Genomic DNA, 56,049 nt, shown 5'->3' with positions numbered 1-56,049 from the left:
ATCGATATGGAGCAGGCCCGGAGATAGCAATGGCAGCTGATTTCTCGCGGCGCGATTTTGCAAAGCTCGCGGGCCTTGCGGCGGTTGGCGCAACGGCAGGTGTCAAGGCTGACGAGAAGGCTGCGGACAAGGCTGCGGTAGATGAAACGCTGATCGTGCCCGACCGCCACGCGCCCGCGCCCTTCCCGAAGGATTTTCTCTGGGGCACGGCGACTTCGTCCTATCAGATCGAAGGCGCCGTCGACGAGGACGGTCGCGGCAAGTCGATCTGGGACACCTTCAGCCACACGCCCGGCAAGATCGAGGACGGCACGACCGGCGACCGCGCTAACGAACACTATCATCGCTACAAGGACGACGTGACGCTGATCAAGGCGCTCGACGTCAAGGCTTACCGTTTCTCGGTCGCCTGGCCGCGGGTGTTTCCGGAAGGATCGGGACAACCCAATCCCAAAGGGCTCGACTTCTACAACCGTCTCGTCGACGAGCTGCTCGCGAACGGCATCGAGCCCTACGCCACGCTCTATCACTGGGACCTGCCGCAGGCGCTCCAGGACCGCGTCGGCGGCTGGCAGTCCAGCGACACCTCGAAGGCTTTCGCCGACTACGCAGCCTACGTCGTCCAGCGCCTGACCGATCGCGTGAAGAATATTTTCACCGTCAACGAGGTCGGGCGCTTCGTGAATTTCGGATATGGCTGGGGCATCGACGCGCCCGGACTCAAGCTGCCGGCGGCGTTGCTCAACCAGGCCCGCCATCACGTCGCGCTGGCGCACGGGCTGGCGGTGCAGGCGATCCGCGCCTCAGGGCGCGCCGGCACCCGCGTCGGCGCGGCCGAGAACATTGCCGCCTGCGTGCCGGCGATCGCGACACCCGAAAACATCCGCGCGGCCGAGATCGCGACGCGCGAGCTCAACGCCGGCTTCCTCGGTGTGGTGCTGGAGGGCAAATACACCGACGGTTTCCTCGCCTATGCCGGCGCGGACGCTCCGAAATTCACGCCTGATGAATTGAAGATCATCGGCACGCCGAACGACTTCGTCGGCCTCAACATATACGCGCCACAATATTACATCACGGCCTCCGATCGTGCGCCCGGCTTCCACGTGCTGCCGTTCCCGACCTCGTTCCCGCACATGAACTCGGAATGGTTACGGATTGGCCCCGAGGTCATCTACTGGGCCCCGCGCATCGCCGCAAAGATCTGGAACATCGACGATATCTATATCAGCGAGAACGGTACCTCGTCGGAGGACAAGCTCGCCGCCGACGGCCAGGTCTACGACCTCGACCGCATCATGTTCCTGCGCAACTACCTGACCCAGATGCAGCGCGCGATTACCGAAGGCGTCCCAATTCGCGGCTATTTCCTGTGGAGCCTGATGGACAATTTCGAATGGATTTTTGGTTACGGAAAGCGGTTTGGCCTGTACCGCGTCGATTTCGAGACGCAGGCGAGGGTGCCGAAGCTGAGCGCGGCGTTCTATCGCGACGTGGTCGCGCGGAATGCGATCGGGATGTGAGACCAGACGCAGACCTTACGGATCCAGCTCCGTATCCCAGTAGAGATAATCCAGCCAGCTGTCGTGCAGATAGTTCGGTGGGAACAGGCGGCCGTTGCGGTGAAGCTGGTGCACGGTCGGCGCGAACGCATGTTGGCGCGGAAACATCTTGGCCTGCACCGGCGTCAGATTGCCCTTGCGCAGATTGCAGGGCGAGCACGCCGCGACCACGTTCTCCCAGGTGGTCTGGCCGCCTTTGCTGCGCGGGATGATGTGGTCGAAGGTGAGGTCTTCGGGCGAGCCGCAATACTGGCAGGCGAAACGATCGCGCAGGAAGACGTTGAATCGGGTGAAGGCAGGATGGGTGGTCGGCTTGACGAAGGATTTGAGCGAGACGACGCTCGGCAACTGCATTTGCAGTGTGGGACTATGGACCGCCTGATCGTAATGCGCGACGATGTTGACGCGGTCGAGGAATACCGCCTTGATCGCGTCCTGCCACGACCACAAAGACAGTGGGTAGTAACTCAGCGGCCGGAAGTCCGCATTCAGCACCAACACCGGCCAATGGCCTTGCGAGACATGTGCGTTCAAGTAACGCTCCTGGCCTCCAATGTACGCTGCGAAGCAGCACGTAACTGACATACTACATGCAGCGTGACGGGATTGTGAAGCCCGTCGAGCGACTTATTCCGGCACAAGCAATGCGGCACGGGGGTGGCAACCCGCGCAAAACGCCGTGATTTCCAGGTCCGGGGCCGTGGAGGCAGCGTTCTCCTGACAGCGCAACGTGGATGTGCCGAGGCAGCTACTCCCGTACCCGCTCCAGCTTCTGCAAACATCGCGTCGCGCGCACCGCGGCCGGCATCTCCTCATCCGGAAAGCTGGTCTTCCAGTCGGTGACGCCGACCTCGCCGACATAAATGTCGCCCCGGGAATCCAGCGCAATGCCATGCGGTGCCAGGAACTTGCCGCTCGCAACGCCCGGGCCTTCCTCGCCGCCGAGCCGCGCGATGCGGTTGCCCTTGGCGTCCACGATCGAGAGCCGCGGGCCGAGATTGGGCACCTTGCGGTTGACCGCGAGGCCGGGCCCGAGTTCTCCGATGACGAAGGTCGGGCTCTTGCTGCCGCCGCAGCAGTATAGCGCACACGGGCGGTGCAGATTGTTCCACTGCGTCTCGTACTTGCCATTGCCGTCGAACACCTGCACGCGATGATTCTCGCGGTCGGCGACATAGACAAAGCCGTCGGCATCGGTGGCGATGTTGTGCACGATGTTGAACTGGCCGGGATCGGTGCCGGGCTCGCCCCAGCTCGTCATCAGCTTGCCATCGGGCGTGAACTTGTGCACGCGCGCATTGCCATAGCCGTCGGAGACGTAGATTTCGCCCTTCGGCGACAGCGCGGTGTGGGTACAGCGATGGAAGGGATCGCCGCTCATGAATGGCGACGGTTTTTCGGGGATGCCGATCGTCAGCAGCACATTGCCCTCGGTGGTGCACTTGCGCACGGTGTGGTCGCCGTCATCTGTGCAATAGAGATTGTCGTCGGCATCGATGTGCAGGCCGTGTGCGCGCGAGAACAGGCCTTCGCCCCAACTGCGCAAGAAATTGCCCTCGCGGTCCAGCACGACCATCGGATGGGCCCCGCGGTTGAAGACGTAGACGCGGTCCTTGCCGTCGACCGCGACCGAAGCGACGTCGGTGAGCTGCCATCCGTCCGGCAGCTTTGCGAAGTTCTCAACGACGCGGTAGCGGTGCTCGCCGGTGCCGAGAATGGCTGGCATTGGTGTTCTCCTCTTATTCGTGTCGGCGATGCGCGATCGTCTCCACACTGTCATTGCGAGCGCAGCGAAGCAATCCAGACTGCGTCCGCGGAAAGACACTGGATGCTGCGCTCGCAATGACGAGGAGGCTCAAATTGCGCCCGCCTCACGCCCCAGAATCCCTTCCTCGATCGCCTTGATCTGCAGTGCGAGATATTTCGAGTTGATCCGGCATTGCGCGAGGCTGCCGGCGATGAACCAGAGGCCGGGTTGCCCAGTGCGCGCATACATGTTGCGCAGCTCGAGGCCGTCGCCAAAGCCCCAGATCGGGCCGACGCGGTCGGCGACGCCGTCGCCGAACAGTTTCCGCACCAGATACTCCTGTGTCTTGTAACCGGTCGAGAGCACGATCAGGTCGGCCGGAAGGGTCGTGCCGTCCTTCATCCGCGCCCCCTCGGCGACGAAGCTCTCGATGTCGGAAAACTGCCTGAGCTTGATCGCACCCTCGACGATGAGGTTGGAGCAGCCGACATTGAAATAATAGCCGCCGCCACGGGTGAGATATTTGAACTGCCAGCCGGTGCCGGCCTCGCCGAAATCGAGCTTGAAGCCGACCTTGCGCAGGCCGTCGAGCAGCTCGTTATCGAGCTCCTTCGACTGCTCCGTCAGCATCACATGGGTCTTCTTCGCCAGCGGCGTCGGCATCGAGGCCGCGATCAAATCGTTGTCCTCGAGCGTGCCCTCATTGTAGGTCGCGTAGGCAAGTTGGGCCGACGGCTCGATATTGGTGACCAGCGTGGGTGAACGCTGCACCAGCGTCACTTCCGCGCCACTCGAGTGAAGGTCCTGCGCGATGTCGTGACCGCTATTGCCGGTGCCGATGACGATGGCGCGTTTTCCTGTCCAGTTTTCGCCGTCCTCGTAGCGGCTCGAATGCAGCAGCGTGCCCTTGAAGTTATCGAGGGTTGGAATAACAGGCACATTGGCGATGCCGCTGACGCCGGTTGCCATCACAACATGGCGCGGGTGCATGGTCCGTTTGCCACCGTCGGCGCCTCGCAACGTGACGGTCCAGTTGCCCTTGGCATCGTCGTAGGCGCCGCATTCGAATTCGGTTCCGGTCCAGAAATTCAGCTCCATCGCGTCGACGTAAGCTTCGAACCAGTTGGCGAGCTTGTCCTTGGGGATATAGGTCGGCCAGTTCGGCGGAAACGGCATGTAGGGCAAATGATTGACTTGCACCTGGTTATGCAGGGTCAGCGCGTGGTAACGTTTGCGCCAATTGTCCCCGATCCGCGCCTCGCGATCGACGATCAGTGTGTCGATCTTCAACTGCTTCAGCCGAGCCGCAATCGCGAGCCCGGCCTGGCCGCCGCCGACCACCAGCACGGCTGGATCGCGATCGGTGTAGTCGCGCGAGGCGTTGCGCAGGTCGAGCCAGTTCGGTCCACGGAAGTCGCGCGAATAAGCCTGGCCGCGCGGCCGCGAGGTGCCGAGCTGCTCCTCGAAGCCCTTGAGCTCGTCGAGCGCGGTGAGGAGCGTCCACGCTTTCAGGCGGTCGCCGTCGGTAGCGTCGGGCACAAGCCTCGCGATGCCGCTGCCGCGCCCCAGTGCGGTTTCGAAATCGAAGATCGCTTCGATCGTGTTGGTCCCGGCACGCGTCACCCAGCGCGGTGGCGCTCGGTTCGGCGCGATCTTGAAGCTGCCCGGCGCGACCTTTGCCGCGAGCGTTGTCAGCTCCCGCTTGATCGAGTCGCCGCCGGCGATGGTTTGCAGGTTCCAGCTGAGTGCCAGCACATCGCGCCAATAGCTGTCGGCGACGAAAAGAGGGTCCAGCCCAGCGCCGCCGGGTACGCCAAACGTGCGCTCGAATTCATCGAGCCAGGCTTGCGCGGATGCGGCAATATCCTTCGTCCTGTCCAGCATGCGCGACCTCGTGCCGTCTTCGCGGCGTTTCCTCTAGGGTCGAAAGCTATACTGTTTCGCAGACGGCCAATAGCCGATTACCCGAGCAGTGAGAGCATGTGCCCCTGCTTCAGCGGAATGCGCCCGTCAGCCCGTGAGAGAGACCTGCGGCACTCTCGCGGTGTTTGAGAACGGACACGCGAAAAAGGCTCCACCTCGGTGGAGCCTCCCTCGCGCTCTTGGGATTCACAGCCGCTCGCGTGGCGGCGAGCGGAACATCCCTACCTCACCCGCGTGCCGGCGCCGTACAACTCACGCTCACGGCCGACATCGTCAGGCGACAGCGGCGGGCTTGCGGCGTCGAAGCCGTTCCAGCCGGACTTTTGCCAGGCGGCGCTCCGTTCCTGCAGGTTCACGGCCTTCTCGTGCAATAGGGCATCGAGACGTGAGCGGTCCTGGTCGGGCACCCGCGCCGATACCAGCGTTCCGCCGCGACGGACGCCCTCCGCGTACCGCGACGCATCATCCTTGGAAACGCCGGCTTCGGTCAGCGCGCCAACGATGCCGCCCGTCGCGGCGCCCGCTGCGGCACCAACTGCCGTAGAAGCCAGCCATCCGGCAGCAACCACCGGCCCGAGCCCCGGAATAGCCAGCAAGCCGAGTCCTGCAAGCAGGCCCGCCGCGCTTCCGATTCCAGCGCCGATGCCGGCGCCCGTACCGGCGCCTTCGGCGCGGTCATCGACGCCGTCGCGGTCACGGTCGACCTTGCCGGTGGAGGAGGAGCCGTACCAATTATCGGAGTTGTTCGCGACGATGCTGATGTCGGAGTGCGGCACGCCCGCGGCCTCCAGACGCCTGACCGCACGTTCCGCATCCGAATAGGTGTCATAAAGTCGAGAAATGGTGGTGGTCATGTTTTATCCTCCTTACTTGACGGGGTTCACGTTGCCCTGGAAATCGACGCTCACGTCCGCCTTGGTCCCAGCCTTGTCGGCCTTGCCGCGCCAGACGCCGTTGTCGTCCTTTTGCAGGCCGGAAACATTGGAATAGCCCGCGCCCTCGATCTTCGACTTCGCCTGTCCCTCGGTGAAGCTGTTGCGGCCTGCGACTGGTGCGTTGGAGTTGTTGTGATCAGAGCTGTTGACGGCGTTGTTGCCCGGGCCGCTTTGTGCCTTTTGGGACTGTGCGCTTACGGGCATTGATCCGAGCAGCAGGACAGCCGCAGCGAGCGAAATTATACGTGACATAGTTTATCCTCCGGCAGTGATTGTGCCGGTCGACAACAGACGAGATTCGAATTGGTTGCTCTTCCGTTTGCGACGGAAGCGCGCGTCTTCAATCTGTCCAATAGTGGAGAGCCGCAGGAACGATTGCCACTCGTTCCCGTTTATATGAGCCTCGCGCTCTCGGACGCGTCGCCTGTTCTCACGCCGCCCAATAGGGCTCCCGCAGCTTGCGCTTGAAGATCTTTCCCGTTGCCTCGCGCGGCAGCGCGTCGCGGAATTCGACGTCCTTTGGCACCTTGAAATTGGCAAGCCGCTCGCGCAGGAACGATCGGACGGCGTCGGCCGAGAGCTCGGTACCCGATTCAGGCTCGACAAAGGCGCACAGCCGCTCGCCAAATTCCGCGTCGGGGATGCCGAACACGGCGCAGTCGCGCACTCCGGGCATTCCGATCAGCGCGTTCTCAATCTCCGCGGGATAGATGTTGACGCCGCCGGAGATCACCATGTCGCGCTTGCGGTCGCACAGGAACAGATAGCCGTCCGCGTCGAGATAACCGACATCGCCGACGCTGACGAGGCCGTCACGGCCGGCCTCGGCCCTTGCCTGCGACCTGCCGTGATAGTCGAAATCGGGCACTGCCGTCTGGCGCATGTAGATTTCGCCGACTTCGTTGGCACCGCACGGGCTGCCATCGTCCCGGAAGATCCTGACGATGCCGCCTTCGATGGCGCGGCCGACCGTGCCGGGCTTCTTCAGTGCTTCCTCGGCCGAGTGCCAGACCGGGATCCCGGTCTCGGTGGAGCCGAAATACTCGTTGATGACCGGTCCCCACCAGTCGATCATGGCGCGCTTGACGTCTGGCGGGCAGGGGGCGGCGCCGTGCACGACGAAACGCAGCGACGACAGGTCGTACCGCTGTCTGACCGCTTCGGGCAACCGCAGCAGTCGGACGAACATGGTCGGCACCATGTGAATATGCGTGACGCGGTGGCGCTCGATCAGCGCCAGCAGTTCCTCCGCATCGAACCGCGCCTGGAGAATGATGGTGCAGCTGCTCCGAAATGCCAACATGCCGTAGGAATGCGGCGCCGAGTGATACATCGGCCCGTTGATCAGCACGATTTGGTCTTCCCGCGGCTTGATGCCATAGGCGATCCCGCCCACGCGTTCGGAGGCGGCCGCCTGTTCGGGCTGCATCGGCATGCGCCGCACGCCCTTCGGCATGCCCGTGGTCCCCGATGTGTAGATCATCGCTGCGGCTCGCCGCGGCGGCTCCTGCGCTTGCGGATGGCTATCGCGCCAGCGATCCCAATCGGTCAGTCCCACCGGGATTTCGGTCAGCTCCGGAGGGATCGAGAAGGTCGCTGCGAGTTCGGGCGGCGTCGCGACGACCAGGAGAAGGACATCCGCCGGTACACCGTCGCGGATCTGCGGCAGCAAATCGGCATGGCACACCAGGAGCTTCGCCCCGCTGTCGGCCAGGATGTAACGGACCTCCTCGGCTTTCAGATGCCAGTTGATCGGCACCACCGGACTGCCCAGCGCGGCGGAGGCCGCAACCACCTCGAACAGGGCGAAATCGTTGCGCAGCATCATCGCGACCGGCGCGGCCTCGGCAAGCCCCAGGGCGCGGAAGCCGCTCATCGCCCGCTTGATCCGGGCCCGGATGTCTTCATAGCTGATCTGGCGTTCGCCGCTGATGATCATGGCGTCTCCTCATTCCGCTCGTCTAGCGATCATCGAGCACGTCGCCGAAGCCGACCCAGCTCTTGCCGTTGAAGCGCCGGAGCTGAAGCTGCTGGAACGGCAGATAGTCGTCAGGGCCGGTCGTAACAGCCATTCCCGGCAGCAGCAGCGGCAGCTTCACGTCCTTCAGCGAGGCCGCCTGGCGCAGGATGTTGTCGCGGCTGACATCATCCTTGCACGCCTTCAGCACCGTCATCAGCAGCGTGGCATAGTGGTAGCCCGCGGCGTAGTTGGAGTTGGAGAGGTCTGCGGTCGGCATATAACGCTTCATGAAGGCGAAATATTCCTTCACACCGGGATCGTCGGCCCATTGCGGGTCCATCGTGTCCTTCTGGTTGCTCGACGAGATCAGACCAACGGCATTGTCGAGGCCCGCCGGCTCCAGAAACGAGATCGAGGACGCCGAGGTCGGCACGAAAAACAGCTCCGGCTTCCAGCCGATCTCGGCCACGCCCTTGACCATCTGCGAGGTGAACTTGCCGAGCACGACGCCGAACAGCACGTTGGCGCCTGACGCCTTCAGCGTCGAGAGCTGCGAACTGATCGTCGGCGCGCTGGTCTCGTAGCTTGCTTCCGCGACGATCATGCCGGCCGCCTTGGTCCCGAGCGCACGCTTGAACCCCGCGACATAGTCGCGGCCGAAATCGTCGTTCTGCGACAGGATCGCGATCTTGGCGTCGGGCTTGGTCTGCGAAATATATTTGGCATAGACCACGCCCTCGGATTCGTAGGCCGCCATGCCCGGCATCGTCCACGGGTTCTTCTGTGGATCGGCCCATTTGGTGGCGCCGGAGAGCACAAATAGCTGCGGCACCTTCTTGGCGTTGAGATAGCGTTGCACGGCGCTGTTGGTGGCGGTGCCGAGCGAGCCGAACATCATCAGCACCTCCTCTTGCTCCACCAGCTTGCGGGTCTGCTCGACGGTCTTCGGCGGCGAATAGGCGTCGTCCAGCGTGATGAACTTGACCTTGCGGCCGTTGATGCCGCCATCGGCATTGACCTTCTCGAAGAACGCCTCCTGCGTCCGTCCGATCGCGCCGAAGCCGGACGCCGGACCGCTGTAGGGCAGGGTCTGCCCGATGCGAATCTCGTCGCTGCCTTCGGCATGGGCGCAGCCGCCCGTGAGCGTCAGCAACGACATGCCGATCAGTGCGGCTGCCAGTTTCATGGTGTCCTCCCGTTTTATTGTCGGTCCGAGCCCTTAGGCGCTGGCGCGCATCAGGAAATCCTGCCGAGCCTGGTCGAATTCTCGTTTCATCCGGTCGACGAGTTCGGCGACCGGCGGTGCATCGGCGATCTGGCCGATGCCCTGGCCCGAGCCCCAGATGTCGCGCCACGCCTTGGACTTCATGTTGCCGCCGGAGCCGAAATTCATCTTGGTCTTGTCGGCGGCCGGCAGATTGTCCGGGTCGAGCCCGGCCGCGGCGATCGAAGGGCCAAGATAGTTGCCGTGCACGCCGGTGAAGAGGTTGGTGTAGACGATGTCGTGCGCGGCATGCTGCGTCAGCGCCGACTTGTAGGCTTCGTCAGCGTTGGCTTCCTTCGTCGCGATGAAGCGCGTGCCCATATAGGCGAGGTCGGCGCCCAGCGTCAGGGCGGAGGCGATTGCGAAGCCGTCGCTGATTGCGCCCGACAGCAGGATCGAGCCGTCGAACCATTGCTTGACCTCACGTACCAGCGCGAAAGGCGAGAGCGTTCCTGCATGTCCTCCAGCGCCGGCGCAGACCAGGATCAGGCCGTCGACGCCTTGCTCGGCGGCCTTGCGCGCGTGCTTGACGTTGATGACGTCGTGGAACACGAGGCCGCCGTAGGAATGTGCGGCCTCGACGAGCTCGGCGGGCGGTCGCAGCGAGGTAATGATGATGGGCGCCCTGTGCTTCACACAGGTCTCCATGTCCTTCATCAGCCGGTCGTTGGAGGCGTGGCAGATCTGGTTGACGGCGTAGGGCGCGACCTTCTTGCCGGGATTGCGCGACTTGTATTCGCCGAGTTCATTCTCGATGCGGCTCAGCCACTCGTCGAGCTTTTCCACCGGACGGGCATTGAGCGCCGGAAACGAGCCGACGATACCGGCCTTGCACTGGGCGATCACCAGCTCCGGGCCTGAGACGAGGAAGAGCGGCGAGCCGACCACGGGCAGCTCGAGCGAATCCTTCAAGAGAGCGGGCAGCGCCATGATGTCCTCCCGGAAACGCAGCCCGCCGGCAGGCGGATGACGAGGCGTTTCCCTGTTGATTGTCGCGGGCGAGTTGCCGCCCATGTTTCATTTCACGCCATTATAGGGGTTGGAGTGCGGCCTCCCATCGTTCAATATTGAACAGACAACTATTCAGATTTGAACAGAGTGCCGCTGATGGACTGGGACCTATGCAAGACCTTCGTCGCCGTCGCCGATACCGGCAGCTTCACCGGCGCGGCACGTCGGCTGCACAGCAGCCATCCCACCGTCAGCCGCAAGATCGCGGCGCTGGAAGCCCAACTCGGCACCAGGCTGGTGGCGCGCGCCGCCGACGGCCTGGCGCTAACCGCGGATGGACGGACACTGCGCGAGCACGCCGAGGCGATGGCGGCGGCGGCGCTGCGGGCGGAGACAGCAGTCTCGGCGGGAGGGCACAAGGCGCGCGGTACCGTCAAGCTGTCGATCGGCGCGACGCTGGCCTCGCATTGGCTGATGCCGCGCCTGCCTGCGTTCCTGCGCGCGCATGATCACGTCCAGCTCGAGATCATCACCCATCCGTTTCCGGCCAGCGTGCGCCGGCGCGAGGCGGACGTGGTGCTGCGGCCTTTCGACAGCGGCGAGGAAAATCTGGTCGGCCGCAAGATCGGCCGTCTCGGCACGGGATTCTACGCCTCACGCGACTACGCCGGCGGGCGGTCCTTGCCTGAACGGCGCGGCGAGTGGAAGGGGCATAGTGTCATCGGTTTCGCCGACCAGACCTCCAACGTCCAGCTTGCGCGCTGGAGCGACGTCGTCACACGTCAGGCCAGGGTGGTGATGCGCTGCTCGTCCCAGGGCGACATGCTGGCGGCGGTCCGCGCCGGACTCGGAATCTCCGCCCTGTCGTGCTTTGTCGCCGAAAGCTATCCCGATCTCGTGCGCGTCGCGCCGCAGAAGCTCGCCAGCGTGGCGGACCTGTGGCTGCTCGCCCATCCCGACCTCGTCGAACTGCCGGCGGTGCGGGCCGTCATCGACTTCGTCGCCGATTGCGCCCGGACCGATCGCGTTCGGCTGCGGGGCTAAGCTGATCCCGCGATGACGCCTTCGCGTTTTTTTACCGCGCGATAATAGCTCCACCACAGATGCGCCGCCGCACCGCGCAGGGGGCGCCAGGGTTCGGCGAGTGGCGCCATCTGCTTCTCCGTCGGCCGCGCCTGCAAGCCGAGCCCGATGCGGATGCCTTCTTGCACGGCGAGGTCGCCGGCCGGCCAGGCGTCGCCATGGCCGAGGCAGAACAGCAGATAGACGTCCGCCGTCCAGGGTCCGATGCCGGGCAGTGCGATCAGCGTGTGATGCGCGGCATCGGCGTCTTCTTCGGCGAGCACGTCGAGGTTCAGCCGCTGTGCGGTGATCTCGCGCGCGAGATGTTTCAGCGTCTTGATCTTGGCGGCGGACAGGCCGAGCCGCCCCAGCCGGTCGGTGCGGGCGCGGCGCACCGCCTCGTGATCGAACGGATCGAACGCGGCGGACAGCCGTCCCCAGATCGCTGCAGCGCTCGCTGTGGAGAGCTGCTGTCCGCAAACGATGTGGGCAAGCCCCGCAAAGCCCGGCTCGCGCCGGCGCAATGCCGGCATGCCGGCAGTCGCGAGCACGGGCTTCAGGCGCGGATCGCGCTTCACCAGCGCGTGGACGGCCTCTTCGAGATCGGATTGGGTTTCGAGGTGGATGGTCATCGCTTGCTCAACTTGTCATGCGCGGGCTTGACCGCGTACCGAATATCTTACTCCGTCATTCCGGGGCGAGCCCGGAATCTCGAGATTCCGGGTTCGGTCCTGCGGACCGTCCCGGAATGACAACTGTGACGGTGAAGCCCGGCCATGACGAGTTCTGAAGCATGTCGACACCCGTTTTCCGATTTGCCCCCAGTCCGAATGGCTACCTGCACCTCGGCCACGCCTATTCAGCGCTGTTGAATTCCGACCGCGCGCGCGAGACCGGTGGGCGGCTCTTGTTACGGATCGAGGACATCGACGCGAAGCGTTGCCGTCCGGAGTATGAGACAGCGATCTACGAAGACCTCGCCTGGCTCGGCATTGCCTGGGAGACGCCGGTGCGGCGGCAGTCGGAGCATCTCGACGCGTATCGGGCGGCGCTGGACAGGCTCTCGGCGCTCGGCGTGGTCTATCCCGCCTTCGAAAGCCGCGCCGAGATCGCAAGGCTGGTTACGGCGCGTGAAGCGGATGGCCCGTGGCCGCGCGATCCCGACGGCGCGCCGTTCTATCCCGGCGACGCCAGATCGCTGTCCGCCGACGAGCGCGATCGCCTCGTCGACGCCGGCGCGCCTTATGCGCTTCGGCTCGACATGGCGGCGGCCTGCCGCCGCGCCGTCGGCCTGAGCTGGAACGAACTGGGCGAGGGGCCCGATGGTGAGCGTGGCGTCGTCCCGGCGCGGCCAGAAGCCTGGGGCGACGTCATTGTGGCCCGCAAGGAGACGCCAACGAGCTACCATCTGTCCGTCGTTGTCGACGATGCGCTCCAGGACATCAGCGAGATCGTGCGGGGCCAGGACCTGTTCCACGCCACTTCGGTCCACCGTCTGCTTCAGGCTCTGCTCCGCCTGCCCGAACCCGTCTACCGCCACCATGGGCTAGTTCGCGACGAGGGCGGCCGGAAGCTGTCGAAATCAACCAGCTCGACCGGCCTTCGTGAACTGCGCGCGGTCGGCGCCACGCCGGCCGGTATCCGCCAGCTGGTGGGATTAGGTTAAGTTTCTCTGGGGGTTAGCCAAACGGCGCCGTGACTCCAGGTGTTCCGCCGTGCCATGCTCGCCTGACAGCCCGGGGTTCGAAGGCGATACTTCGAAGGGGAGTTATGGCGGCGAAAACGCGCGCAGCGCGCACTACGGGGACGTCCAAGCGAGTGGCTGGGAAGCGCTCCGGGCCGACCGCCCGGTTGCGCAAGCGCAGCACCAAGCGTGTCGAGCCGGACGTCGTCCAGGCCGCGCTTGCCGCCTTTGCCCATGAGGTCCGCACCCCCCTGACCGGCATTCTCGCGATCAGCGACCTGCTCGCGACTTCGGATCTCGGTGAACGGGAAAGACGCTGGGCCGACACGATCAAGGCCGGTGCCGAGCATCTGGCGAACCTTGCCACCCTGTTCGTCGATGCGGCCAGAACCGGCAAGGGGACGGGCAAGGGCGTCGGAGGTGGAAGCACGCTGCGGCAGGATTTGTTCGACCTGCGGACCCTTGCCCGGAACGCCGGCGATTCGCTGGCCGGTCGCGCCGCGGCCAAGGGTCTCCAGGCCGAGGTCGATATCTCGGAGAAGCTGCCGGGGCTGGTAGTCGGTGATCCCGTCCGCCTGCGCGCCGCGCTCGAGAATCTGATCGACAATGCCGTGAAATTCACCGAGCACGGCGGCGTGGCGCTCACGGTCGCGCCTTGGCGTTCCGCCAAGAGCAAGGGAAAGACCAAGAGCAGAGGCAAAGCCAAGGGCAAAGGCAGCGTCGGTGTCGCCTTCGCGGTGTCCGACAGCGGCATCGGCCTCACCATGGCCGAGATCAAGCGGCTGTTCCGCCCGTTTACCCAGGCCAATGTCACCATTGCCTCGCGCTTCGGCGGCGCCGGCCTGGGCCTGTCGTCGGTGAAGCAACTGGCGCGCGCGATGGGCGGCGACATCACGGTCGCCCCTCGGCCCGGCGGCGGCGCCACCTTCACGTTGACGGTGTCGGTGGATGCCACGGGATCGGGCAAGTCCGGCAAGTCGAAGGGCGAAGCCGAGATGGATGCGGTCCCGGCGCTGCGCTTGCTCAGCGTGGAGGACAATCCGTTCGGGCGCGTCGTGCTCAACACCATCCTGACCGAGCTCGGCCATCATGCCGAGTTCATCGGGCGCGGCGAGGACGCGGTGAACCGGCTTGCGCAGGGCGCCTTCGACGCGGTGCTGATGGACATGGTGCTGCCGGGCATCAATGGCGTCGAGGCGATCAGGCGGATCCGCACCATGGCGACGCCGCTGGCTCAGATCCCCATCATCGGGGTGTCCGGTCGCGGCGAGGACGAAGTCGCCTCACGCGAGGCCGGCGCCGACGCCTTTCTGGTCAAGCCTGTGTCTCCGCGGGCGCTAGCGACTGCGCTGCTTGCAGCGACACGCCGTGAGGAAGTCGCGACTTAATGATCGCGGCGTTGAGTTCGCCGCCGTAGACGAAGATCGCGGCAATGAAATACAGGAACACCAGCGCGATGATCACCGAGGCGAGCCCGGCATACATCGTCACGTAATTGTTGGCGAAGCGCGCGAGGTACTGGCCGAATACGATGCCCGAGATCAGCGACGCCACGATGGTGAAGACGATGCCGGGCAGGATCTGAAGGAACCGGCGCCGTCCCGCCGGCAGCCAGGTATGCAGGATCATCAACGCCACCACCAACGCGCCGACGGTGATGCCGTAACGCAGCCAGGTGAGGATCCTCTCGTTGGATTCAACGAACAGCGGAATGTGCGCACGCGCGGCCTCGATGAGCAGCGGTCCGAGCACGATCAGAAATGCCATGGCGAGCGCGGTGAAGGCCGCAATCAGCGTGTAGGCGATCGATTCCAGCCGTAGCCAGTACCATGGCCGCATCTCCACGACCGCATAGGCGCGGTTCAGTGCGACCCGCAGCGCCTCGACGCCGTTGGAGGCGAAGTAGACCGACAGCACCGCGCCGATGGTGAATAGGCCGGTGCGGGTCGTGGTCAGCACGTCGTGGACTTCCCCCGAGATCGAATCCGCGACCTGCTTGGGCCAGACCTGGAGCATGAGGCTCGCAGCCTGGTCGGCGAGTTCCTTGGAGCCGAAGAAGCCGGCGAGCGATGTCAGCACGATCAGGAACGGGAATAGCGCCATCAGCGTCGACAGCGCGATATGGCTCGCGATCGCCCAGCCATCGTCGGCCAGGAACGTGTAGAACGCGTCCATCACGACGACGTAGATGGTGCGGATTGCCTTCACGCGCCACCTGCACTGCTGTTGCTGCTTCCTCTTTCCGCGCGCGGGAAACGCATTCCGACCTCTCCCCGCAGGCGGGGAGAGGCGAAGAGGATGGGCAATTCGCGCAAATCGGAAATCATCTAGCTAGCTTCTGATATTATTGGCTTAAAAGCCAGATCGGGAACGCCATGGCGGACCGGCGCGCAGGGTGTTATCTACCCTCGAATGGCATCTCTCCTGAGTACTTTCATCCTGCCGATCGCGGTCGGCGCCGTGGCGTTGGTGCTGCTGCTCGGTCTCATCAACATGATGCGCGGCGGCTCGCCCAGCACCTCGCAGAAGCTGATGCGCTGGCGCGTGCTGCTTCAGTTCGTGGCGATCGTCATCGCGATGGTCGCCGTATGGGCGATGGGGCGTTAACATGGTCGTGCTCAACCGCATCTATACGAAAACCGGTGACGACGGCACGACAGCGCTCGGCTCGGGCGAACGCCGGCCGAAATACGATCTGCGCATCGAGGCCTATGGCACGGTGGACGAGACCAATGCTGCGATCGGCGTGGTCCGGCTTCACACCAGGGATGCGCCCGAGCTCGACGCGATGCTTGGCCGCATCCAGAACGATCTGTTCGACCTCGGCGCGGATCTCGCGGTGCCCGAACGTGAGGGCAAGGCGGAGCGGCTGCGGGTGGTGGCGAGCCAGGTCGAGCGACTCGAGCGCGACATCGACGCGCTCAACGACGAGCTGGCACCCCTGACCTCCTTCGTGCTGCCGGGCGGCACGCCCGCCGCCGCCCACCTCCATGTCGCCCGCACGATTTGCCGCAGGGCGGAACGCGTGATGGTGGAACTGGCGGCCCGGCCGGAAGAGCCTGTTGGTGCCGCTGGCATCCAGTATATGAATCGCCTGTCAGACTTCCTGTTCGTCGCCAGCCGCGCCAGTAACGATGACGGCGCCGGCGACGTGCTCTGGTTTCCGGGCCAGAATCGCTGACCCATTAGGCCGCGCATTTCTGGGCGCCAAAATTAGACCCCTTCGCGCGTTGACCGGGCCGGATCAGGCCTTTAGGTTCCGCGCCAGTTGATAACCCCCCTCCCAGATTGAGTGAAAGAGGATCGATGAAGGTCTTGGTGCCGGTAAAGCGGGTGGTCGATTACAACGTCAAGGTCCGCGTCAAGAGCGATGGATCGGGCGTTGAACTCGCCAACGTCAAAATGTCGATGAACCCGTTCGACGAAATCGCGGTCGAAGAAGCGCTGCGCCTGAAGGAAGCCGGCAAGGCGACCGAAGTCGTGGTGGTCTCCATCGGACCGGCGCAGGCGTCGGAAACGATCCGCACCGGTCTCGCCATGGGCGCCGATCGCGGCATCCTGGTGAAGGCCGAGGGCGCGGTCGAGCCGCTCGCGGTCGCCAAGATACTGAAGAAGATTGCGGACGAAGAGCAGCCGGGCCTGATCATTCTCGGCAAGCAGGCGATCGACGACGACAGCAATCAGACCGGCCAGATGCTGGCCGCGCTGCTCGGCTGGTCGCAGGCGACCTTCGCCTCGAAGCTCGAGGTCGAAGGCAGCGACTTCAAGGTCACCCGCGAAGTCGACGGCGGCTTGCAGACCGTGAAGCTGAAGGGACCGGCGATCGTCACCACCGATCTCCGCCTCAACGAGCCGCGCTACGCCTCGCTGCCCAACATCATGAAGGCCAAAAAGAAGCCGATCGCGGACAAGACCGCCGCCGATTACGGGGTCGATCTCACTGCGCGCCTCGAGGTTCTCAACACGACCGAGCCGGCGGGCCGTAAGGCGGGCGTCAAGGTCAAGGACGTCGCCGAGCTGGTGTCGAAACTCAAGAACGAAGCCGGGGTGCTCTGATGACGACGCTTCTGATTGCCGAACACGACAATGCGTCGCTCAAGGATGCGACCAACAAGGCCCTGACCGCGGCGGCCGCGCTCGGCGCGGACGTCGAGGTTCTGGTGGCGGGCGAGAACGCCAAGGCCGCGGCGGACGCCGCCGCAAAGCTTGCCGGTGTGAAGAAGGTGCTGCTCGCCGACGGCGTGCTTTACGCGCACGATCTGGCCGAGCCACTGGCCGCGCTGATCGTCTCGCTGGCGCCGTCCTATGACGCCATCGTCGCGCCTGCGACCTCGCGTTTCAAGAACGTGATGCCGCGCGTCGCAGCCCTGCTCGACGTCATGCAGGTCTCGGAGATCACCAAGGTGGTCGCCCCCGACACCTATGAGCGTCCGATCTACGCCGGCAACGCCATCCAGACCGTGAAGTCGAAGGACGCCAAGAAGGTCATCACGGTGCGCACCTCCACCTTTGCCGCAGCAGGTGAAGGCGGCAGCGCGTCGGTCGAGAGCGTCGCGGCGGTGGCCGATCCAGGCCTGTCGTCCTTTGTCGGCGAGGAGGTCGCAAAGAGCGACCGTCCCGAGCTGACCTCGGCCAAGATCATCGTCTCCGGTGGCCGCGCCATGCAGAGCCGCGAGAACTTCGCAAAGTACATCGAGCCGCTCGCCGACAAGCTAGGCGCCGGCGTCGGCGCTTCGCGCGCGGCGGTGGATGCGGGCTACGCGCCGAACGACTGGCAGGTCGGCCAGACCGGCAAGGTCGTGGCCCCCGAGCTCTATGTCGCGGTCGGCATTTCCGGCGCGATCCAGCATCTGGCCGGCATGAAGGACTCCAAGGTGATCGTCGCGATCAACAAGGACGAGGATGCGCCGATCTTCCAGGTTGCCGATTACGGCCTGGTCGCCGACCTCTACCAGGCGGTTCCGGAGCTGACCGCCGAACTCGGCAAGCTCGGCAAGTAAAACGCGCTAAAACACCGGCCGGAGCTATAAACTCCGGCCGGTGTTGCGTTTTGAGGCGTTTTCTTTGGCGTGGGACACGCCTTCGAAGCGATCCAATCTAGGTTTCGAGGCCGGGTTCTGATTAAATCGGATCTCCCGGCTCGGGGGATAGGCAGGCGCGGTTGATAGCGCGCCGTTCCGGTGGATGACATTATGGCGGCAGTAATCAAGAAGGTCGGCGTGATCGGCGCGGGGCAGATGGGCAATGGCATCGCGCATGTCGCTGCGCTGGCCGGCTTCGACGTGGTGCTCAACGACATTTCGACCGACCGCCTCAAGTCAGGCATGGCCACGATCAACGGCAACCTGACGCGCCAGGTCTCCAAGAAGGCCGTTAGCGAGGACGACAAAGCCAAGGCGATGGCGCGTATCGTGGCTGGCGAGAAGCTGGACGACCTCGCGGACTGCGATCTCGTGATCGAGACCGCGGTCGAGAAGGAAGAGGTCAAGCGCAAGATTTTCCACGATCTTTGCGCCGTGTTGAAGCCGGAGGCGATCGTCGCCTCCGATACCTCCTCGATCTCGATCACGCGGCTCGCCGCCGCCACCGACCGGCCCGAACGCTTCATCGGCATTCACTTCATGAATCCGGTGCCGCTGATGGAGCTGGTGGAGCTGATTCGCGGCATCGCCACCGACGACCAGACCTTCGAGGCGTCAAAGGAATTTGTCGGCAAGCTCGGCAAGCAGGTCGCGGTCTCCGAAGATTTCCCGGCCTTCATCGTCAACCGCATCCTGCTGCCGATGATCAACGAGGCGATTTACACGCTGTATGAAGGCGTGGGCAACGTCGAGGCAATCGACGCGGCGATGAAGCTCGGGGCGCACCATCCGATGGGCCCGCTGGAGCTCGCCGATTTCATCGGCCTCGATACCTGCCTGTCGATCATGCAGGTGCTGCATGAGGGCCTCGCCGACTCCAAGTACCGCCCGTGCCCGCTGCTGGTGAAATACGTCGAGGCGGGCTGGCTCGGTCGCAAGACCCAGCGCGGTTTTTACGACTACCGGGGCGCCAAGCCGGTTCCGACGAGGTAGCGGTCTCGTGGTCCGGACGCAGTGTGTCACTTCGTGCCGCGCCGGGTCCGGGACACGGACAAAGCCTACCTTACGGCGCTTCGCGACAATTCATGTCCCGTTAACCGCTCGCCTCTAGGTTACGGCCGATACGAGGGTTTGCGTAATGGACATGATGGCGATGGTCAGCAGCATGCTGGCCTCTCAGCAAGGCGCGCTGCAGTCGAATATCTCGGCGACGCTGATGAAGCAGAACGCGGATGCGGAGAAATCCACCGTCCTGACGCTGCTCGGCGCCGGACAGCCCTCGCTTGCCAATGTCAGCGCCGGCGTCGGCGGCAACCTCAACGTCACCGCCTAAAACATCATCGCTTAGAATGACGCGGCGGCTTTGCCCGTCGCAGCCCGGATCAGCTTGAGCGCATCCTCGCTCGCCCATTCCGCCGGCCCCGCGATCGTTGCGATCTCGCAGCCTTGGGGATCGACCAGCACCGAGGTGGGCATGCCCAAAGCCCGGCCTATCGCCTTAAGATCCTGAAAAACCTTGGCTTTCTGATCATTGAAGTAGCCGAGCCTGATAAGATTGGCCTCTTTCAGAAACGTCTTGGGCTTTTCGGGGTCGCGGGTGTCGATATTGATCGCCACCACCTCGAAATTCGGGCCCGAAAGCTTCCCCTGGAGCTCGTCCAGCGCCGGCATTTCCTTCCGGCACGGCACGCACCAGGTGGCCCAGAGGTTCACCAGCAGCGTCTTGCCGCGGAAATCCGACAGCTTCTTCGGCTTGCCGTCGGCGTCCTCGAAGGCCAGGTCCGGCAGCTTTAGCGGTGCGCTCGCCATGGTCAGCGCCGCCACCTCGCCATGGGCGAGCGGGGCGATCTTCCGTGCGGTGTTCACCGCCGCCCGGCAGGCGGGATCGCCGGATGGGGCCCGGCCCAGGCCCAGCCCGTACAGCGCGGCAAAGCCGGCCAGGCCCCCGACCACCACGGTGAGGATGACGACGGGGATACGGCGCGTGGCCGACCGTGCTGTCCGTTGGTCGAGCCTATCGTTGGGGTCGAGCATATCGTTTGTCATCCGGTCGCAGATATGGCTATCAGAGGCCTCTTAATACGGCTGGCAGCCGTCAGCAAACGTGCGGCGGCGACAAGCAGGGCGTGAGCAGGGGATCATGAGCAACAAGATGTGGGGCGGCCGGTTCTCGGAACGTCCCGACGAGATCATGGAAGAGATCAACGTCTCCATCGACGTCGATCGTCACCTCTTTGCCCAGGACATTGCCGCGTCCAAGGCCCACGCCGCGATGCTGGCCACGCAGGGCATCATCACGGCCTCTGATGCGAAAAATATCGGCAAGGGTCTAGACACGATTTTGTCAGAAATCGGCAAGGGCGGCTTCGAATTCAAGCGCGCGCTCGAGGACATTCACATGAATGTGGAGAGCCGGCTGTCCGAACTGATCGGCCCCGCCGCCGGCCGCCTGCACACCGCGCGCTCGCGCAACGACCAGGTCGCGACCGATTTCCGTCTGTATGTCCGCGATGTCCTCGATGAGACCGACGCCGCGCTCGCCGCGTTCCAGCAGGCGCTGGTGGAGCGCGCGCTGGAGCATGCCGGAACGGTCATGCCCGGCTTCACGCACCTGCAGACCGCGCAGCCGGTGACCTTCGGCCACCATCTGCTCGCCTATGTCGAGATGGCCGCGCGCGATCGCGGCCGTTTCCAGGACGCGCGCAAGCGGCTGAACGAATCCCCGCTCGGAGCTGCCGCGCTCGCCGGTACCTCGTTCCCGATCGACCGTCACGCCACGGCGAAGGCGCTCGGTTTTGATCGTCCGATGGCCAACTCGCTCGATGCGGTCTCCGATCGCGACTTCGTGCTGGAGACGCTGTCGGCGGCCTCGATCTGCGCCGTGCACATGTCGCGCTTTGCCGAGGAGATCGTGATCTGGACCTCGCCGCTGGTCGGCATGATCCGCCTCAGCGACAAGTTCACCACGGGATCCTCGATCATGCCGCAGAAGCGGAATCCTGACGCCGCCGAGCTGGTGCGCGCCAAGACCGGCCGCGTGATCGGCGCGCTCAACGGGCTGCTGATCGTGATGAAGGGCCTGCCGCTCGCCTATCAAAAGGACATGCAGGAGGACAAGCAGGGCGCCATGGAAGGCTTCGCCGCGCTGTCGCTCGCGATCCGCGCCATGACCGGCATGGTCCGGGATCTCGTGCCTGATGAAGCGAAGATGAAGACGGCCGCAGGCGAGGGCTACGCCACCGCGACCGATCTTGCCGACTGGCTGGTGCGGACGCTAAAGATGCCCTTCCGCGACGCCCATCACGTCACCGGCCGCATCGTCGCGAAAGCCGCCGAGGGCGGCGTGGCGCTGCACGACCTCCCGCTCAAGGAGATGCAGGCGATCGAGCCGAAGGTCACGAAAGACGTGTTCGGCGTGCTCTCGGTCGAATCGTCGGTGAAGAGCCGGACCAGCTTCGGCGGCACCGCGCCGAAGAACGTGGCGTCGCAGGCCAAGGCCTGGTTGAAGCGGCTGGAAAAAGAGCGAAAATTGGGCTGAGGGGCAAAATTTCGCTTATGTTTCATGATCATCCGGGTCTCGCCAGAGCGCGCCAATCTCTGTATGGTGCGCCGCGCGTAGTGGGGATTTCGTCGTGACGTCAAAGTTTCGCCCGGCCGGCTCGGGGTGGGCCATCATTGTCTTGAGCCTGACGGCGCTCGCGCTTGCCGGCTGTGGCCGCAAAGGCCCGCTGGATCTGCCGCCGACCGCCTCCAGCGCGTCCACGGCCAATGTCGCGCCGCCGACCGACACCGAGACCGAAGCCCAGAGGACGCCGAGCGTGTTCAATCCCACCTATGGCGCGGACGCCGCACCGGCGGCGACCAAGGGCAGGAAGAAACCGTTTATCCTCGACCCGCTCCTGGACGAAAGACCCAGCCGATAGGCTGGGGCAACTGAGCCAACGCCATGAACCATTTTGACTATCGCAACGGCGTGCTGCACGCCGAGGCGGTGAACCTGTCCGAGCTGGCCGCAGCCGTCGGCACGCCGTTCTATTGCTATTCGACCGCAACGCTCGAGCGGCACTATCGCGTTTTCACCGACGCTTTCGCCGGCGAGAAGGTGCTGGTCTGCTACGCCATGAAGGCGAACTCCAATCAGTCGGTACTGCGCACGCTGGCCAAGCTTGGGGCCGGCGCGGACGTGGTCTCCGGCGGCGAACTGAAGCGCGCGCTGGCCGCCGGCATCCCGGCAAGCAAGATCCTGTTCTCCGGCGTCGGCAAGACGGAAGCCGAGCTGCGCGCCGCGCTGGCCGCCGACATCCTCTGCCTCAACGTCGAATCCGAGCCCGAGCTCGAGCTGCTGTCGCGCCTTGCGACAGAGACGGGCAAGACCGCGCGGATCTCGATCCGTGTCAATCCAGACGTCGATGCCGGCACGCACGCAAAGATCTCGACTGGCAAATCCGAGAACAAGTTCGGCATCCCCATCGCGCATGCCCGTGAGGTCTATGCCCGCGCCGCAAAGCTGCCGGGCATCGAGGTCACAGGTACCGACGTACATATCGGCAGCCAGATCACCGACCTCTCCAAGATGGAGATCGCGTTCCGCATCCTCTCCGAATTCGTGCAGACGCTGCGCGCCGACGGCCACAACATCTCGCATGTCGATTTCGGTGGCGGCCTCGGCATCCCCTATTACATGGACCGCGAGGCGCCGCCGGCGCCCGACGCCTATGCCGCCATGGTCAAGCGCGTCAGCCACAATCTCGGCTGCACGCTGATGTTCGAGCCGGGCCGCATGATCGTCGGCAATGCCGGCATCCTGGTCGCCAAGGTGATTTACGTGAAGCACGGCGACGGCAAGAATTTCGTCATCATCGACGCCGCCATGAACGATCTGATCCGTCCGACGCTGTACGAAGCCCATCACGACATTCTGCCGGTGACGCAGCCCGCGAAAGGGGCGGCCACAATCATGGCCGACGTCGTCGGCCCGGTCTGCGAGACCGGCGATTACCTCGCACTCGATCGCACGCTGCCGACGCCAAAGCCCGGCGACCTCATCGCTGTCATGACCGCCGGCGCCTACGGCGCAGTGCAGGCCGGCACCTACAATACGAGACCTCTGGTGCCCGAGGTGCTGGTGAAGGGCGACCAGTACGCGGTCGTGCGTCCGCGCATCGAGGTCGAGCAACTGATCGCGATGGATACGCCGGCGCCCTGGTTGTAATTGTGTGATCGTCCACGATGAGCGCAGCTACCGCTGCGCCCATCGCTGCATTGATTCCTATTTCTTGAACCGGTCCCTGATCGCGGCGAGGCCGGAATCATAGACGCCGCCGAGGGCATCGATCGCGTCCTTCTCCCGCCCCGGGTCGGGCGTGTAGATGCCGGTCCATGTCACCACCGACGCGCCTTCACCCTTTGCCGTGACCTTGATGGTCGACTTGTACTGGCTCACCGGCAGTGGGCTCGACAGGAACGCGTAGGAATAGCTGTAGTCTTTGTCGCTCCGTGCAGTCTGCGTCTCCACGAACGAGGCCTTGCCGTCCCTGGTGACGAGCGTCCGGGTTGGCGGCGACTTGCCGTCCGTAATGCACTGCCCCACCGGCGGCAGCCAATCCTTGATCGCGCAGAACGGCCCGATGACGGACCACACCTCGGCCGCGGCACTGCTGACCTCGATGCTCCTTGTCAGATTGGCTGCGGACGCCGGCATGACGCCGACGCCCAGGCCGAGGGTGCAAATCGCGGCGCTGCGAACCGAAACGAGCAATCTGGAAGCCGCTGAATCGTATTTCTTCATGGTAATCTCCTGTGTCCGGCGGGCCGCGATTGCGGCGGCCGGCTTGCCAATGCCGGTCGAATAGACGCTCACCTCGGTCCGCGGCCAGTTCAGAGAATGAATCGCTGCTGATACAGAAACTGAACTAGGAAGCCGCGCGCATCGGCCCTAAGGTTCCGCCTTCGCTTGTCACGGAGGCCCGCATGACCATCGGCAGCTACAGGCAGTTCTGTCCGGTCGCGATGGCGGCCGAGATATTATGCACGCGCTGGACCGTCGTGCTGCTACGTGAACTCATTGCCGGCTCGACGCGCTTCAACGAGTTGCGCCGTGGCGTTCCGCGGATGTCGCCTGCCTTGCTCTCGCAACGTCTCAAGGAGCTCGAAGCCGCCGGCATCGTTACGCGCCGGGCCTCGGCTTCCGAGCGTGGTATCACAGAATATCTGCTGACCACAGCCGGACGCGAACTCGGCCCCATCGTGGAGGCGTTTGGCATCTGGGGCCAGCGCCGCATCCAGTCGGATCTGTCGCTTCAGCATCTCGATGTCCAGCTGTTGATGTGGGACATGCGGCGGAATTTGAACACGACGCCGATGCCGACCCGCCGCAGCGTGCTGCAGTTCGCGTATCCGGAATTACCTTCGACGCAGCGATTGTGGTGGCTGATCGTCGATCCTGACGACTGTGTCGACCTCTGCTCGATTGATCCCGGTTTCGACGTTGACCTTTACGTGTCGGTTGATCTGCGCACCATGACGGCGATCTGGATGGGGCTCGATACCGTGCGCGCGGCCGTCGCAAGCGGGCGGATGCTGCTCACCGGCGACCGGCAGCTTGCCGCGGCCATGCAAAGCTGGCTGGGCCTCAGCCCGTTCGCCAAGGAACGCAAGCTGGCGAGCTGATCCAGGGCGGCGCAATTCAGTATTTGTATCGCCCGCTACAGTTCCCGTACTGGCGAGCCCGCGCCGTGTTCTGGCACCCAAGTGATGCCCGCCTTGTATCAACGCGGAGCTGAACTCGAGCCAGGAGACACGACATGACAGCGTATCTGATCGCGGACATCAAAGTGACTGACGGAAAGTGGGTGCCGGACTACGCGGCGTCCGTCCACGAGCTGGTGCACAAGCACGGCGGCAAGTACCTCTCGCGCAGCGGCAATGTGAAGACGCTGGAAGGTGCCCCTCTCGACACGTCGCTGATCGCGATCATGTCGTTTCCCACGGCGAAAGCGGCGGAGTCCTTCGTCACTGATCCCGCCTACGGCCGCTTCGCGGCAGCGCGCAGGGGCGGCAGCGAAAGCCGCTTCCAGTTGATCGACGATACGGACTTGGCCGGCACGATCCCCTATCTCGCCAAGGCTTGAACTGCGTCTTCGTCAAAACTCGGCCGCAGGCGCAGTCGTGCCCGGCCAACACAGGAGATTGGAATGAATGATTCACTCGCCGGCGCCGGCCTGCCTCGTATGTTTTTCGCAGCTTGCAGCGTGGCCTTCCTGATCGGATTGTCCGGCGCCGCGTCGGCCCGGGTCACGCGGTGCGACATTACGTGGGTCAGCTGCAACAACACCTCTGCGAAATGCTCGAGCGAGAGACGGTGCATGCGCAGGTGCGACGAGAAATATATCAAATGCAGTGGGGGCTCGGCCTCCCTGCAACTCGAGCAGCCGATCGACCTTCTGGAATTTGGCAGACGCCGCTCGTAACAGATCGATCCAAGGAGGACAGCGCAGCGCCCGTCGTCGGCGCTGCGTTCTCGTGTTGGTGCTAGCTGGGCGGCCTGCCGCCAACCACAACACCCGCCTTCTTCTCGATCGGCTTGATCGCCGCGGTGAAATCGGATTCGGCGCCTTCCGCGCTGATGACCGTCTCCCACAACCGGCCGACCGCATCCGCGACCTCCATCGACAGGCCGAGCTGCTTCATCTCCTCCAGCGCCAGCCGCACGTCCTTCACCATCAGTCCCGTGGCGAAGCCGAAGTCGAAGCTGCGCGGCAGCACCGAGCGCGGAAACTTGTCGCGGCTCGCGGTGTTCATGCCGGAGCCGGCATTGATGACGTCGATCATCACGACGGGATCGAGCCCCGCCTTGACGCCCATCACCACCGCTTCCGAGGTCGCAACGATGGCCGTGGCCGACAAGAAATTGTTGGCGAGCTTCATAGTCTGCGCCGCGCCGGGCTTCTCGCCGATGAAGAACACTTTTCCGATGATGTCGAGCGCGGGCTTGAGCAGCTCGAACTCGGTCTTCGGCCCCGAGACCATCACCGCCAGCGTGCCCTTCTCCGCGCCGCCGACGCCGCCGGAGACTGGGCAGTCGACCTGCACGATGTCATGCTTGGCGAGCAGGCCGTGAATCTTCACCGCCATCGCCGAACCGACGGTGGAGAGATCGATGAAGCGTTTTACGCGGCTCCCCTCGATCACACCGTTCGGCCCCGTCGCAACCGCGAGCGAAGCCTGCAGCGAGGGCAGGCTCGCCATGACCGTCTCGACCTGGTCGGCGACGTCCTTCGGCGAAGTCGCCGCACTGGCGCCGCGCGCCACCAGCTTGTCGACGACCTCCTGGCGCGTGTCGAACACGACGAGCCGGTTGCCGGCCTCGATCAGCCGCCGCGCCATCGGGAAACCCATGTTTCCGAGGCCGATGAATCCGATGTCCATGGTGCTTCCTTGTGTTGAATATTCGTTGTTGTTGATCGGCGCGCTTCCATCCTCGGTGTCGTCCTGGCGAAAGCCGGGACCCACTACCCCAGGGAGAGGTTGTGGCGCGAAGTGGCAACTCCGAGTGCCCGTAACCACACCTGCCGGTGGCTATGGGTCCTGGCTTTCGCCAGGACGACATGGGGACGTCGCGGCCCCGTCCCTCACACCGGCCCCCCTCACGCCTTGCCGTCGATCTCCGCGAACACCTCGCGCGCGATCCGAAAGCTGTCGACCGCAGCCGGCATGCCGCCATAGATTGCGACCTGCATCAGGATCTCACGGATCTCGTCGCGGCTGACGCCGTTGGTGAGTGCGCCCTTCAGATGCGCGCGGAATTCGTGCTGACGATTGAGGATCGCGATCATCGCGATGTTGAGCATGCTGCGGGTTTTGCGCGGCAGCTCCTCGCGGCCCCACACCGTGCCCCAGCAATATTCGTTGAGCATCTCCTGGAACGGACGGTTGAAGTCGTCGACGGTCTTCAGGGCATTGTTGACATAGGCCTCGCCCAGCACCGCTTTGCGGACTTCCAGGCCCTTGTCGTGCATCTTCTTGTCCATGGCGTTTCCATTCCTTCTCTTGCGTTTTCCTTGGCTGGCGGCGCGGAAATTACGGGGTTGCGGCGTGCCAGTCACGTCCTCGTGTTATGCGGGAAAAGGGGTGTCTCCCGTACAGGAACGGATGCCTCAGTGCTGCCGTTGTGGTAGGCTTCTCTACCGGGCAACCTGGAGAGTTGATTGAACGGCGTCACCCCCGACCCGTCAGACCCGATCCGCGATGGCGACGCTCTGTCGCGGCTGAAGCTGGCGCAAGCCCTGCAGCGGGCCACTTATGCCATCGCGTGGGAGCGTGCCTGGCCGAATTTGGCGCGGTTTCTCACTGTCGTCGGCCTGTTCCTGGCGGTGTCCTGGGCCGGCCTCTGGCTGGCGCTGCCGTTCATTGCCCGCGCCGTCGGGCTCGTCGTTTTCGCCGGCATCGCGATTGTCGTCCTGTTCCCGTTGACTCGCTTTCGCTGGCCGAGCCGCGAGGAGGCGCTGGCCCGGCTCGACCGCGGCTCCGGCATCCGTCATCGGCCGGCCACCACGCTGACGGACACGCTGAGCTCGCAGGACCCGGTTGCGCAGGCCTTGTGGCGGGCGCAGCGCGAGCGCACGCTGGCTTCGATCAAGCGCATTCGCGCCGGTCTGCCGAAGCCCCGGCTCGCTCTGCATGATCCCTGGGCGCTGCGCGCGCTGGTCATGGTGATGCTGGTTGCGACCTTCTTCGCCGCCGGCGACGAGCGTGCGATGCGGCTCGGGGCCGCCTTCCACTGGAACGGCATGCTGGCGCCGACCAATGTTCGCGTCGATGCCTGGGTTACGCCGCCGCTCTACACCGGCAAGCCGCCGGTCATCCTGTCGGCCGCGAACAAGGAGGCAGCGGCGCTGCCGGCCAGCGGCCCGCTTGCCGTTCCCGCAGGCTCGACCCTGATCGTTCGCTCCTCCGGCGGCAGCCTTGATGTTGTCGTCTCCGGGGGTCTCAAGGAAGTCGCGCCTACCGAAGCCGCGCCCAAGGGCACCAACGAGAAGCATTTTGCCATCAGTGGCGACGGCACCGCGCATGTCCGCGCGCCCTCCGGCCAGCCGCAATGGGCGTTTGCGGCAACGGCGGACCGTGCGCCGACGATCGCGCTGGCTAAGGATCCCGAGCGGCAGGCCCGTGGCGGACTCCAGCTCACTTACAAGATCGAGGACGATTACGGCGTCACCGGCGCCGACGCGCAAATCGGCCTGCGTCCCGCCGACGCCAAAGATGGTGTCAAGGATGGCAGCAAGGAGGCCGACACCAAGGCCGCCGCGCGGCCGCTATTCCAACCTCCGCAATTCCCGCTCGTGCTGCCGAATGCGCGCACCCGCAACGGCGTCGGCCAGACGGTGAAGGACCTCAGCGAGGATCCCTATGCCGGCGCCGACGTCACGCTGACCCTGACCGCCAAGGACGAGGCCGGCAACGAGGCCAGGAGCGAGCCCTTCAACATGCGCCTGCCCGAGCGGCTGTTTACCAACTCGCTCTCTCGCGCGCTGGTCGAGCAGCGCCGCATCCTCGCACTCGACGCCAACAAGAATTCGGATGTCTATGCCGCGCTCGACGCGCTGATGATCGCGCCCGAATTGTTCACTCCGGATGCGGGCTGCTATCTCGGCCTGCGCAGCCTGGCGCAGCAGCTGGAAGCCGCCCGCACCGACGACGCTCTGCGCGAGGTGGTGGGAAGCATGTGGGCGTTCGCGGTCACCATCGAGGACGACGGTGTCGCCGGCAGCGTCAACGCCGCGCTGCGCTCGGCCCAGGACGCGCTCAAGCGGGCGCTGGAACGCGGTGCCAGCGAGGACGAGATCAAGGCGCTGACGCAAAAGCTTCGCGAGGCGATGGCCGGCAAGGTGCGCGATCTCGCCCGGCGCGCCGAGCAAAATCCGCTTGGACCGCGGCAGCCATTCCCGGCAGAGGTTCAGCTCATCCTCGACAAGTCCGTCGAGCTGAAACAAAAGACCCAGAACGCCACGCCCGAGCAGCTCGAAGAGCTGGCTAAGCAGCAGGACGCATTGCGCGAGCAGCTTCAGGCCTATCGCAAGTCGGCGAACAACCGGGCGAAGGCGGGCAACGACGGGGCCAACCAGTCGACGCGAGACCGTAAATGCGGAAGCTAGCACGCGTGCCACTCTTGAAGGCGATCTCGATCGCCTGCCTCGCCTTCCTGTTGGGAGGCGTCTCGCCCGTGGCTGCCCAGCAGGATCAGGATGTCGATGCCCTGCTCGATGGCGCTGAAAAGGCGATGCAGGATTCCGGCGACAGCCTCAGGCAGAAGGAATCCGGCAAGAGCCTGAACAATCAAACCGATGCGATTCAGAAGCTCGAGGACTACAAGCGTGCGACGGAAAAGAGCCAATCCTCCAATCGCGATCGTTCCGTCATCACGCAGCGCGACCTGGACGAATTGCTGAAGCAAATCGAGAAGGCGGCGCGCGAAGGCAATAAAGAAGCGGCCCAGCGCATGCTCGAGCAGCTCGCGCAGATCATGGAAAATCTCCAGATGGCGCAGCCCGGGCAATCCGGCGACAGCGACATGGAGCAGGCGCTCAACGAGCTCAGTGACATGATCCGCAAGCAGCAGCAATTGCGCGACAAGACTTTCAAGCAGGGGCAGGATTCCCGGCGTGAGCGCTCGCGCGGCAAGCAGCAGGGCGACCAGTCGATGTCGGACCTGCAGCAGGATCAGCAGTCGCTACGGGATCGCCTGAAGAAGCTGCAGGACGAGCTCGCCAAGCGCGGCCTCGCGCAGAAGGGGCAAAAGGGCCAGAAGAGCCAGGGCCAGAAGGGGCAAAAGGGTCAGCAGGGCGAGCAGGGACAGCCGGGCCAGGATGGCGATCAGGACGGCGACCAGGGCGATGACGACGGCAGTCTGGACGCCGCCGACGGGGCCATGGGCGATGCCGGCTCGCAGCTCGGCGAGGGTAATTCGGAGGGTGCCGTGGACTCGCAAGGGAAAGCTCTCGAGGCCTTGCGCAAGGGCGCGCAGAAGATGGCCGAGGCGATGCAGCAGGGCGATGGCGACGGGCAGGGCGATGGTCCCGGCACCCGTGCGGGCCGCCAGCAGAGCGGCGGCAATCAGACCGATCCGCTCGGCCGCCCCCTTCACGGCCGCGATCTGAGCGACGACTACACGGTCAAGATCCCCGGCGAGATCGACGCCCAGCGCGTCCGCCGCATCCTCGAGGAGCTCCGGCGCCGCTTGGGTGATAGCTCGCGCCCGCAGATCGAACTCGACTACATCGAGCGGCTGCTGAAGGATTTTTGAGTTCTCTGTCATCGCCCGGCTTGACCGGGCGATCCAGTACTCCGAGACGGTTGTGATTCAATCGAGAGGCCGCGGCGTACTGGATGCAAGCCGGGGCATGACAGTGGAACACGTGGCCGCCCCGCCCGCTACCCCTTCTTCGCCGCCAGCGCATCTGCCACCGCCGTGCGGATGTCGGCGACCGAAAACGGCTTGGTCACGACGTCATGCACCAGTGCATTGAGGTTCGAGGCGCGCTCGCGCTGGTCGGCAAAGCCGGTCATCAGCAGAATGGTCAAATCGGGGAAATCGCGTGCGACGGAAAGCGCCAGCGCGATGCCATCCATCACCGGCATCTGGATGTCGGTGAGCAGCAGGTCGAATGCGCCGTCCGCGCGAGTGAGGATCTCCAGCGCCTCGGCGCCGTCTTGCGCGGTGACGATCTCGTGGCCGTCCATGGCGATGGCCCGCGCCACCAGCTGGCGCATCGAATCCTCGTCGTCGGCGATCAGGATTTTGGACATGAGACCAACCTTGGGATCAATCTCGCCACCAGCTTTGCCTGCGAGACCTGCGAGATCGACTATACGCTGCCGCCGGCGATGTCGCGCCGGTTGAAGAAGCGAACGTCGATATTGCGGCCTTCCGGCGGCGGCGAGGCCAGGCGCGAGCGGAAGAAGGCGCGCTCGCCGGGCTGTAGCACGGTCTGTTCCAGAACGGCGTTCCAGGCGTAGATTTCCGCGCCCTGCGCGTCGCGCACCGCGAAGCGCAACCGGGGAATGTCGAGCGGCTTCTTGCCCTGGCCCACGATCACGCCTTCGATCACCAGCACCTGCTTACCGTCCACGGTCTCGCTGGAGAGCTTGACGTCCTTGAAGGCCAGTGCGCGCAGGTTAACTTCGAGGCCGACCATCCTGTAGAAGGCGGCCGTCTGCGGCAGCAGCCGCACCATGTCGCCGCGCCAGATCACCAGCGCCAGCACCAGCGCGCCCATGGCGGCGCAGGCGGTTGGCAGGCCAAAATGGGATTTTCGCGGGGCAGCCGTGGCGACCGGACGGCGCACCCGCGCGCCGCGGCGGCGGCCGAACAGGCCGCGGAACCAGGACTGGTGCTGTTCGCCGACGACTTCCTCCTCGGCGGACCGGGCGGCCGCGGACCATTCGTCCTCGGTGTCCCCGGCTTCCTGGTCCGGCCAGTCGCTGGCGATCGAGGGGCTGTCAACGACAGGCGCCTCAGTGGCGCCGTCGCCTTGGGCATATGAGTTCCACTGCTCGGCGAGATCGGACTGGTCGTCGGCCCGGCTGGCCGCAGCCATAGCCGGGACAGATGCCTCCTCGATGGCATCCTCGGCATGGGCGACCCAGGTTTCCTTGCAGCGGGAACAGCGCACGGTCCGGCCGTTCGCCCCAAGGCTCGCGGGCTTGATGGCATAGGATGTCGTACAATGAGGGCAGACGATATGCATGGGCGAGCCTTGATGCATGGACAAGTCTTGACGGTGACACGGTCGCGGAGAACCGAGGGGGAAAGATGCTACCAATTATGCTACAGGACGACCGTTAACGAACCGGAAACCATAACGGCCGCAAAACCCGCTGATCGCGTGTGGCGGAGCACAGCCGTGCGGCCCGCGGCCTCTCTCGAACGGAGCTGAGCTTGGTTCGGTTCGAAAATGTCGGATTGCGTTACGGCCTGGGGCCCGAGGTCTTGCGCGACCTCAACTTCCAGATCCCGGCGCATTCCTTCCAGTTTCTCACCGGCCCGTCCGGCGCCGGCAAGACCTCGTTGCTGCGCCTGTTGTTCCTGTCGCATCGCCCGACGCGGGGCCTCGTCAATTTGTTCGGTCACGACATCTCGCAGCTCGGCAAGGACGAGATCGCAAACTTGCGCAAGCGCATCGGCATCGTGCTCCAGGATTTCCGTCTGCTCGACCACATGACCACCTATGAGAACGTCGCGCTGCCGTTCCGCGTCATGGGCCGCAGCGAATCGAGCTACCGCAAGGAGGTCATCGACCTCCTGAAATGGGTCGGGCTCGGCGAGCGCATGGACGCGCTGCCGCCGATCCTGTCCGGCGGCGAAAAGCAGCGCGCGGCGATCGCCCGCGCCGTGATCTCGCGGCCGCAGCTGCTGCTGGCCGACGAGCCGACCGGCAGCGTCGATCCGACGCTCGGTCGCCGCCTGCTGCGGCTGTTCATCGAGCTCAACAAGTCAGGCACGGCCGTCATCATCGCCACCCACGATATCGCCCTGATGGACCAGTACGAGGCGCGACGCTTCGTGCTGCACCAGGGACGGCTGCACGTCTATGAGTAGGCCCGACGAACGCGGCGTGCTGGTCGATCTCGGACAGGAGGGGCCGCCGCTTCCGGCCCGGGCGCGCAACATGTCGCCGATCGTGCCGCGCGCCTCGATCCATGGCCGCGCGCTGGTCGCCGTCGTTGCCATCATGACCTTCCTGGCTTCGATGACGACCGGCACGGTGCTGCTGGTCAGCGCCTCCGCCGCCGAATGGCAGTCGGACGTCGCGAGCGAGATCACCATCCAGGTCCGCCCGCAGGCGGGCCGCGATCTCGAACGCGACACCGCGGCGGTAACCGAGGCCATGCGCGCGCAAGCCGGCATCGTCGAGGTCAAGCCGTTCACCAAGGACGAGAGCGGCAAGCTGCTCGAGCCCTGGCTCGGCACCGGCCTGTCGATGGACGATCTGCCGGTGCCGCGCATGATCATCGCGCGCGTGCAGCCCGGCACGGCGCTCGATCTCGTCGCCTTGCGCGCCCGCGTGACCCAGGTGGCGCCAAGCGCCAGCGTCGACGATCACCGCGCATGGATCGAGCGCATGCGCTCGATGACCAACGCCACCGTGCTCGCCGGCCTCGGCATCCTCGCGCTCGTCATCGTCGCCACCATCATCTCGGTGTCGTTCGCGACCCGGGGTGCCATGGCGGCGAACCGTCCGATCGTCGAGGTGCTGCATTTCGTCGGCGCCGGCGACCGCTACATTGCCAACCGCTTCCTGCGTCATTTCCTCAGGCTGGGGCTGGAGGGCGGCGTGATCGGCGGCGGCGCCGCCATGCTGGTGTTCGGCTTCTCCGAGTCGATTGCAGGCTGGTTTTCCGGCACCCCCGTCGGCGACCAGTTCGCCGCGCTGCTCGGCACCTTCTCGCTGCGGCCGTCCGGCTACATCGTGCTTGCGGTGCAGGCCGTGCTGATCGGCGCCATCACCGCAGTCGCCTCGCGCCAGACGCTGTTCGCGACGCTGAATGATGTCGATTGAGGCCGACAGACCGGACTCCACTTCGCCTCAAAACGTCCTAAAATCGCCTCTGGGAAGGGATCACCGACATCGCATGACCGCGCCGACCGACGATCGATCGCCGAAACTGCCGCGCGGCTGGCTGCGCGCGGCCGTGATCTCGACGATTGCGCTCGCTTTCGTCGGCGCCGCGGCGGGCTTCATTGCGTTTCTGTCGCAATTGCGCGGCGCCGAGATCGCGCCGGACCGCAGGGCGGACGGCATCGTGGTGCTGACCGGCGGCTCATCGCGGGTGTCGGATGCGATGGAGCTGCTCGCTGCCGGCTACGGCAGGAGGCTCCTGATCTCCGGCGTGCACCCGACCTCGACGGCGAGCGACATCTCCCGGACGTTGCCGGAGAACCAGTCCTTCATGCGTTGCTGCGTCGATCTCGACCGCACCGCGGTCTCGACCCGCGGCAATGCCGCGGAAGCGCGGCGCTGGGCCGCGGGGCGCGGCTTCAAATCGCTGATCGTCGTCACCTCGAACTATCACATGCCGCGCGCGCTGGTGGAATTCTCGCATGCGATGCCGGAGACGACACTGATCCCATTCGTGGTGGTCGGCGACAAATGGCGCGAGGAGCCGTGGTGGACCTCGGCGTCCACCTTGCGGCTGCTGCTGTCGGAATATGTCAAGTACATCGCGGCCGAGCTCAGGGTGCGGCTGGAGGATTTCAGGATTGACCTTTCGCCCGAGATGTCGGAGCAGCCTCCCGGGCTTCAACCGAAGCGGCCCGCCACCGCACAGGCCAACTGATCGGCAATTGATCGGATCATCGATGTTCTTGATTTTCCTGCGATCGCTCGTGTTCAACGTGCTGTTCTACACCGTGCTGGTGTGCCTCGCGATCGTGGCGCTGCCGACCTTCGCATTGCCGCCGCGCGCCATGCTCACGGTCGCGCAATGGTGGGCAAAGGCGACGCTGTTTCTGATGCGGGCGGTCTGCAACATCAAGGTGGAATTCCGCGGCCTCGAAAAGATTCCGACGGGGCCATTGGTCGTCGTGGCGAAGCACCAGTCGTTCTGGGAGACGTTCGTCCTGCCGGGTTTTTTCGACCGTCCGATTTTCATCCTCAAGCGTCAGCTCATGCAGATCCCGGTGTTCGGTCAGTTCCTGGTCAAGACCGGGATGATCGCGATCGACCGCAACGCCGGCGTCAAGGCGCTGCTGGACATGACGCGGCGGGCCCGTGAGGCGGTGCGCAGCGGCGGGCAGCTCGTGATCTTTCCCGAAGGCACGCGCCGTGCCCCGGGCGCGCCACCGGACTACAAGAGCGGCTTCGCGCAGATCTATTCGTCCTGCGGTGCGCAGTGCCTGCCGATCGCGCTCAATTCCGGCCTGTTCTGGCCGCGCCGCACCTTCATGCGCTATCCCGGCACGCTGGTGGTGGAATTCCTCGATCCGCTGCCGCCAGGCTTGCCCAAGGACGAGTTTCTCTCCCGTGTGCAAACGGCGATCGAAGACGCGACCGGCCGCCTCGTCGAAGCGGGCCGCAGGGAGCAGGAGCAGCTGATCGGCTCGGCGCCGAGCTATGCGCCGTCCGAGAGCTAGCGGTTTTCCCGATCGTCCACTGGAGCCGGCGCGTGCTGAGAATGCGCATCACCATGCAGCATCGTGGCGAGCTGATGCAGCGGCGCGTCGCGAAAACCTTCGGCCTCGATCGCCTTCACCGTCGCGGTCACGTAGTCGCGGTTGGCGCCGGACTGGCCGTGGCCCTGGAGCACGTGGCGATGCTGGTCGGCGAGCGACAGCCGGCCCGCATATTGCACATGGCCGCGGTCGACGACATAGGCGAGCGCGGAGACGCGCTGCCGTGCGTCGTTCTCCAGCCACACCGAGCGCATGACTTCGCGATAGACCGACGTCACCTGCTCGCGCGCGCGCAAATAGCCGACGACGTCGGCGCGGTTCTTTTCGGCGACGCGGAAGGCGATGCCGCGGCAGGCGCCGCCGCGGTCGAGGCCGAGCACCAGACCCGGCTTCTCCGGCGTGCCACGGTGCACGAAGGAATAGACACAGAGCGCGCGATGCTCGCCGACCAGCCGCGCCGGGACGCGCTCCTCGAATTCGAAGCCCGGCCGCCACATCAGCGAGCCGTAGCCGAACACCCAGAGGTCGCCCTTGGCAGTGGTGACGGAGGGGAGGGTGATTTCCGACATTTCGGGCACGGCTACCAGAACCGCGCCCCCAAACGAAGCGAATTCTCCGCCTTTCGGAGCAAGCCAAGCTCGCTTACATTTGACAAAATCAGGGGTCAAAGGGTCGCCGCATGTCCGATATGACCGTTGCCGCAGGCCGGCGCTCCCGTTGGGGCCTTTTCATCGCCCCTGTCATCCTCCTGATCCTCGCGGTGGCGTGGAGCGGCTTCTGGTTCTATGCGGCGTCGCAGGCCGAAATCGCCGCCGATGCCTGGCGCGCGCAGGAGGCCAAATCCGGCCGTATCTATGATTGCGCCAAGCGCTCAATCGCGGGCTTCCCCTTCCGCTTCGAGGTCCAGTGTTCCGGCGCCAGCGTCGCCCTGGTGTCGCAGAACGCCAGCAAGACGCCGTTCACGGCGAAGCTCGACAACATCCTGGTCCTCGCCCAGGTCTATGATCCCAAGCGCGTCATCGCCGAATTCACCGCACCCGCGACGCTCACTGACGGCGTCACGCAAAACACCTTCGTCGTGAACTGGAGCAAGGGTCGCAGCAGCGTGGTCGGCTTGCCCGCCGTGCCGGAGCGCGCCTCCATCGTGTTCGAGGAGCCCACCGTCAATCGTGTTGACGGCAGCGTGCAGGTGCCGCTCGCGCGCGCGAAACAGGTCGAGCTGCATGGACGCCTTGCGGATGGATCGCCGTCCGATCATCCCGTGATCGAGACCGTGCTCCAGATCGCGCAGGGCAGCATCCAGGGCGTACATCCGCTGCTCGCCGAGCCGTTCGAGGCCGACACGCGGGCGAAGATCACCGGACTGTCCGACCTCACGCCAAAGCCGTGGCCGCAGCGCTTCCGCGAGATCCAGGCCGCCGGCGGCCATATCGAGATCGTGCAGTCCCGCATCCAGCAGGGCGAGATGATTGCTGTCGCGGCCGGCACGCTCGGGCTCTCGGCTAACGGCCGTCTCGACGGCGAGTTGCAGATGACGGTGACGGGGCTCGAGCGCGTGATCCCCGCGCTCGGCATCGAGAAGATGCTGGAGGAGGGAGTGCCGCAGGCAACCCTCGATCGCGTCGCGCCCGGCGTGAAGTCGCAGGACCTCAACAATCTGTTCGGCGCGCTCGACCGCGCCGTTCCCGGCCTCAGCAAGGTCATCAAGCAGAACGCCAATGCCGGCGTTGCCGCCGGCATCAATTCGATCGGAACCGAGAGCACGCTGGAAGGCAAGAAGGCCCGCAGCTTCCCGCTGAAGTTCGTCGACGGCAATGTGCTGCTCGGCCCGGTCAAGGTCGGCCAGATCCCGCCGCTGTATTGATTGCTCCGTCATTGCGAGCGAAGCGAAGCAATCCAGACTTTCTCTTCGGAGACAGTCTGGATTGCTTCGTCGCTGCGCTCCTCGCAATGACGGAGGTGAGAGGGGTGGCTACGGCTTCTTCAGCGCCGCATGCGGCCGGCCGAAGTCGGGCGCGGCAGAGTCCTGGCCGATTTCGACGATGCCGCGGCGGATGGCGCGGGTGCGGGTGAAGTGGTCGAACAGCGCCTCGCCGTCGCCGCGGCGGATTGCGCGGGTGAGCTTTGCCAGATCCTCGGTAAAGGTGCCGAGCATCTCCAGCACGGCTTCCTTGTTGGCGAGGAAGACGTCGCGCCACATCGTCGGATCGGAGGCGGCGATGCGCGTGAAATCGCGAAAGCCGCCGGCGGAGAATTTGATGACTTCCGATTCCGTCACCTGCGCCAGCTCGTCGGCGGTGCCGACGATGGTGTAGGCGATCAGATGCGGCAGATGGCTGGTGATCGCGAGCACGAGATCATGATGATCCGGCGTCATGATCTCGACCTTGGCGCCCATCGCCGCCCAGAACGCGCGCAGGCGGTCGGTGGCAGCTGCATCAACGCCCTCTGGCGGGGTGAGGATGCACCAGCGGTTGATGAAGAGCTCGGCGAAGCCGGAATCGGGGCCCGAATGCTCGGTGCCCGCGACGGGATGCGCCGGCACGAAATGGATGCCATTCGGCAGATGCGGCGCCATATCCCTGACGATGGCGCCCTTGACCGAGCCGACGTCGGAGATGATCGCGCCAGGCTTGAGGTGCGCGGCGATCTCCTGCGCCACCGGCCCGCAGGCGCCGACGGGAATGCAGAGGATGACGAGATCGGCGTCCTTCACGGCTTCCGCATTTGTCCCCACGACCTGATCGACGATGCCGAGCTCCATCACGCGTGCGCGCGTCTTCTCCGAGCGCGCGGTGGTGACGATCTCGCCAGCCAAGCCCTGGAGCTTCGCAGCGCGCGCGATCGAGCCGCCGATCAGGCCGAAGCCGATCAGCGCGACGCGCTGGAAGTGCGCGGTCGCGCTCATCGTCCGGCCATGAAGTCGCGCAGGCCCTCGACGACGAGGCGGTTGGCCTCCTCGGTGCCGATGGTCATGCGCAGCGAATGCGGCAGTCCGTAGTTCTTTAACCCGCGCAGCACCAGCCCGCGCTTGGTGAGGAAGGCGTCGGCTGCATCCGAGGTCTTGCCCTCGGTCGGGAAGTGGATCAGCACGAAATTGGCAACGCTCGGCGTCACCGTCAGCCCGAGCTTGCCGATCTCCTCGGCGAGCCAGTTGCGCCAGGTTTCGGTGAACTGCTTCGACATGGCCTGGTGTGCGGTGTCCTCGATCGCGGCAACGGCAGCGTACATCGCCGGCGTCGACACGTTGAAGGGACCGCGGATGCGGTTGACCGCGTCGATGATGTGCTCGGGGCCGAACATCCAGCCGATGCGCAGCGCCGCGAGACCATGGATCTTGGAGAAGGTGTGGGTCACGACCGTGTTCTCGGTCGTCGCCACCAGCTCGATCCCCATCTCGTAATCGTTACGCGAGACGTAGTCGCAATAGGCTGCGTCCAGCACCAGCAGCACGTGCGAGGGCAGGCCGGCGCGCAGGCGCTTGACCTCATCGAACGGCACATAGGTGCCGGTCGGATTGTTGGGATTGGCGAGCCAGACCAGCTTTGTCTTCGGCGTCACCGCCTTGAGGATGGCGTCGACATCGCAGGTGAGGTTCTTCTCGGCCGCGACGACATTCTTCGCGCCGACCGCCATGGTTGCGATCGGGTAGACCAAGAAGCCGTGCGTGGTCGAGATCGCCTCGTCGCCGTGGCTGAGATAGGTGTGGGCGAGCAGATTGAGGATCTCGTCCGAGCCGGCGCCGCAGATGATGCGGTTGGGATCGAGCCCGAAGGTGCGCCCGATCGCTTCGCGCAGCACGCGCGAGGTTCCTTCCGGATAGTCTTCCAGATGATCCGCAACGTGCTTGAACGCCTCGATCGCCTTCGGCGAGGGCCCGAACGGCGTCTCGTTGGCCGAGAGCTTGAAAACCTTGCGGCCGGGCTCTGCCACCGGAGTCTTGCCGGGCGTGTAGGGCGCAATATCGAGAATGCCGGGATTCGGCACAGGGCGGGACATCTTCAACTCCGGAATGGCAGGCGGTTCGCGACTTACGATTTCGACCCGGTCGGGGGCACCGTATAGCGCGTTGCGTGGCTGCCGACGAGGGCCGTGGAGCGCACCGAGGCCCCCGCCTCGATCAGGGCAGCCTTGATTTTGTCGAGGCTGCTCGTCGCGGTGACCGAGACCAGCAGCGCGGCGCCGTCGAAGGCGGTATCGGGCACGGCCACGATCTCGGCGAGCGGTGACAGGGCGCGCGCGACCTCGGCGTTCCACCCCGACACGCGCACGCTGAAGGTCTCGACCTCCGTCACCAGCGCGCTGTCGGCGACGCGCGAGACTGCGAACACGGGCAACGCCGCCGGATGGTCGGCGCGCTCGACGAAGGGCAGCCGCGCGATGATTTTTGGCGCGCCGGCTTCTTCCAGCGACAGCCACCACGGCGTGCGGCTCGAGGTCGCCGAGACCAGCGCCAGATCGCCCTTGGACTTCGCGACGGCCTCGACCGCCGCCTGCGCGCTGAAATGCGCGACGTAAGGCACGGTGAAGCCGAAATGGAATCGCGCGGAATCGCGCATGGCCGGCTCGCTTGCCGAAACATCGGCATGCACGGAGAACGGCGCCTGGACGTAAGTGAACGTCGCGATGATGACGCGCCAGATGCTCTCGACGGTGTCGAGCGGCAGGATACCGCGATGGCGCTGGACGAGGTCGCGCATCATGGCGGCCTCACGCGCAGGCCGAAACGCCGAGCCGACCTCCTGGGTCTGCTTCACCTGGATCAGGCGGTCGATGATGTCGCCGCGCTGCATCAGCAGGCGATGCATGCCCTCGTCGATCGCGTCGATCTCCTTGCGCAATTCCTGGAGCGATGGTGGCGCGGGCGGACGTTGGGACATGTCTGTGAGGTGCTGTTGAGAGGCGTTCCAATACGGATCAGGCGAGCCGTCACCGCTGCGATGAATGCCTGATTAGGCAGTCGGGGCTGCGAAAGCAAAGAGAAATGCAAAGGCAAATCGGGGCCGTTCCGCCCGCGGCGCGACAGGCGAATTTGGTCGATCCGGGCCGCGACTTGACGAAAACCGTCCAAGACGGTAGTTTTTAGCCGTTCCGTGGTCATTTGAGCCGGCCGGCTTGCAGCCACGTTAAAAAACTCGCTAAACAGGCCGGGGACCCTTTCGATCCCGGCCGAACCTATCGTTCAGGCCGGGTTTTTCATGGCCTGATGTCAATGCGGTCACCACGACGATCGCAAACGAGGTCGATGGTCAGATGGTTGGCGTCCAGTCAATTCCGAGTCCCGCGATCACCGCCGACGAGCGGTCGCACGAGGTGGATCATCCGAGCTCGCAGGTCGCGCAGTTCGGCACGGAGCAGCCGCTTCGGCTGGATTGCGGTGTCGATCTCAGCCCGTTCCAGATCGCTTACCAGACTTACGGTGAGCTGAATGCCGATCGCTCCAACGCGATCCTGATCTGCCATGCGCTGACCGGCGACCAGCACGTCGCCAATGTGCACCCTGTCACCGGCAAGCCCGGCTGGTGGGAGACCCTGGTCGGCCCCGGTCGACCGCTCGATCCCCGCGAGTATTTTATCATCTGCTCCAACGTGATCGGCGGCTGCATGGGCTCGACCGGTCCGGCATCGATCAATCCCGCGACCGGCAAGGTTTGGGGTCTCGATTTCCCCGTCATCACCATCCCCGACATGGTGCGCGCGCAGGCGATGCTGATCGACCGGCTCGGCATCGACACGCTGTTCGCGGTCGTCGGCGGCTCGATGGGCGGCATGCAAGTGCTGCAATGGACTGCGGCGTATCCGAGCCGCGTGTTCTCCGCGCTGGCGATCGCCTGCTCGACACGACACTCGGCACAGAACATCGCGTTCCACGAGCTTGGCCGCCAGGCGGTGATGGCCGATCCCGATTGGCACCATGGCGGCTATGCCGATCACGGTATCCATCCGCATCGCGGGCTCGCTGTCGCCCGGATGGCGGCGCACATTACCTATCTCTCGGACGCCGCGCTGCATCGAAAATTCGGACGGCGCATGCAGGACCGCGAGCTGCCGACCTTCTCGTTCGACGCCGACTTCCAGGTCGAGTCCTATCTGCGCTACCAGGGCTCGTCCTTCGTCGAGCGCTTCGACGCGAACTCCTATCTCTATCTGACCCGCGCGATGGACTATTTCGACATTGCCGGCGACCATGGCGGCGTGCTGGCGAAGGCGTTCGCGGGAATCCAGACCCGCTTCTGCGTGGTCTCCTTCACCAGCGACTGGCTGTTCCCGACCTCGGAATCGCGCGCGCTGGTGCACGCGCTGAATGCGTCGAGTGCGCGGGTGTCGTTCGCCGAGATCGAGACCGATCGCGGTCACGACGCGTTCCTGCTCGACGTGCCCGAGTTCTTCGACATCGCCCGTGCCTTCCTGCAGTCGGCAGGCAAGGCGCGCGGGCTTGCCGCCAAGAATGCTTAACAAGGACGGCTAGGCATGTCTGTACAGGAAGCGTTGCCGCTGGGCGGCGTTGCGACCGGGCGGCCCGGTGATTTTCGCGCCGACCATGTGCTGGTCGCCGAGATGGTCAAGCCGGGCTCGAAGGTGCTCGACGTCGGCTGCGGCGAGGGCGACCTGCTCCAACTGCTGGAAACCCGCGGCGTCGACGGCCGCGGCATCGAGCTGTCGCGCGAGGGCGTCAACCGCTGCGTCGCCAAGGGTCTGGCGGTGGTGCAGGGCGATGCCGACACCGACCTCGTGAATTATCCGGATGACGCCTTCGACTACGTGATCCTGTCGCAAACCTTGCAGGCGACGCGGCAGCCGAAAGTGGTGCTGGAGAATTTGCTGCGCATCGGCCGCCGCGCCATCGTGTCGTTCCCGAATTTCGGCTTCTGGAAGATGCGGCTCCAGCTCCTGATCGGCGGCCACATGCCGCGCACGGAGAATCTGCCGGCAAGCTGGTATGACACCGCCAACATCCATTTCTGTACCATCAAGGACTTCGTCGAACTCTGCGACGCGATCGACGTCAAGATGGAACGTGCCGAGGCGCTCGACCTCTACGGCCGCCCGCTGCGGCTGCGGATGCCCTGGTGGGTGTGGAATCTGTTCGGCGAGCAGGGCGTGTTTCTGCTGACGCGGGGCGGCAGGAAGTAGTTTTTCGTCATTGCGAGCGTAGCGCTAATGCGCCGCCAGCGATCTCGGATCGCGTACCGGCCATCTTCCCGCTTCCACCAGCGTGACGAACCGTTCCACCGTTTCGTTGAACAGGGCGGGCTCTTCGAGATTGAGCACGTGGCCGGACTTCGGAAACATGGCGAGCCCCGCCGCAGGCAGATGCTTCTTCAGGAACAGGCTTGCGCCCACGCACGGATCGTCCTCGTCGCCGCAGATGATGAGTGCCGGCTTCGTGGCGCCTCTGATCGCGTCCGTCATCGTAAAGATCGAGGGACGGCCGGCCTGAAACCCGCGCATCGTCCGCGCCGATCCCTTGGCGTCGTGCCGCGCCAGGGCAGCGTAGAAATCGGCGTGGCCACGCGGGTCCTTCACCAGGAAGGGAATCCGGCTCGGCGCCTCGCGCGTGACTTTTGCGACTTCGGCTGAGCCGAGCATCTCGAATTGCTCCGCGTTGGCGCGGCACTGCTTGCGCCAGGCGTCGAGGTTCTCGATCTCCGAGCCGAGCCGACGCCGGCGAGCGTCATCGACAGCGCGCGTTGGGGCGCGTTGAGCCCGATCTGGAGCGACGAATAGGCGCCCATCGAGAGGCCGACGAAGTGCGCGCGATCGATCTTCAGATGGTCGAGCACCGCGAGCGCATCGGTATAGAAATGCGTATAGCCGTAGACCTCGCCATCAGGCACGTCCGATGGCGTGTAGCCGCGCGCGGAATAGGTGATGCAGCGATGGCCGCGCGAAAAGTAGCGCATCTGCGGCTCCCAATTGGTGTAGTCGGCCGCGAATTCGTGCAGAAAAATAATCGGCGTGCCCGCGCCTGCTTCTTCGAAGTAGAGACGACAATTGTCTTTCGTGAGGGCGTGAGGCATCCGGTTTTCTCCCTGAGGTGGCTGCGGCATTGGAATGCCGTCCTGCGGTCAGCGCATATGATGCTAACACTTGTTAATCATCGTCCAAAATCTTCGCGACCGCGTCTTGTTCTCGCCACATCGGGATACTGATACAGCCCGCGGATGTCGGCCACCGCACGGGCCGATTGGGAAGTGGGGGTGTCAACGAAGGATGAAGAATGTTCGAGTTGTTTGCGTCTCGCCTGTCGCGCTGTGTCGTCGCGCTGGCTGTTTTCTTCGCGGCGATCGCCGCACTCGCCTTTCCGGCGTCAGCACGACCTCATCGTCATAGCACAGAGCGGTACGCTTACGCTTACACGCATCACGCCAGCAGACATCATCATTATTCCCGATATCACGCACGCAGCTCGCGCTTCGAGCGCGGCGCGGCGCAATTGCAGGCGAGCGGCTTCGGCAACACCTTCGCCAGCTATGACCCGAACGCCAATAGCGGCGGCATCGCCATGAGCGGCAGCGGTGGAATGGCCATGAGCGGCAGCGGTGGAATGGCCACGAGCGGCAGCGGTGGGATGGCCATGAGCGGCAGCGGTGCAATGGCCATGAGCGGCAACGCTGGAATGGTTACCAGCGGCGGGATGACCACGCGCGCCAGCCGTCGAATCGCCACGAGACGTGGCGGTGGCCTGGCCACTGACGCGAATGTCGGCGGCATGGCCAATAGCGCGACGAGCAGCGGCGGCTTTGGCGGCGGGTCGGGCCTCGTGTCCGAGGCGCGCCGCTATGTCGGCGGCAATCCGACCGGCCGCGGCAGCCTGTGGTGCGCGCGGTTCATGAACATGGTGCTTGAGAAAACCGGTCACCGTGGCACCGGCTCCGATATGGCGAATTCGTTCGCGCATTACGGCACGCGCGTCTCCGGTCCGCAGGTCGGCGCCATCGCGGTCATGTCGCGCGGCGGCCGGGGCGGTCATGTTGGCATCATCACCGGTGTCGACGCGCAAGGGAATCCGATCATGATCTCAGGCAATAACGGCAACCGCGTCCGCGAAGCACCGGTCTCGCGCGGCCGGATCTATGCCTATGTGATGCCGAATTGAGGTTTCTTCTCCCCGTCATTGCGGGGAACGAAGCGACGAGGCAATCCAGACCGTCTCAGCAGATCGATATCTGGATTGCTTCGCTGCGCTCGCAATGACGGAGTACGTGGAGCCGGCGCCGCGTCACACCAGCTTCGGCTCTTCCAACGCAACCGCGTCACCCACGCCGATGTCGCCGTCGGCGATCACCTCGGCATAGATGCCGCAGTCCATGTGGCCGAGATTGCTCGACAGCGCGGCCGGGATTTCGAGATCGCGTCTGGCGGTATCAGGGTCGACATTGGTAGCCGGGCAGCGCTTGATGCGCTTGACCACTTGCAGCCGGGCCTGTCCGATCGCCAGCGTCTGGCCGACGAGGTCGAGTTCGGACCAGGCCGGCCAGCCCTTCACGTAGAGATTGGCGCGGAAGCGCAGCGGGTGGACGGCGGCGCCGCCGAGCATGGTCTCGAGCGCGCGGACGCTGTCGAGATTGATGATGGACACGACCTTGCGGGCGACGTCGGAAAAGCTGTGGTCACGGCCGGACAGGACCTTGGGCGGGCCCTTCAGCTCCGGCTGAAAGTTGTCCCTGAAATAGTCCTCGACGGCGGCGCGCCCGGCCGCGGTCTCGAGATCCCCACTGGCGACGATCTGGCCGTCCTTGCGGATGATCAGGCGGTTGGTCGCGTCCTCGAACCGGCTGTCGAGCGAAGCCAGCCGCTCATTCCGCGCCAGCATCAGGAACTGGGTCTTCGGCTTCCACTGCGGCTCTTCCGGATCGAAGCCGCTGGGGCCGTTCTCGATGGCGTAGCGGCGGTCGGCGGGCAGGGTCTGGCCGGCTCGCAGGAAGACGCGAAGCAGGGGCTCCGGCGTCAGGCCCTTGATCGCGTAGCGGTAGAGGCCGGTGATCTCGCCGGTCTGGCTGGCTGTCATTGCGCTAGGTGTCATGCCGCTACTTAGGGGATTCGGCCCACCGGCGCCAAGCGGCGGGTCCGCGCACGAAATTGTGAACTCGCCTCTTCCGGTCCGAAGCCTCGCTTCCCACATCTGGGTCAGGCCGGCGCCAGCGCCGGCTGATAACGACCGTTACCGGTTGAGAAACGTCAATGCGGTAATCGGAAACCCAATGAAGATGCCGTTTGGAGTGCCTTAGAGGGCTCCAGGGGCAGGCCGAGGGAAAGACCACGATATGAATATCGACAAATATACCGAACGCTCCAGGGGCTTCGTCCAGTCCGCGCAGTCGCTTGCGGTGCGCGAAGGGCACCAGCAGTTTTCGACCCTGCACGTCCTGAAAGTGCTGCTGGACGACAATGAAGGCCTCGCTGCCGGCCTGATCGACCGCGCCGGCGGCAATTCCCGCGCAATCCTGAAGGCGACCGAGGACGCCTTGAGCAAGGTGCCGAAGGTCTCAGGCGGCGGCGCCGGCCAGATCTATCTGGCGCCCGAGCTCGCCCGCACTTTCGACGCCGCCGAAAAGGCCGGCGAGAAGGCCGGCGACAGCTTTGTCACGGTCGAGCGGCTGCTGCTCGGCCTCGCGCTGGAGAAGACCAGCGAGGCGGGTGCGATCCTGGCCAAGGGCGGCGTCACCCCGCAGAACCTCAACGCGGCGATCGAAGCGCTGCGCAAGGGCCGGACCGCCGACTCCGCAACCGCAGAGAACGCGTATGACGCGCTGAAGAAATATGCCCGCGACCTCACCCAGGCGGCGCGCGACGGCAAGCTCGATCCGGTCATCGGCCGCGACGAGGAGATCCGGCGCACGATCCAGGTGCTGTCGCGCCGGACCAAGAACAATCCGGTCCTGATCGGCGAGCCCGGTGTCGGCAAGACTGCCATCGCCGAGGGCCTGGCGCTGCGCATCGTCAACGGCGACGTGCCGGAGAGCCTGAAGGACAAGAAGCTGTTGTCGCTCGACCTCGGCTCGCTGATTGCAGGTGCAAAATATCGCGGCGAGTTCGAGGAGCGGCTGAAGGCCGTGCTCCAGGAGGTGACCGGGAGCGAGGGCAATTTCGTCCTGTTCATCGACGAGATGCACACGCTGATCGGCGCCGGCAAGGGCGATGGCGCGATGGACGCGTCCAACCTGCTCAAGCCTGCGCTCGCCCGCGGCGAGCTGCACTGCATCGGCGCGACCACGCTCGACGAGTACCAGAAGCACGTCGAAAAGGACGCGGCGCTGGCGCGGCGTTTCCAGCCGATCTTCGTCAGCGAGCCTTCAGTCGAGGATACGATCTCCATTCTGCGCGGGCTGAAGGACAAGTACGAGCAGCACCATGGCGTGCGGATCACCGATTCCGCGCTGGTCGCCGCCACGACGCTGTCCAACCGCTACATCACCGACCGCTTCCTGCCGGACAAGGCGATCGACCTCATGGACGAGGCGGCCGCGCGGCTCAAGATGCAGGTCGATTCCAAGCCGGAAGAGCTGGATTCGATGGATCGGGAAATCATCCGGCTGAAGATCGAACAGGAAGCATTGAAGAAAGAGAGCGATGCCGGTTCGAAGAGCCGCCTGCAGACCTTGGAGAAGGAACTGGCCGACCTCGAGGAGAAGTCCGCGGCGCTCACCGCACGCTGGAGCGCGGAGAAGAACAAGCTCTCCGACGCCCAGAAGCTGAAGGCCGAGCTCGACGGCTTGCGAGTCGAACTTGCCAACGCGCAGCGCCGCGGTGAATTCCAGAAGGCCGGTGAGCTGGCCTATGGCCGGATCCCCGAGCTGGAAAAGCAGCTTGCAGACATCGAGGCCAAGGAAAACTCCGGCGAGATGATGGAGGAGGCGGTCACCGCCAACCATATCGCGCAGGTGGTCTCGCGCTGGACCGGCGTGCCCGTCGACAAGATGCTGGAAGGCGAGAAGGACAAGCTCCTGAGAATGGAGGACTCGCTCGGCAAGCGCGTCGTCGGCCAGGCCGAGGCCGTGCGTGCGGTCGCGACCGCCGTGCGCCGTTCCCGCGCGGGGCTGCAGGATCCGAACCGGCCGACCGGCTCGTTCATGTTCCTGGGGCCGACCGGCGTCGGCAAGACCGAGCTGACGAAAGCGCTCGCCGAATATCTGTTCAACGACGAGACCGCGATGGTTCGCCTCGACATGTCCGAGTACATGGAGAAGCACTCGGTCTCGCGGCTGATCGGCGCGCCTCCGGGCTATGTCGGCTATGACGAGGGCGGTGCACTGACCGAAGCGGTGCGGCGCCGGCCCTACCAGGTGGTGCTGTTCGACGAGATCGAGAAGGCGCATCCCGACGTCTTCAATGTCCTGTTGCAGGTGCTCGACGACGGCCGCCTTACCGACGGCCAGGGTCGCACCGTCGACTTCCGCAACACGCTGATCATCATGACCTCGAACCTCGGTTCGGAGTTTCTGGTGAACCAGCCGGAGGGCGAGGACACTTCGGCCGTGCGCGAGCAGGTGATGGGAATGGTGCGGGGGCATTTCCGCCCCGAATTCCTCAACCGCGTCGACGAGATCATCCTGTTCCATCGCTTGCAGAGGAGCGAGATGGGCCGGATCGTCGAAATCCAGTTCGCGCGGCTGCAAAAGCTTTTGACCGATCGCAAGATCGTGCTGACGCTCGACGCTGCGGGCCGCGACTGGCTCGCCGCCAAGGGCTGGGATCCCGCCTACGGCGCACGGCCGCTGAAGCGCGTGATCCAGCGTCACGTCCAGGATCCGCTCGCCGAGATGATCCTTGCCGGCGACGTCAAGGACGGCGACAGCGTTGCGATCTCGTCTGAAGGCAACGTGCTGACCTTCAACGGCAAGGCGCCGCAGACCGCGGAGATCGCCCAGTTCGAGGCGCCGGTGTCGAAGCGCAAGCTGAACTGATCGCCGGCATTCGAAGCCTGAAGCCACAAGCCGCCCCGGAGATGTCGACCTCTCCGGGGCGGTTTGTTTTGCGGGTTGTTGGCGAACTACTGCGGGGACTTATTTCTTCGTGACTTTGTAGATCGCGTTCTCGATGTCAGAAGAGAAATAGATCGTGCCGGATTCCCCGATGCCGACGCCCGTCGGGATGTGGGTTGGCAGTCCTCCGGGCGCACCCGTCAGGCCGATCGGAAGATTGGCGGCGATCTCGGTGACCTTGCCGGTCTCCGGCGCGATCTCGATCAATCGCTTGGCACCGACCTCCGCCACGATCAGCTTGCCGTCCCTGGCGCGTGCGATCCCCTCGGGCATTTTCAGGTCCTTGGCGAGCACGGTCTTTTCGCCGTTCGTCTCGATTTTGGACACGACGCCCGCGAAGGCTTCGGTGACAAAGACCTCGCCGCTCGATCCGCCGACGAGCCCGACCGGGCCTTCGAGGCCGCCGATCAGCGGGGTGCGGTCCTTGCCGTGCTCGCCGCTGACGCGGACCAGCGATTTGGTGCCAAGCTCGGCCACCAGAATGCTGCCGTCCGCGAGCACGAGCGCGTCGTGCGGCGCCTTGAAGCCGTGCAGCATGTCGCGGATGGCGCCGGTCTTGCCGTCGATCACCTGAACCGTGCCGGTGAACCAGCTCGACAGCACCACATCGTTGCCCTTCGCGGTCGCGCTCATCGGATATTCGAGCGTGACGCCGGCGGCGTGCATGCGGGCTTTCTCGATGACCTCGCCGGTCGCGCCGTCCACCGTGCGATAAGCGAACACGTCGGCGACGTGGATCGTATCCTTGCCGCTCTCTGACGTGACGCCGATGCCGCCGGGCAAAGCGAGCTTGCCGATGATGACCTGCCGCGCCTGGCCGGTCGCCGGATCGACCTCCTGAATGCCGTTGTCGGCCATGTTGGAGACGTAGATTCGGTCCTCGTCGTCGATCGCGAGATTGTCCAGCGACGGCTTTAATTGCGCGACCATGGTCTTGGTGCCCGACTTGGGATCGACCCGAACGAGCTGGCCGAGCGCGGTGTCGACCACCCAGAGATTGCCCTTGGAATCAAAGTTCACCGCGGCCGGGACCTTGAAGCCCTCGGCGACGACGGTCAGCTCGGCCTTGTCGACGTCGACCTTTGCGACCTGCCCCTTGAACCAGAGCGGACCGTAGAGCTTGTCGTCGGGACCGAACTCGAAGCCATTGAGGCCACCCATCTTCTCCATGATCTGGCGCGGCGGTTTGACGCCCTCGACGTCGATCTCATAGAGCGTGTCGCCGAGGAAGACGGTGGTGGCGTACAGCCTGCCGTCCTTGCGGAAGGCGAGCGAATTGATACCGGGAAGGCCGCTGGCGAGCTTCTTGATCGGGCCGTCGCCCTTGCGCGAATAGAGATCGCCGGCCAGGAATCCGGTCCAGGCCATGGTGCCGTCGGGCGCGAACGCGATGTCATCGGCCATTCCGATCGGAGCGGGGATTGCAACCTTGGCGGTACCGCCGGCGATGTCGACCTCGTAGAGCGCCGCGCCCGCGACGCTGCCGGCAAACAGATGGCCGGCCTTGTCGATCGCAAGCCCGTGCACGCCGTGGAACGCCGAGCCCGGGACGAGCCGGGTGACCTCCCAGTTTTCAGCCGAAACGCTGGTTGCGGAGACAATCGCAGCGACGAAGGCTGCGCAGGCGAGCCTGTTCTTCATGGCGAGACCTCCCGGTTTTTTGGAAAGTATTCGCTCCTCATGCCGCTTTGGCAAACGAAACTTGACGTTGTGATGGCGCCAAGCGGACCTGCACGACGACGTCAAATCCGGATCGTGTTTGAAGGTGTCCGGCCGATCTCGGCCGGTTCGCCGGCTTTAGCGGTTGGTGACCTGCAGCGGACCGCCGGTTGCGTCTGACATCCGGGCGATCGCGCCGGCGCGGCCGCTCATCATGCCGTCGAGCCGATCGCGCTCCTTCTCGAAGCCGGCCAGCATCGGGCCTTCCAGCGAGCGGCCGCGCGGCAGTTTCACACGCAGCGGATCGACGAAGCGGCCGTTGACCAGGATTTCGTAGTGGACGTGCGGGCCAGTCGACGCGCCGGTCGAACCGACGAAGCCGATCACCTGGCCCTGCCGCACCTTCTTGCCGGGCTCCATGCCCTTGGCGAAGGCCGACATGTGGCCGTAGGCGGTCTCGTAGCCGTTGTTATGCTTGATGCGGATGTATTTGCCGTAGCCGCCCTCGGGGCCGGCCTTCTCGATCACGCCGTTGCCGGAGGCGAAGATCGGCGTGCCGTAGGAGGTGGCCCAGTCGACGCCGGTATGCATCTTCACATAGCCGAGGATGGGGTGACGGCGGCCGCCGAAGCCGGAGCGCATGATGGCGTTGTTGACGGGCTTGCGCACCAGGAACTTCTTCGCGCTCTTGCCGGTCTCGTCATAGTAGTCGACGACGCCGTCGTCGGGGCTCTGGTAGCGGTAGTATTTCTTGGTCTCGCCGCCGAGCGTGAGCGAAGCGAACAGCACGTCGTTCTTTTCGCTCGCGGTCACGCCTTCGTCTTCGCCGGCGTAGAACACGTCGAATGAATCGCCCGGCGCCACCTTGCGCTGGAAATCGACGTCGTAGGAATAGATCTTGATCATGTCGTCGATGACGGGCATCGGCACTTTGTTGCGCATCGCGGTCTCGTAGATGCTCTGATAGAGCCGCACGCCCGTGCCGTCATCGTCGTCATCGTCGTCGCTGTTGGCGTTCGCCGCCGCCTCGGCGACGGTATTCATGCTGGAGACGTCGACCGCGACGTATTTGCCGAGATCGGACAGCGCCGCGATCGCCTCGACCATGGTCTCGTTGGCGATCACGACGCGGTAGGGCTGCAGACGGGCGCCGGGGCTTGCGGGCGCCATCAGGATGCGCAGCTTCTCGCCTTCCTTCAGGCCGCCGTCGCGGCCGCGCGGCCCAAGTGTCGCGGTGATCGCCTTGATCTCCTCGGCCGTGGCGCCGAGATCACGCAGCACGCCGGCGACGCTGTCGCCCTTCTTGACCACGTGGACGCGTTCGCCGTTGGGATTGCCGCCGGTGATCTGCTCCTTGGTCTTCGGCAGCAGCGTGACGTTTTCCGGCACCACGCGCGTCTCGAAGCCGGCATAGGGATCGGACGGCGAAACTTCGGTGGCGTAGGCGCTTCTGATCTCGGACGGGCCGGTCGCGCCGGAGACGTCGGCCGCAGCATTGGAGAGCGCGGCGTAGCGCACCCCGCCATTGCCGCGCCAGTTGGCGGCATCGCGCACCCGCATCAGGATGTCGTCGAGCGCCACCACTGCGGAAATCTTGGCTTTCGGCAGCACCTGGGAGAGGTCCTTGGTGACGAACGAGACCTCGGCGTCGGGTTCGACGGCTTCCGGATTGTTCGGATCCTCGGATGCCGTCTTCGGATCGGAGCCGACATCGGTGAGAAGGCGCTGGGCGTTGAACGGCGGGATCTTCGCCGACAGATCGCTCGTCGTCATCGACAGATTGCCGGCAATCCGGATGAAGGGACGCACCCGCATCACGTCGCGGTTGCCGACGCGGGCGACGGTCGAGACGCGCACGATGTTGCGCGAGGCCGTGGATTCGTTCGGGGGCGGCAGGCGGTCGCTCTTGTGCAGCGTGGCGGCGCGATCGGCTGCGCCGAATGCGCCGCGCAGAGCGCCTTCGACGCGCTCCGGCACCTTGGCGAAGGTCATCTCGCCATCGAGCGAAGCGAAAACGGCGCCGCCGATCAGGGCTGCGCCGCAAAGTCCGGTTAGAATCGTCCCGCTGAACCATTGCACCGAAACACGGCGGCGATCGATGACGGCGGCTTCCGAACCATCGACGGACAGCGGCGGCTCGTGGCCGAGATCGATGATCCCGGTCTCACGCCCGTAAGCGCCGCGTGACGTCCTGTGGTTCAACCCAAGTCCCCCAATCAACGACCCGAGAGCCCGATTTCGAGCAGCCTCGTTCCGAGCAGTCCTGTCTTGAGCCCCTCCTTACGCCGCCCTCTTCGGGGCGTCTCTGGAAAAGGCAAGCCGCATAGGCATCCGCGGTCAGAAGGCCCAGATGACGGACCGGCCGAAATTACGAACAGCTAAGCGGAAAAAGATCTCTCGATGTGTCTCGAATGTCTGAAGAAGGCCGCTTCATCGTATGATCGCCTTCCTCTGACCCCACACGAACCGCCGGCAGCCCCCACTGGCATCCCTGCGATTCAAGCTTTGTCTGTACCAGAACGCCGGGGGATTGTGGCTCAAGTACGGCGCCTAATATGGAAAAGTTTCCCTAAACGGCCGGGAGCCAGGGGCCTTCCACGGGCGGGCGCCCCTAGCCGCGTCAGGTCGCGACCGAGCCGCGTTCAAGGCACCTCCATGCCGCTTCCGGAGCCCCCTCGGGCCCAAACTTTTTTTGGGTTTTTTCTCCGCGCCGGCCCGATCCAGCCGCTCGGCGCTTCTCTAACTCACTGGAATCGCCAATGTTTTCGCAACAATCCACCGTGCGACGATTTTCTGACAATCGGCGTTGACAACCCCGATGGGTGGGGCCTATAACCCGACCACTGAGCGCGGCGCCGCCGGGTCACTGACCAAGGCGAGCGAACGCGCCACTGATGCTCCTCACCTTGTTGAGTGACACAACAGTCGACGTAAGTCGATTGGAGTTCATCCATCGTCGGTAAGGGTGTCGGAACCCTTCCTCTCTGGAAGGTTGGGGCCTCTTGGTCCCGGGCTGTTTGACAAGTGAAGATGAAGAAAGAGAAACGTGGACGGCGGAGTCCTTGCGGGTCTCGCATTTAAAGAGCTTCGGCTTTTTGGATCGGGGCCGGACGAAAGACTTCGGCGGTACACGTTTTAAGGTTACACCATCGTTGCCAGCGATGTGAATCGCGGGCAGCTCATCGACTTCGGTCGATGAAAAATGGTGGGACCTCGTCAAAACGTTGTGATCAGCCGGTTCAAAGTTCAAGTCCAACTTGAGAGTTTGATCCTGGCTCAGAGCGAACGCTGGCGGCAGGCTTAACACATGCAAGTCGAGCGGGCGTAGCAATACGTCAGCGGCAGACGGGTGAGTAACGCGTGGGAACATACCTTTTGGTTCGGAACAACACAGGGAAACTTGTGCTAATACCGGATAAGCCCTTACGGGGAAAGATTTATCGCCGAAAGATTGGCCCGCGTCTGATTAGCTAGTTGGTGAGGTAATGGCTCACCAAGGCGACGATCAGTAGCTGGTCTGAGAGGATGATCAGCCACATTGGGACTGAGACACGGCCCAAACTCCTACGGGAGGCAGCAGTGGGGAATATTGGACAATGGGCGCAAGCCTGATCCAGCCATGCCGCGTGAGTGATGAAGGCCCTAGGGTTGTAAAGCTCTTTTGTGCGGGAAGATAATGACGGTACCGCAAGAATAAGCCCCGGCTAACTTCGTGCCAGCAGCCGCGGTAATACGAAGGGGGCTAGCGTTGCTCGGAATCACTGGGCGTAAAGGGTGCGTAGGCGGGTCTTTAAGTCAGGGGTGAAATCCTGGAGCTCAACTCCAGAACTGCCTTTGATACTGAGGATCTTGAGTTCGGGAGAGGTGAGTGGAACTGCGAGTGTAGAGGTGAAATTCGTAGATATTCGCAAGAACACCAGTGGCGAAGGCGGCTCACTGGCCCGATACTGACGCTGAGGCACGAAAGCGTGGGGAGCAAACAGGATTAGATACCCTGGTAGTCCACGCCGTAAACGATGAATGCCAGCCGTTAGTGGGTTTACTCACTAGTGGCGCAGCTAACGCTTTAAGCATTCCGCCTGGGGAGTACGGTCGCAAGATTAAAACTCAAAGGAATTGACGGGGGCCCGCACAAGCGGTGGAGCATGTGGTTTAATTCGACGCAACGCGCAGAACCTTACCAGCCCTTGACATGTCCAGGACCGGTCGCAGAGATGTGACCTTCTCTTCGGAGCCTGGAACACAGGTGCTGCATGGCTGTCGTCAGCTCGTGTCGTGAGATGTTGGGTTAAGTCCCGCAACGAGCGCAACCCCCGTCCTTAGTTGCTACCATTTAGTTGAGCACTCTAAGGAGACTGCCGGTGATAAGCCGCGAGGAAGGTGGGGATGACGTCAAGTCCTCATGGCCCTTACGGGCTGGGCTACACACGTGCTACAATGGCGGTGACAATGGGACGCTAAGGGGCAACCCTTCGCAAATCTCAAAAAGCCGTCTCAGTTCGGATTGGGCTCTGCAACTCGAGCCCATGAAGTTGGAATCGCTAGTAATCGTGGATCAGCACGCCACGGTGAATACGTTCCCGGGCCTTGTACACACCGCCCGTCACACCATGGGAGTTGGTTTTACCTGAAGACGGTGCGCTAACCCGCAAGGGAGGCAGCCGGCCACGGTAGGGTCAGCGACTGGGGTGAAGTCGTAACAAGGTAGCCGTAGGGGAACCTGCGGCTGGATCACCTCCTTTCTAAGGATGGTTCTTCAGAAGCTTGCTTCTATCGAACCGTTTTAGAAACATCAGTGGCCAACGGTCGTCAGGATCGTTGAGCTGCATTGGCGGGATTTCGCCGTCTTCGTTTCTCTTTCTTCGCGGACGAACACGCGCTGGGGCTGCAACCTTGCAGAATCCCTGGTCCTTGACTGGATATGCGTTAGGGGCTTGTAGCTCAGTTGGTTAGAGCGCGCGCTTGATAAGCGTGAGGTCGGAAGTTCAAGTCTTCCCAGGCCCACCACACTCATCGAGTGAGCATTCGTCTTCTGGTTACGGGGCCATAGCTCAGCTGGGAGAGCGCGTGCTTTGCAAGCATGAGGTCGTCGGTTCGATCCCGTCTGGCTCCACCAGATGGTTTGATCACCGACTATCCATACCGTCGTCCGCGAAACATCACTTCGCACTTACTAGTCCGGATGGACAGTAAGCTGCGTGATTTCTGACATCGTAAAGAGGAGATCGATCCGAGTTGGATCGGGCAACAAGCAATTGTTGCGCGATACTTCATTATCTCCGGATCATTTCGGCGCTCGTGCGTCTTCCAGGGTAGCTCACAAGGCTGCATCTGAAAGACAAGCGAGTTGTAAATGATCCTTTTAGCGAAGCTTGACCGCCTCGCTATCGGAACGATCTTACGAAGCAAGCTGGTCTTTCTAATCATTGTCCGGCTGCAGATAGCGTTCATCGAGGGCGCGTGCCTTAGAGACTTAGGTTTCTTGGCAATTCTGCAGACAACATTCTGCCGAGTGTGTGGACATTGATAATGAGAGCAATCAAGTGCCTTAAGGGTGTTCGGTGGATGCCTTGGCGCTGAGAGGCGATGAAGGACGTGCTACGCTGCGATAAGCCGTGGGGAGCTGCGAAGAAGCTTTGATCCATGGATTTCCGAATGGGGAAACCCACCTTCGATAGCCGGAACTCCAAGACCTCAGTCGAAAGACTGTGGTGTGGGGTTCGAACAGAAATGTGAGATGCCTAGGCCTTTAGATTTCGATCGAAGAGGTTTTGGATTTCCGGTTATCAAAAGAAGGTATGAGACTTCTGAATACATAGGAGGTTTCAAGCAAACCCAGGGAACTGAAACATCTAAGTACCTGGAGGAAAGGACATCAACAGAGACTCCGTTAGTAGTGGCGAGCGAACGCGGACCAGGCCAGTGATACATCAAAGACAATCGGAACCAGTCAGGAAAGCTGGGCCTTAGAGGGTGATAGCCCCGTACGAGTAATGCGATGATGTATCCACGAGTAAGGCGGGACACGTGAAATCCTGTCTGAACGCGGGGGGACCACCCTCCAA

At 64.2% G+C, this 56,049-nt stretch carries 50 protein-coding genes, 2 tRNA genes, 2 rRNA genes, 1 pseudogene and 1 riboswitch (2 of these 56 cut by a window edge); of the genes and pseudogenes, 31 read left to right on the top strand and 24 right to left on the bottom strand.

Annotation, left to right across the window (positions count from 1 at the left end):
• Window positions 1–27, top strand: partial view of a glycoside hydrolase family 16 protein gene (locus tag ABIB66_RS23770; protein ID WP_354207836.1) — the final stretch only. 975 nt of this gene lie to the left of the window's left edge; only the last 27 of its 1,002 coding nucleotides appear in the window; its start codon lies beyond the left edge, outside the window; the stop codon is at window positions 25–27.
• A 2-nt stretch (window positions 28–29) separates the two neighbouring features.
• On the top strand, window positions 30–1,523 hold the full coding sequence (locus ABIB66_RS23765; RefSeq protein ID WP_354255883.1) for a GH1 family beta-glucosidase: 1,494 nt from the start codon (window positions 30–32) through the stop codon (window positions 1,521–1,523).
• A gap of 15 nt (window positions 1,524–1,538) precedes the next feature.
• Here ABIB66_RS23765 and ABIB66_RS23760 read toward each other — a convergent pair whose 3' ends face one another.
• The 8 genes from ABIB66_RS23760 to ABIB66_RS23725 form a co-directional block, all read right to left on the bottom strand.
• A complete protein-coding gene (locus tag ABIB66_RS23760) occupies window positions 1,539–2,096 on the bottom strand; it encodes an HNH endonuclease (RefSeq protein WP_007597381.1) in 558 nt (185 codons plus the stop codon).
• 214 nt (window positions 2,097–2,310) lie between these two features.
• The gene (locus tag ABIB66_RS23755) at window positions 2,311–3,288 is read right to left on the bottom strand and encodes a peptidyl-alpha-hydroxyglycine alpha-amidating lyase family protein (RefSeq protein WP_354207840.1); all 978 of its coding nucleotides are present in this window, start codon (window positions 3,286–3,288) and stop codon (window positions 2,311–2,313) included.
• Window positions 3,289–3,417: 129 nt separating this feature from the next.
• The gene (locus ABIB66_RS23750; protein WP_354207842.1) at window positions 3,418–5,193 is read right to left on the bottom strand and encodes an NAD(P)-binding domain-containing protein; all 1,776 of its coding nucleotides are present in this window, start codon (window positions 5,191–5,193) and stop codon (window positions 3,418–3,420) included.
• A gap of 260 nt (window positions 5,194–5,453) precedes the next feature.
• Window positions 5,454–6,086, bottom strand: coding sequence for a general stress protein (locus tag ABIB66_RS23745; RefSeq protein ID WP_275170916.1), 633 nt, complete (start codon window positions 6,084–6,086; stop codon window positions 5,454–5,456).
• A gap of 12 nt (window positions 6,087–6,098) precedes the next feature.
• On the bottom strand, window positions 6,099–6,419 hold the full coding sequence (locus tag ABIB66_RS23740; protein ID WP_354207844.1) for a hypothetical protein: 321 nt from the start codon (window positions 6,417–6,419) through the stop codon (window positions 6,099–6,101).
• 178 nt (window positions 6,420–6,597) lie between these two features.
• A complete protein-coding gene (locus tag ABIB66_RS23735; protein ID WP_354255880.1) occupies window positions 6,598–8,106 on the bottom strand; it encodes an acyl-CoA synthetase in 1,509 nt (502 codons plus the stop codon).
• Window positions 8,107–8,128: 22 nt separating this feature from the next.
• Window positions 8,129–9,313, bottom strand: a complete 1,185-nt coding sequence (locus ABIB66_RS23730; RefSeq protein WP_354255877.1) for an ABC transporter substrate-binding protein — start codon at window positions 9,311–9,313, stop codon at window positions 8,129–8,131.
• A gap of 33 nt (window positions 9,314–9,346) precedes the next feature.
• Window positions 9,347–10,321 (bottom strand): NAD(P)H-dependent flavin oxidoreductase, encoded by a 975-nt coding sequence (locus ABIB66_RS23725; RefSeq protein ID WP_354207850.1) that lies wholly within the window; start codon window positions 10,319–10,321, stop codon window positions 9,347–9,349.
• A gap of 177 nt (window positions 10,322–10,498) precedes the next feature.
• On the opposite strand from ABIB66_RS23725, the gene ABIB66_RS23720 reads away from it, so the two are divergent.
• A complete protein-coding gene (locus ABIB66_RS23720) occupies window positions 10,499–11,386 on the top strand; it encodes a LysR family transcriptional regulator (protein ID WP_354207852.1) in 888 nt (295 codons plus the stop codon).
• Here the strand turns inward: ABIB66_RS23720 and ABIB66_RS23715 are convergent.
• A complete protein-coding gene (locus ABIB66_RS23715; protein WP_354207854.1) occupies window positions 11,383–12,036 on the bottom strand; it encodes a DNA-3-methyladenine glycosylase family protein in 654 nt (217 codons plus the stop codon). The two genes, ABIB66_RS23720 and ABIB66_RS23715, sit on opposite strands and share 4 nt — an antisense overlap.
• A gap of 161 nt (window positions 12,037–12,197) precedes the next feature.
• Between ABIB66_RS23715 and gluQRS the strand changes: the two genes are divergently transcribed.
• Window positions 12,198–13,070, top strand: coding sequence for a tRNA glutamyl-Q(34) synthetase GluQRS (gene gluQRS / locus ABIB66_RS23710; RefSeq protein ID WP_354255874.1), 873 nt, complete (start codon window positions 12,198–12,200; stop codon window positions 13,068–13,070).
• Window positions 13,071–13,174: 104 nt separating this feature from the next.
• Window positions 13,175–14,476: an ATP-binding protein gene (locus ABIB66_RS23705; protein ID WP_354255871.1), complete on the top strand. Its 1,302-nt coding sequence runs from the start codon at window positions 13,175–13,177 to the stop codon at window positions 14,474–14,476.
• Here the strand turns inward: ABIB66_RS23705 and ABIB66_RS23700 are convergent.
• Complete coding sequence (locus ABIB66_RS23700) at window positions 14,403–15,296, bottom strand: YihY/virulence factor BrkB family protein (RefSeq protein WP_275170925.1); 894 nt, start codon at window positions 15,294–15,296, stop codon at window positions 14,403–14,405. The two genes, ABIB66_RS23705 and ABIB66_RS23700, sit on opposite strands and share 74 nt — an antisense overlap.
• A gap of 204 nt (window positions 15,297–15,500) precedes the next feature.
• Here ABIB66_RS23700 and ABIB66_RS23695 point away from each other — a divergent pair, with 204 nt between their 5' ends.
• The 6 genes from ABIB66_RS23695 (at window position 15,501) to ABIB66_RS23670 (ending at window position 19,502) form a co-directional block, all read left to right on the top strand.
• Window positions 15,501–15,695 (top strand): twin transmembrane helix small protein, encoded by a 195-nt coding sequence (locus ABIB66_RS23695; RefSeq protein ID WP_247427614.1) that lies wholly within the window; start codon window positions 15,501–15,503, stop codon window positions 15,693–15,695.
• A gap of 1 nt (window position 15,696) precedes the next feature.
• A complete protein-coding gene (locus ABIB66_RS23690; protein ID WP_354255868.1) occupies window positions 15,697–16,269 on the top strand; it encodes a cob(I)yrinic acid a,c-diamide adenosyltransferase in 573 nt (190 codons plus the stop codon).
• Between the two features lie 125 nt (window positions 16,270–16,394).
• The gene (locus ABIB66_RS23685) at window positions 16,395–17,144 is read left to right on the top strand and encodes an electron transfer flavoprotein subunit beta/FixA family protein (RefSeq protein ID WP_007597346.1); all 750 of its coding nucleotides are present in this window, start codon (window positions 16,395–16,397) and stop codon (window positions 17,142–17,144) included.
• Window positions 17,144–18,088 (top strand): electron transfer flavoprotein subunit alpha/FixB family protein, encoded by a 945-nt coding sequence (locus tag ABIB66_RS23680; protein ID WP_354207863.1) that lies wholly within the window; start codon window positions 17,144–17,146, stop codon window positions 18,086–18,088. Before ABIB66_RS23685 ends, ABIB66_RS23680 begins: the two co-directional genes overlap by 1 nt.
• Before the next feature lie 192 nt (window positions 18,089–18,280).
• Entirely contained in the window at window positions 18,281–19,162 is an 882-nt protein-coding gene (locus tag ABIB66_RS23675) for a 3-hydroxybutyryl-CoA dehydrogenase (protein WP_007597339.1), read from the top strand.
• A 145-nt stretch (window positions 19,163–19,307) separates the two neighbouring features.
• On the top strand, window positions 19,308–19,502 hold the full coding sequence (locus tag ABIB66_RS23670; protein WP_354207865.1) for a hypothetical protein: 195 nt from the start codon (window positions 19,308–19,310) through the stop codon (window positions 19,500–19,502).
• Between the two features lie 11 nt (window positions 19,503–19,513).
• Here ABIB66_RS23670 and tlpA read toward each other — a convergent pair whose 3' ends face one another.
• The gene (gene tlpA / locus ABIB66_RS23665) at window positions 19,514–20,203 is read right to left on the bottom strand and encodes a thiol:disulfide interchange protein TlpA (protein WP_354062001.1); all 690 of its coding nucleotides are present in this window, start codon (window positions 20,201–20,203) and stop codon (window positions 19,514–19,516) included.
• 106 nt (window positions 20,204–20,309) lie between these two features.
• Between tlpA and argH the strand changes: the two genes are divergently transcribed.
• The 3 genes from argH (at window position 20,310) to lysA (ending at window position 23,381) form a co-directional block, all read left to right on the top strand.
• Complete coding sequence (argH, locus tag ABIB66_RS23660) at window positions 20,310–21,707, top strand: argininosuccinate lyase (protein WP_354207868.1); 1,398 nt, start codon at window positions 20,310–20,312, stop codon at window positions 21,705–21,707.
• 94 nt (window positions 21,708–21,801) lie between these two features.
• Window positions 21,802–22,092 carry an LPS translocon maturation chaperone LptM gene (lptM, locus tag ABIB66_RS23655; RefSeq protein ID WP_027514156.1) on the top strand — a complete coding sequence of 97 codons (291 nt, stop codon included), beginning with the start codon at window positions 21,802–21,804 and terminating at the stop codon, window positions 22,090–22,092.
• 23 nt (window positions 22,093–22,115) lie between these two features.
• Window positions 22,116–23,381, top strand: coding sequence for a diaminopimelate decarboxylase (gene lysA, locus ABIB66_RS23650; RefSeq protein WP_354207870.1), 1,266 nt, complete (start codon window positions 22,116–22,118; stop codon window positions 23,379–23,381).
• A gap of 57 nt (window positions 23,382–23,438) precedes the next feature.
• Here the strand turns inward: lysA and ABIB66_RS23645 are convergent, their stop codons facing one another.
• Complete coding sequence (locus ABIB66_RS23645) at window positions 23,439–23,957, bottom strand: SRPBCC family protein (protein WP_354255864.1); 519 nt, start codon at window positions 23,955–23,957, stop codon at window positions 23,439–23,441.
• A 182-nt stretch (window positions 23,958–24,139) separates the two neighbouring features.
• Here ABIB66_RS23645 and ABIB66_RS23640 point away from each other — a divergent pair, with 182 nt between their 5' ends.
• Both ABIB66_RS23640 and ABIB66_RS23635 read left to right on the top strand, forming a co-directional pair.
• Window positions 24,140–24,838, top strand: coding sequence for a winged helix-turn-helix transcriptional regulator (locus ABIB66_RS23640; RefSeq protein ID WP_354255861.1), 699 nt, complete (start codon window positions 24,140–24,142; stop codon window positions 24,836–24,838).
• Window positions 24,839–24,972: 134 nt separating this feature from the next.
• Window positions 24,973–25,299 carry a DUF1330 domain-containing protein gene (locus tag ABIB66_RS23635; protein WP_018453248.1) on the top strand — a complete coding sequence of 109 codons (327 nt, stop codon included), beginning with the start codon at window positions 24,973–24,975 and terminating at the stop codon, window positions 25,297–25,299.
• Window positions 25,300–25,699: 400 nt separating this feature from the next.
• On the opposite strand, the gene ABIB66_RS23630 is transcribed toward ABIB66_RS23635, so the two are convergent.
• Both ABIB66_RS23630 and ABIB66_RS23625 read right to left on the bottom strand, forming a co-directional pair.
• Entirely contained in the window at window positions 25,700–26,596 is an 897-nt protein-coding gene (locus ABIB66_RS23630; RefSeq protein WP_275170932.1) for an NAD(P)-dependent oxidoreductase, read from the bottom strand.
• Window positions 26,597–26,814: 218 nt separating this feature from the next.
• Window positions 26,815–27,198, bottom strand: coding sequence for a carboxymuconolactone decarboxylase family protein (locus ABIB66_RS23625; protein ID WP_007597318.1), 384 nt, complete (start codon window positions 27,196–27,198; stop codon window positions 26,815–26,817).
• Between the two features lie 177 nt (window positions 27,199–27,375).
• Between ABIB66_RS23625 and ABIB66_RS23620 the strand changes: the two genes are divergently transcribed.
• On the top strand, window positions 27,376–29,322 hold the full coding sequence (locus ABIB66_RS23620; protein ID WP_354207877.1) for a TIGR02302 family protein: 1,947 nt from the start codon (window positions 27,376–27,378) through the stop codon (window positions 29,320–29,322).
• On the top strand, window positions 29,310–30,470 hold the full coding sequence (locus ABIB66_RS23615; protein WP_354255857.1) for a DUF4175 family protein: 1,161 nt from the start codon (window positions 29,310–29,312) through the stop codon (window positions 30,468–30,470). The genes ABIB66_RS23620 and ABIB66_RS23615 overlap by 13 nt, the downstream gene beginning before the upstream one ends.
• A 128-nt stretch (window positions 30,471–30,598) precedes the next feature.
• Here the strand turns inward: ABIB66_RS23615 and ABIB66_RS23610 are convergent, their stop codons facing one another.
• A complete protein-coding gene (locus ABIB66_RS23610; RefSeq protein WP_275170935.1) occupies window positions 30,599–30,973 on the bottom strand; it encodes a response regulator in 375 nt (124 codons plus the stop codon).
• A 59-nt stretch (window positions 30,974–31,032) separates the two neighbouring features.
• A complete protein-coding gene (locus ABIB66_RS23605) occupies window positions 31,033–31,914 on the bottom strand; it encodes an MJ0042-type zinc finger domain-containing protein (protein ID WP_354207881.1) in 882 nt (293 codons plus the stop codon).
• Window positions 31,915–32,105: 191 nt separating this feature from the next.
• Between ABIB66_RS23605 and ftsE the strand changes: the two genes are divergently transcribed.
• The 4 genes from ftsE to ABIB66_RS23585 all read left to right on the top strand — a co-directional run bounded on the left by ftsE (window position 32,106) and on the right by ABIB66_RS23585 (window position 35,300).
• Window positions 32,106–32,765: a cell division ATP-binding protein FtsE gene (ftsE, locus tag ABIB66_RS23600; RefSeq protein ID WP_354061160.1), complete on the top strand. Its 660-nt coding sequence runs from the start codon at window positions 32,106–32,108 to the stop codon at window positions 32,763–32,765.
• Complete coding sequence (locus ABIB66_RS23595) at window positions 32,758–33,726, top strand: cell division protein FtsX (protein WP_275170937.1); 969 nt, start codon at window positions 32,758–32,760, stop codon at window positions 33,724–33,726. Before ftsE ends, ABIB66_RS23595 begins: the two co-directional genes overlap by 8 nt.
• A 73-nt stretch (window positions 33,727–33,799) precedes the next feature.
• Entirely contained in the window at window positions 33,800–34,504 is a 705-nt protein-coding gene (locus ABIB66_RS23590; RefSeq protein ID WP_354255854.1) for a YdcF family protein, read from the top strand.
• Between the two features lie 22 nt (window positions 34,505–34,526).
• The gene (locus tag ABIB66_RS23585; protein WP_275170939.1) at window positions 34,527–35,300 is read left to right on the top strand and encodes a lysophospholipid acyltransferase family protein; all 774 of its coding nucleotides are present in this window, start codon (window positions 34,527–34,529) and stop codon (window positions 35,298–35,300) included.
• Here the strand turns inward: ABIB66_RS23585 and ABIB66_RS23580 are convergent.
• Window positions 35,297–35,908, bottom strand: coding sequence for a gamma-glutamylcyclotransferase (locus ABIB66_RS23580; RefSeq protein ID WP_354207885.1), 612 nt, complete (start codon window positions 35,906–35,908; stop codon window positions 35,297–35,299). The genes ABIB66_RS23585 and ABIB66_RS23580 overlap by 4 nt on opposite strands.
• A gap of 110 nt (window positions 35,909–36,018) precedes the next feature.
• Here ABIB66_RS23580 and ABIB66_RS23575 point away from each other — a divergent pair, with 110 nt between their 5' ends.
• A complete protein-coding gene (locus ABIB66_RS23575; protein WP_354207887.1) occupies window positions 36,019–37,203 on the top strand; it encodes a DUF2125 domain-containing protein in 1,185 nt (394 codons plus the stop codon).
• A gap of 108 nt (window positions 37,204–37,311) precedes the next feature.
• On the opposite strand, the gene ABIB66_RS23570 is transcribed toward ABIB66_RS23575, so the two are convergent.
• The 3 genes from ABIB66_RS23570 to ABIB66_RS23560 are packed head-to-tail and all read right to left on the bottom strand — an operon-like array spanning window position 37,312 to window position 40,219.
• The gene (locus ABIB66_RS23570) at window positions 37,312–38,247 is read right to left on the bottom strand and encodes a prephenate/arogenate dehydrogenase family protein (RefSeq protein WP_354207889.1); all 936 of its coding nucleotides are present in this window, start codon (window positions 38,245–38,247) and stop codon (window positions 37,312–37,314) included.
• A complete protein-coding gene (gene hisC / locus ABIB66_RS23565) occupies window positions 38,244–39,338 on the bottom strand; it encodes a histidinol-phosphate transaminase (RefSeq protein ID WP_354207891.1) in 1,095 nt (364 codons plus the stop codon). The genes ABIB66_RS23570 and hisC overlap by 4 nt, the downstream gene beginning before the upstream one ends.
• A gap of 32 nt (window positions 39,339–39,370) precedes the next feature.
• Entirely contained in the window at window positions 39,371–40,219 is an 849-nt protein-coding gene (locus ABIB66_RS23560; RefSeq protein ID WP_354207893.1) for a chorismate mutase, read from the bottom strand.
• A gap of 203 nt (window positions 40,220–40,422) precedes the next feature.
• Window positions 40,423–40,502, top strand: a riboswitch (SAM riboswitch).
• Between the two features lie 90 nt (window positions 40,503–40,592).
• Here ABIB66_RS23560 and metX point away from each other — a divergent pair.
• Window positions 40,593–41,795, top strand: a complete 1,203-nt coding sequence (gene metX, locus ABIB66_RS23555) for a homoserine O-acetyltransferase MetX (RefSeq protein WP_354207895.1) — start codon at window positions 40,593–40,595, stop codon at window positions 41,793–41,795.
• A gap of 15 nt (window positions 41,796–41,810) precedes the next feature.
• Window positions 41,811–42,473 carry a methionine biosynthesis protein MetW gene (gene metW / locus ABIB66_RS23550; protein ID WP_354207897.1) on the top strand — a complete coding sequence of 221 codons (663 nt, stop codon included), beginning with the start codon at window positions 41,811–41,813 and terminating at the stop codon, window positions 42,471–42,473.
• 24 nt (window positions 42,474–42,497) lie between these two features.
• Here metW and ABIB66_RS23545 read toward each other — a convergent pair.
• Window positions 42,498–43,360, bottom strand: a pseudogene (locus ABIB66_RS23545) (alpha/beta fold hydrolase).
• A gap of 200 nt (window positions 43,361–43,560) precedes the next feature.
• Between ABIB66_RS23545 and ABIB66_RS23540 the strand changes: the two are divergent.
• A complete protein-coding gene (locus tag ABIB66_RS23540) occupies window positions 43,561–44,439 on the top strand; it encodes a TIGR02594 family protein (RefSeq protein WP_354207901.1) in 879 nt (292 codons plus the stop codon).
• Window positions 44,440–44,562: 123 nt separating this feature from the next.
• Here ABIB66_RS23540 and ABIB66_RS23535 read toward each other — a convergent pair whose 3' ends face one another.
• A complete protein-coding gene (locus ABIB66_RS23535; protein ID WP_354207903.1) occupies window positions 44,563–45,351 on the bottom strand; it encodes an MOSC domain-containing protein in 789 nt (262 codons plus the stop codon).
• A gap of 256 nt (window positions 45,352–45,607) precedes the next feature.
• On the opposite strand from ABIB66_RS23535, the gene clpB reads away from it, so the two are divergent.
• The gene (clpB, locus tag ABIB66_RS23530; RefSeq protein ID WP_354207905.1) at window positions 45,608–48,247 is read left to right on the top strand and encodes an ATP-dependent chaperone ClpB; all 2,640 of its coding nucleotides are present in this window, start codon (window positions 45,608–45,610) and stop codon (window positions 48,245–48,247) included.
• 99 nt (window positions 48,248–48,346) lie between these two features.
• Here the strand turns inward: clpB and ABIB66_RS23525 are convergent, their stop codons facing one another.
• The gene (locus tag ABIB66_RS23525; protein ID WP_354207907.1) at window positions 48,347–49,966 is read right to left on the bottom strand and encodes an NHL repeat-containing protein; all 1,620 of its coding nucleotides are present in this window, start codon (window positions 49,964–49,966) and stop codon (window positions 48,347–48,349) included.
• A gap of 156 nt (window positions 49,967–50,122) precedes the next feature.
• A complete protein-coding gene (locus ABIB66_RS23520; RefSeq protein ID WP_354061184.1) occupies window positions 50,123–52,186 on the bottom strand; it encodes a peptidoglycan DD-metalloendopeptidase family protein in 2,064 nt (687 codons plus the stop codon).
• Between the two features lie 1,051 nt (window positions 52,187–53,237).
• On the opposite strand from ABIB66_RS23520, the gene ABIB66_RS23515 reads away from it, so the two are divergent.
• From ABIB66_RS23515 to ABIB66_RS23500, 4 genes are all read left to right on the top strand, one after another.
• Window positions 53,238–54,726, top strand: a 16S ribosomal RNA gene (locus ABIB66_RS23515).
• Between the two features lie 188 nt (window positions 54,727–54,914).
• Window positions 54,915–54,991, top strand: a tRNA-Ile gene (locus ABIB66_RS23510).
• A gap of 33 nt (window positions 54,992–55,024) precedes the next feature.
• Window positions 55,025–55,100, top strand: a tRNA-Ala gene (locus ABIB66_RS23505).
• Between the two features lie 421 nt (window positions 55,101–55,521).
• Window positions 55,522–56,049, top strand: a 23S ribosomal RNA gene (locus ABIB66_RS23500) (it continues 2,345 nt past the right edge of the window).
• Together the 16S and 23S rRNA genes with 2 tRNA genes alongside form the textbook arrangement of a ribosomal RNA operon.

The organism is Bradyrhizobium sp. F1.13.3 (assembly GCF_040548265.1).
GTDB lineage: Bacteria > Pseudomonadota > Alphaproteobacteria > Rhizobiales > Xanthobacteraceae > Bradyrhizobium.
The sequence above is the reverse complement of the archived record's forward strand: the minus strand, read 5'-3'. Positions and strand labels throughout refer to the sequence as shown.

Excerpts from the sequence above, each read along its gene's own strand:
- ABIB66_RS23715 (WP_354207854.1), bottom strand. The coding sequence starts at position 12,036 with ATGACCATCCACCTCGAAACCCAATCCGATCTCGAAGAGGCCGTCCAC.
- hisC (WP_354207891.1), bottom strand. The coding sequence starts at position 39,338 with ATGTCCCGCCCTGTGCCGAATCCCGGCATTCTCGATATTGCGCCCTAC.
- tlpA (WP_354062001.1), bottom strand. The coding sequence starts at position 20,203 with ATGCTCGACCCCAACGATAGGCTCGACCAACGGACAGCACGGTCGGCC.
- ABIB66_RS23695 (WP_247427614.1), top strand. The coding sequence starts at position 15,501 with ATGGCATCTCTCCTGAGTACTTTCATCCTGCCGATCGCGGTCGGCGCC.
- ABIB66_RS23685 (WP_007597346.1), top strand. The coding sequence starts at position 16,395 with ATGAAGGTCTTGGTGCCGGTAAAGCGGGTGGTCGATTACAACGTCAAG.
- ABIB66_RS23560 (WP_354207893.1), bottom strand. The coding sequence starts at position 40,219 with ATGTCCCAACGTCCGCCCGCGCCACCATCGCTCCAGGAATTGCGCAAG.
- ABIB66_RS23615 (WP_354255857.1), top strand. The coding sequence starts at position 29,310 with ATGCGGAAGCTAGCACGCGTGCCACTCTTGAAGGCGATCTCGATCGCC.
- metW (WP_354207897.1), top strand. The coding sequence starts at position 41,811 with ATGTCTGTACAGGAAGCGTTGCCGCTGGGCGGCGTTGCGACCGGGCGG.
- ABIB66_RS23570 (WP_354207889.1), bottom strand. The coding sequence starts at position 38,247 with ATGAGCGCGACCGCGCACTTCCAGCGCGTCGCGCTGATCGGCTTCGGC.
- ABIB66_RS23675 (WP_007597339.1), top strand. The coding sequence starts at position 18,281 with ATGGCGGCAGTAATCAAGAAGGTCGGCGTGATCGGCGCGGGGCAGATG.
- ABIB66_RS23595 (WP_275170937.1), top strand. The coding sequence starts at position 32,758 with ATGAGTAGGCCCGACGAACGCGGCGTGCTGGTCGATCTCGGACAGGAG.
- metX (WP_354207895.1), top strand. The coding sequence starts at position 40,593 with ATGGTTGGCGTCCAGTCAATTCCGAGTCCCGCGATCACCGCCGACGAG.
- lysA (WP_354207870.1), top strand. The coding sequence starts at position 22,116 with ATGAACCATTTTGACTATCGCAACGGCGTGCTGCACGCCGAGGCGGTG.
- ABIB66_RS23525 (WP_354207907.1), bottom strand. The coding sequence starts at position 49,966 with ATGAAGAACAGGCTCGCCTGCGCAGCCTTCGTCGCTGCGATTGTCTCC.
- ABIB66_RS23765 (WP_354255883.1), top strand. The coding sequence starts at position 30 with ATGGCAGCTGATTTCTCGCGGCGCGATTTTGCAAAGCTCGCGGGCCTT.
- ABIB66_RS23755 (WP_354207840.1), bottom strand. The coding sequence starts at position 3,288 with ATGCCAGCCATTCTCGGCACCGGCGAGCACCGCTACCGCGTCGTTGAG.
- ABIB66_RS23735 (WP_354255880.1), bottom strand. The coding sequence starts at position 8,106 with ATGATCATCAGCGGCGAACGCCAGATCAGCTATGAAGACATCCGGGCC.
- ABIB66_RS23580 (WP_354207885.1), bottom strand. The coding sequence starts at position 35,908 with ATGTCGGAAATCACCCTCCCCTCCGTCACCACTGCCAAGGGCGACCTC.
- ABIB66_RS23730 (WP_354255877.1), bottom strand. The coding sequence starts at position 9,313 with ATGAAACTGGCAGCCGCACTGATCGGCATGTCGTTGCTGACGCTCACG.
- ABIB66_RS23610 (WP_275170935.1), bottom strand. The coding sequence starts at position 30,973 with ATGTCCAAAATCCTGATCGCCGACGACGAGGATTCGATGCGCCAGCTG.
- ABIB66_RS23690 (WP_354255868.1), top strand. The coding sequence starts at position 15,697 with ATGGTCGTGCTCAACCGCATCTATACGAAAACCGGTGACGACGGCACG.
- ABIB66_RS23605 (WP_354207881.1), bottom strand. The coding sequence starts at position 31,914 with ATGCATATCGTCTGCCCTCATTGTACGACATCCTATGCCATCAAGCCC.
- ABIB66_RS23740 (WP_354207844.1), bottom strand. The coding sequence starts at position 6,419 with ATGTCACGTATAATTTCGCTCGCTGCGGCTGTCCTGCTGCTCGGATCA.
- gluQRS (WP_354255874.1), top strand. The coding sequence starts at position 12,198 with ATGTCGACACCCGTTTTCCGATTTGCCCCCAGTCCGAATGGCTACCTG.
- ABIB66_RS23535 (WP_354207903.1), bottom strand. The coding sequence starts at position 45,351 with ATGACAGCCAGCCAGACCGGCGAGATCACCGGCCTCTACCGCTACGCG.
- ABIB66_RS23585 (WP_275170939.1), top strand. The coding sequence starts at position 34,527 with ATGTTCTTGATTTTCCTGCGATCGCTCGTGTTCAACGTGCTGTTCTAC.
- ABIB66_RS23670 (WP_354207865.1), top strand. The coding sequence starts at position 19,308 with ATGGACATGATGGCGATGGTCAGCAGCATGCTGGCCTCTCAGCAAGGC.
- ABIB66_RS23635 (WP_018453248.1), top strand. The coding sequence starts at position 24,973 with ATGACAGCGTATCTGATCGCGGACATCAAAGTGACTGACGGAAAGTGG.
- ABIB66_RS23590 (WP_354255854.1), top strand. The coding sequence starts at position 33,800 with ATGACCGCGCCGACCGACGATCGATCGCCGAAACTGCCGCGCGGCTGG.
- ABIB66_RS23540 (WP_354207901.1), top strand. The coding sequence starts at position 43,561 with ATGTTCGAGTTGTTTGCGTCTCGCCTGTCGCGCTGTGTCGTCGCGCTG.
- ABIB66_RS23575 (WP_354207887.1), top strand. The coding sequence starts at position 36,019 with ATGTCCGATATGACCGTTGCCGCAGGCCGGCGCTCCCGTTGGGGCCTT.
- ABIB66_RS23625 (WP_007597318.1), bottom strand. The coding sequence starts at position 27,198 with ATGGACAAGAAGATGCACGACAAGGGCCTGGAAGTCCGCAAAGCGGTG.
- ABIB66_RS23720 (WP_354207852.1), top strand. The coding sequence starts at position 10,499 with ATGGACTGGGACCTATGCAAGACCTTCGTCGCCGTCGCCGATACCGGC.
- ABIB66_RS23640 (WP_354255861.1), top strand. The coding sequence starts at position 24,140 with ATGACCATCGGCAGCTACAGGCAGTTCTGTCCGGTCGCGATGGCGGCC.
- ABIB66_RS23705 (WP_354255871.1), top strand. The coding sequence starts at position 13,175 with ATGGCGGCGAAAACGCGCGCAGCGCGCACTACGGGGACGTCCAAGCGA.
- ABIB66_RS23725 (WP_354207850.1), bottom strand. The coding sequence starts at position 10,321 with ATGGCGCTGCCCGCTCTCTTGAAGGATTCGCTCGAGCTGCCCGTGGTC.
- ABIB66_RS23630 (WP_275170932.1), bottom strand. The coding sequence starts at position 26,596 with ATGGACATCGGATTCATCGGCCTCGGAAACATGGGTTTCCCGATGGCG.
- ABIB66_RS23745 (WP_275170916.1), bottom strand. The coding sequence starts at position 6,086 with ATGACCACCACCATTTCTCGACTTTATGACACCTATTCGGATGCGGAA.
- clpB (WP_354207905.1), top strand. The coding sequence starts at position 45,608 with ATGAATATCGACAAATATACCGAACGCTCCAGGGGCTTCGTCCAGTCC.
- ABIB66_RS23645 (WP_354255864.1), bottom strand. The coding sequence starts at position 23,957 with ATGAAGAAATACGATTCAGCGGCTTCCAGATTGCTCGTTTCGGTTCGC.
- argH (WP_354207868.1), top strand. The coding sequence starts at position 20,310 with ATGAGCAACAAGATGTGGGGCGGCCGGTTCTCGGAACGTCCCGACGAG.
- ABIB66_RS23680 (WP_354207863.1), top strand. The coding sequence starts at position 17,144 with ATGACGACGCTTCTGATTGCCGAACACGACAATGCGTCGCTCAAGGAT.
- ABIB66_RS23750 (WP_354207842.1), bottom strand. The coding sequence starts at position 5,193 with ATGCTGGACAGGACGAAGGATATTGCCGCATCCGCGCAAGCCTGGCTC.